At 62.8% G+C, this 57,671-nt stretch carries 49 protein-coding genes and 2 pseudogenes (2 of these 51 cut by a window edge); 29 read left to right on the top strand and 22 right to left on the bottom strand.

Annotated features, from left to right (window positions below; genetic code table 11):
* Positions 1–226, bottom strand: partial view of a LysR family transcription regulator gene (locus tag PHO31112_RS27515; protein ID WP_246178001.1) — the 5' portion only. It extends 26 nt beyond the left edge of the window; the window shows 226 of its 252 coding nt (coding positions 1–226); the start codon lies at positions 224–226; its stop codon lies beyond the left edge, outside the window.
* Positions 227–276: 50 nt separating this feature from the next.
* The gene (locus PHO31112_RS27510; protein WP_281355089.1) at positions 277–501 is read right to left on the bottom strand and encodes a LysR family transcriptional regulator; all 225 of its coding nucleotides are present in this window, start codon (positions 499–501) and stop codon (positions 277–279) included.
* Between the two features lie 191 nt (positions 502–692).
* On the opposite strand from PHO31112_RS27510, the gene PHO31112_RS09220 reads away from it, so the two are divergent.
* The gene (locus PHO31112_RS09220; protein ID WP_150620247.1) at positions 693–1,478 is read left to right on the top strand and encodes an HAD-IIB family hydrolase; all 786 of its coding nucleotides are present in this window, start codon (positions 693–695) and stop codon (positions 1,476–1,478) included.
* Positions 1,479–1,750: 272 nt separating this feature from the next.
* On the opposite strand, the gene PHO31112_RS09215 is transcribed toward PHO31112_RS09220, so the two are convergent.
* Together PHO31112_RS09215 and PHO31112_RS09210 are read right to left on the bottom strand one after the other, a co-directional pair.
* Positions 1,751–4,690: a hypothetical protein gene (locus PHO31112_RS09215; protein WP_150620246.1), complete on the bottom strand. Its 2,940-nt coding sequence runs from the start codon at positions 4,688–4,690 to the stop codon at positions 1,751–1,753.
* A gap of 764 nt (positions 4,691–5,454) precedes the next feature.
* Positions 5,455–6,213, bottom strand: coding sequence for a TerC family protein (locus tag PHO31112_RS09210; RefSeq protein WP_150620245.1), 759 nt, complete (start codon positions 6,211–6,213; stop codon positions 5,455–5,457).
* Between the two features lie 179 nt (positions 6,214–6,392).
* Between PHO31112_RS09210 and PHO31112_RS09205 the strand changes: the two genes are divergently transcribed.
* Positions 6,393–7,352, top strand: coding sequence for a LysR family transcriptional regulator (locus PHO31112_RS09205; RefSeq protein WP_150620244.1), 960 nt, complete (start codon positions 6,393–6,395; stop codon positions 7,350–7,352).
* Positions 7,339–8,412 carry an AI-2E family transporter gene (locus tag PHO31112_RS09200; RefSeq protein ID WP_150620243.1) on the top strand — a complete coding sequence of 358 codons (1,074 nt, stop codon included), beginning with the start codon at positions 7,339–7,341 and terminating at the stop codon, positions 8,410–8,412. The genes PHO31112_RS09205 and PHO31112_RS09200 overlap by 14 nt, the downstream gene beginning before the upstream one ends.
* 88 nt (positions 8,413–8,500) lie before the next feature.
* Here PHO31112_RS09200 and PHO31112_RS09195 read toward each other — a convergent pair whose 3' ends face one another.
* The gene (locus PHO31112_RS09195) at positions 8,501–10,096 is read right to left on the bottom strand and encodes a tetratricopeptide repeat protein (RefSeq protein ID WP_174995639.1); all 1,596 of its coding nucleotides are present in this window, start codon (positions 10,094–10,096) and stop codon (positions 8,501–8,503) included.
* 499 nt (positions 10,097–10,595) lie between these two features.
* Here PHO31112_RS09195 and PHO31112_RS28160 point away from each other — a divergent pair.
* The 3 genes and pseudogenes from PHO31112_RS28160 to PHO31112_RS09185 form a co-directional block, all read left to right on the top strand.
* A pseudogene (locus PHO31112_RS28160) lies at positions 10,596–11,511 on the top strand (ABC transporter permease subunit); the annotation flags it as partial.
* A gap of 185 nt (positions 11,512–11,696) precedes the next feature.
* Positions 11,697–12,335: pseudogene (locus tag PHO31112_RS28155) on the top strand (ABC transporter permease subunit); the annotation flags it as partial.
* A 10-nt stretch (positions 12,336–12,345) separates the two neighbouring features.
* Positions 12,346–13,665, top strand: coding sequence for an ABC transporter ATP-binding protein (locus tag PHO31112_RS09185; RefSeq protein WP_150620240.1), 1,320 nt, complete (start codon positions 12,346–12,348; stop codon positions 13,663–13,665).
* Positions 13,666–13,740: 75 nt separating this feature from the next.
* Here the strand turns inward: PHO31112_RS09185 and PHO31112_RS09180 are convergent, their stop codons facing one another.
* A complete protein-coding gene (locus tag PHO31112_RS09180) occupies positions 13,741–14,625 on the bottom strand; it encodes a hypothetical protein (protein ID WP_150620239.1) in 885 nt (294 codons plus the stop codon).
* 441 nt (positions 14,626–15,066) lie between these two features.
* On the opposite strand from PHO31112_RS09180, the gene PHO31112_RS27110 reads away from it, so the two are divergent.
* The gene (locus PHO31112_RS27110; RefSeq protein WP_174977240.1) at positions 15,067–15,210 is read left to right on the top strand and encodes a hypothetical protein; all 144 of its coding nucleotides are present in this window, start codon (positions 15,067–15,069) and stop codon (positions 15,208–15,210) included.
* 18 nt (positions 15,211–15,228) lie between these two features.
* Here the strand turns inward: PHO31112_RS27110 and PHO31112_RS09175 are convergent, their stop codons facing one another.
* Both PHO31112_RS09175 and kbl read right to left on the bottom strand, forming a co-directional pair.
* Positions 15,229–16,194, bottom strand: coding sequence for an NAD-dependent epimerase/dehydratase family protein (locus PHO31112_RS09175; protein WP_174995637.1), 966 nt, complete (start codon positions 16,192–16,194; stop codon positions 15,229–15,231).
* Positions 16,195–16,196: 2 nt separating this feature from the next.
* Entirely contained in the window at positions 16,197–17,414 is a 1,218-nt protein-coding gene (gene kbl / locus PHO31112_RS09170) for a glycine C-acetyltransferase (protein WP_150620237.1), read from the bottom strand.
* 212 nt (positions 17,415–17,626) lie between these two features.
* Between kbl and PHO31112_RS09165 the strand changes: the two genes are divergently transcribed.
* A complete protein-coding gene (locus tag PHO31112_RS09165) occupies positions 17,627–18,217 on the top strand; it encodes a helix-turn-helix domain-containing protein (protein WP_246177900.1) in 591 nt (196 codons plus the stop codon).
* Between the two features lie 194 nt (positions 18,218–18,411).
* The gene (locus PHO31112_RS09160) at positions 18,412–20,019 is read left to right on the top strand and encodes a methyl-accepting chemotaxis protein (RefSeq protein ID WP_246177988.1); all 1,608 of its coding nucleotides are present in this window, start codon (positions 18,412–18,414) and stop codon (positions 20,017–20,019) included.
* A 54-nt stretch (positions 20,020–20,073) separates the two neighbouring features.
* On the opposite strand, the gene PHO31112_RS09155 is transcribed toward PHO31112_RS09160, so the two are convergent.
* Positions 20,074–20,775, bottom strand: coding sequence for a TetR/AcrR family transcriptional regulator (locus tag PHO31112_RS09155; protein WP_425495171.1), 702 nt, complete (start codon positions 20,773–20,775; stop codon positions 20,074–20,076).
* Between the two features lie 252 nt (positions 20,776–21,027).
* On the opposite strand from PHO31112_RS09155, the gene PHO31112_RS09150 reads away from it, so the two are divergent.
* Together PHO31112_RS09150 and PHO31112_RS09145 are read left to right on the top strand one after the other, a co-directional pair.
* Positions 21,028–22,314, top strand: a complete 1,287-nt coding sequence (locus PHO31112_RS09150; protein WP_150620235.1) for an MFS transporter — start codon at positions 21,028–21,030, stop codon at positions 22,312–22,314.
* 203 nt (positions 22,315–22,517) lie between these two features.
* Complete coding sequence (locus PHO31112_RS09145) at positions 22,518–23,642, top strand: alkene reductase (protein ID WP_150620234.1); 1,125 nt, start codon at positions 22,518–22,520, stop codon at positions 23,640–23,642.
* Positions 23,643–23,825: 183 nt separating this feature from the next.
* On the opposite strand, the gene PHO31112_RS09140 is transcribed toward PHO31112_RS09145, so the two are convergent.
* The 5 genes from PHO31112_RS09140 to PHO31112_RS09120 all read right to left on the bottom strand — a co-directional run bounded on the left by PHO31112_RS09140 (position 23,826) and on the right by PHO31112_RS09120 (position 28,813).
* Positions 23,826–25,064: a mechanosensitive ion channel family protein gene (locus PHO31112_RS09140; RefSeq protein ID WP_150620233.1), complete on the bottom strand. Its 1,239-nt coding sequence runs from the start codon at positions 25,062–25,064 to the stop codon at positions 23,826–23,828.
* Positions 25,065–25,226: 162 nt separating this feature from the next.
* Positions 25,227–26,426, bottom strand: coding sequence for an osmoprotectant ABC transporter ATP-binding protein OsmV (locus PHO31112_RS09135; protein ID WP_150620232.1), 1,200 nt, complete (start codon positions 26,424–26,426; stop codon positions 25,227–25,229).
* Positions 26,423–27,070: an ABC transporter permease gene (locus tag PHO31112_RS09130; protein ID WP_150620231.1), complete on the bottom strand. Its 648-nt coding sequence runs from the start codon at positions 27,068–27,070 to the stop codon at positions 26,423–26,425. The genes PHO31112_RS09135 and PHO31112_RS09130 overlap by 4 nt, the downstream gene beginning before the upstream one ends.
* A 45-nt stretch (positions 27,071–27,115) precedes the next feature.
* A complete protein-coding gene (locus PHO31112_RS09125; RefSeq protein ID WP_150620230.1) occupies positions 27,116–28,057 on the bottom strand; it encodes a glycine betaine ABC transporter substrate-binding protein in 942 nt (313 codons plus the stop codon).
* Between the two features lie 21 nt (positions 28,058–28,078).
* Positions 28,079–28,813 (bottom strand): ABC transporter permease, encoded by a 735-nt coding sequence (locus PHO31112_RS09120; protein ID WP_150620229.1) that lies wholly within the window; start codon positions 28,811–28,813, stop codon positions 28,079–28,081.
* Positions 28,814–29,699: 886 nt separating this feature from the next.
* Between PHO31112_RS09120 and PHO31112_RS09115 the strand changes: the two genes are divergently transcribed.
* Positions 29,700–31,067: a GGDEF domain-containing protein gene (locus PHO31112_RS09115; RefSeq protein ID WP_150620228.1), complete on the top strand. Its 1,368-nt coding sequence runs from the start codon at positions 29,700–29,702 to the stop codon at positions 31,065–31,067.
* A 37-nt stretch (positions 31,068–31,104) separates the two neighbouring features.
* Here the strand turns inward: PHO31112_RS09115 and PHO31112_RS09110 are convergent, their stop codons facing one another.
* The 4 genes from PHO31112_RS09110 to PHO31112_RS09095 are packed head-to-tail and all read right to left on the bottom strand — an operon-like array spanning position 31,105 to position 36,315.
* Positions 31,105–31,524: a VOC family protein gene (locus tag PHO31112_RS09110; RefSeq protein ID WP_150620227.1), complete on the bottom strand. Its 420-nt coding sequence runs from the start codon at positions 31,522–31,524 to the stop codon at positions 31,105–31,107.
* Complete coding sequence (locus PHO31112_RS09105) at positions 31,524–33,068, bottom strand: SpoVR family protein (RefSeq protein ID WP_150620226.1); 1,545 nt, start codon at positions 33,066–33,068, stop codon at positions 31,524–31,526. The genes PHO31112_RS09110 and PHO31112_RS09105 overlap by 1 nt, the downstream gene beginning before the upstream one ends.
* 46 nt (positions 33,069–33,114) lie before the next feature.
* Complete coding sequence (locus PHO31112_RS09100; protein WP_150620225.1) at positions 33,115–34,377, bottom strand: YeaH/YhbH family protein; 1,263 nt, start codon at positions 34,375–34,377, stop codon at positions 33,115–33,117.
* A gap of 15 nt (positions 34,378–34,392) precedes the next feature.
* On the bottom strand, positions 34,393–36,315 hold the full coding sequence (locus PHO31112_RS09095) for a PrkA family serine protein kinase (protein ID WP_150620224.1): 1,923 nt from the start codon (positions 36,313–36,315) through the stop codon (positions 34,393–34,395).
* A 1,046-nt stretch (positions 36,316–37,361) separates the two neighbouring features.
* Here PHO31112_RS09095 and PHO31112_RS27900 point away from each other — a divergent pair.
* The 16 genes from PHO31112_RS27900 to gloA all read left to right on the top strand — a co-directional run bounded on the left by PHO31112_RS27900 (position 37,362) and on the right by gloA (position 52,898).
* Complete coding sequence (locus PHO31112_RS27900) at positions 37,362–37,484, top strand: hypothetical protein (protein ID WP_281355088.1); 123 nt, start codon at positions 37,362–37,364, stop codon at positions 37,482–37,484.
* On the top strand, positions 37,481–38,296 hold the full coding sequence (locus PHO31112_RS09090) for a metal ABC transporter ATP-binding protein (protein WP_174995635.1): 816 nt from the start codon (positions 37,481–37,483) through the stop codon (positions 38,294–38,296). Before PHO31112_RS27900 ends, PHO31112_RS09090 begins: the two co-directional genes overlap by 4 nt.
* The gene (locus PHO31112_RS09085) at positions 38,293–39,153 is read left to right on the top strand and encodes a metal ABC transporter permease (protein WP_150620222.1); all 861 of its coding nucleotides are present in this window, start codon (positions 38,293–38,295) and stop codon (positions 39,151–39,153) included. The genes PHO31112_RS09090 and PHO31112_RS09085 overlap by 4 nt, the downstream gene beginning before the upstream one ends.
* A gap of 11 nt (positions 39,154–39,164) precedes the next feature.
* Positions 39,165–40,109: a metal ABC transporter substrate-binding protein gene (locus tag PHO31112_RS09080; protein WP_150620221.1), complete on the top strand. Its 945-nt coding sequence runs from the start codon at positions 39,165–39,167 to the stop codon at positions 40,107–40,109.
* Between the two features lie 199 nt (positions 40,110–40,308).
* Positions 40,309–41,652 carry a tRNA (N6-isopentenyl adenosine(37)-C2)-methylthiotransferase MiaB gene (gene miaB / locus PHO31112_RS09075; RefSeq protein WP_150620220.1) on the top strand — a complete coding sequence of 448 codons (1,344 nt, stop codon included), beginning with the start codon at positions 40,309–40,311 and terminating at the stop codon, positions 41,650–41,652.
* Positions 41,653–41,763: 111 nt separating this feature from the next.
* Complete coding sequence (locus tag PHO31112_RS09070) at positions 41,764–42,822, top strand: PhoH family protein (protein ID WP_150620219.1); 1,059 nt, start codon at positions 41,764–41,766, stop codon at positions 42,820–42,822.
* Positions 42,819–43,361 carry an rRNA maturation RNase YbeY gene (gene ybeY / locus PHO31112_RS09065; protein WP_150620218.1) on the top strand — a complete coding sequence of 181 codons (543 nt, stop codon included), beginning with the start codon at positions 42,819–42,821 and terminating at the stop codon, positions 43,359–43,361. The genes PHO31112_RS09070 and ybeY overlap by 4 nt, the downstream gene beginning before the upstream one ends.
* 20 nt (positions 43,362–43,381) lie before the next feature.
* The gene (locus tag PHO31112_RS09060) at positions 43,382–44,059 is read left to right on the top strand and encodes a gamma-glutamylcyclotransferase (protein ID WP_425495169.1); all 678 of its coding nucleotides are present in this window, start codon (positions 43,382–43,384) and stop codon (positions 44,057–44,059) included.
* Between the two features lie 162 nt (positions 44,060–44,221).
* The gene (locus PHO31112_RS09055) at positions 44,222–45,097 is read left to right on the top strand and encodes a CorC family transporter (RefSeq protein WP_150620216.1); all 876 of its coding nucleotides are present in this window, start codon (positions 44,222–44,224) and stop codon (positions 45,095–45,097) included.
* A gap of 15 nt (positions 45,098–45,112) precedes the next feature.
* Positions 45,113–46,678: an apolipoprotein N-acyltransferase gene (gene lnt, locus PHO31112_RS09050; protein ID WP_150620215.1), complete on the top strand. Its 1,566-nt coding sequence runs from the start codon at positions 45,113–45,115 to the stop codon at positions 46,676–46,678.
* Positions 46,679–46,873: 195 nt separating this feature from the next.
* Positions 46,874–47,812 carry a glycine--tRNA ligase subunit alpha gene (glyQ, locus tag PHO31112_RS09045; protein ID WP_010804017.1) on the top strand — a complete coding sequence of 313 codons (939 nt, stop codon included), beginning with the start codon at positions 46,874–46,876 and terminating at the stop codon, positions 47,810–47,812.
* Positions 47,809–49,926, top strand: coding sequence for a glycine--tRNA ligase subunit beta (glyS, locus tag PHO31112_RS09040; RefSeq protein ID WP_150620214.1), 2,118 nt, complete (start codon positions 47,809–47,811; stop codon positions 49,924–49,926). Before glyQ ends, glyS begins: the two co-directional genes overlap by 4 nt.
* A gap of 32 nt (positions 49,927–49,958) precedes the next feature.
* Complete coding sequence (gene gmhB / locus PHO31112_RS09035) at positions 49,959–50,552, top strand: D-glycero-beta-D-manno-heptose 1,7-bisphosphate 7-phosphatase (protein ID WP_150620213.1); 594 nt, start codon at positions 49,959–49,961, stop codon at positions 50,550–50,552.
* Between the two features lie 85 nt (positions 50,553–50,637).
* Positions 50,638–51,423: a lysophospholipid acyltransferase family protein gene (locus PHO31112_RS09030; RefSeq protein ID WP_150620212.1), complete on the top strand. Its 786-nt coding sequence runs from the start codon at positions 50,638–50,640 to the stop codon at positions 51,421–51,423.
* Between the two features lie 84 nt (positions 51,424–51,507).
* Positions 51,508–52,386, top strand: coding sequence for a M48 family metallopeptidase (locus PHO31112_RS09025; RefSeq protein WP_150620373.1), 879 nt, complete (start codon positions 51,508–51,510; stop codon positions 52,384–52,386).
* Between the two features lie 110 nt (positions 52,387–52,496).
* Positions 52,497–52,898: a lactoylglutathione lyase gene (gene gloA / locus PHO31112_RS09020; protein WP_150620211.1), complete on the top strand. Its 402-nt coding sequence runs from the start codon at positions 52,497–52,499 to the stop codon at positions 52,896–52,898.
* A gap of 119 nt (positions 52,899–53,017) precedes the next feature.
* Here the strand turns inward: gloA and PHO31112_RS09015 are convergent, their stop codons facing one another.
* Positions 53,018–53,455, bottom strand: coding sequence for a rubredoxin (locus tag PHO31112_RS09015; protein ID WP_150620210.1), 438 nt, complete (start codon positions 53,453–53,455; stop codon positions 53,018–53,020).
* A 249-nt stretch (positions 53,456–53,704) separates the two neighbouring features.
* Here PHO31112_RS09015 and PHO31112_RS09010 point away from each other — a divergent pair, with 249 nt between their 5' ends.
* The gene (locus tag PHO31112_RS09010; protein WP_150620209.1) at positions 53,705–54,595 is read left to right on the top strand and encodes a DMT family transporter; all 891 of its coding nucleotides are present in this window, start codon (positions 53,705–53,707) and stop codon (positions 54,593–54,595) included.
* On the opposite strand, the gene rsmA is transcribed toward PHO31112_RS09010, so the two are convergent.
* The 3 genes in view from rsmA to PHO31112_RS08995 are tightly spaced (at most 42 nt apart) and all read right to left on the bottom strand, a layout consistent with a single transcriptional unit that may run on beyond the window.
* Positions 54,570–55,403 (bottom strand): 16S rRNA (adenine(1518)-N(6)/adenine(1519)-N(6))-dimethyltransferase RsmA, encoded by an 834-nt coding sequence (gene rsmA, locus PHO31112_RS09005; protein WP_150620208.1) that lies wholly within the window; start codon positions 55,401–55,403, stop codon positions 54,570–54,572. The genes PHO31112_RS09010 and rsmA overlap by 26 nt on opposite strands.
* A gap of 10 nt (positions 55,404–55,413) precedes the next feature.
* Complete coding sequence (gene pdxA / locus PHO31112_RS09000) at positions 55,414–56,493, bottom strand: 4-hydroxythreonine-4-phosphate dehydrogenase PdxA (protein WP_150620207.1); 1,080 nt, start codon at positions 56,491–56,493, stop codon at positions 55,414–55,416.
* 42 nt (positions 56,494–56,535) lie between these two features.
* Positions 56,536–57,671: the 3' portion of a peptidylprolyl isomerase gene (locus PHO31112_RS08995; RefSeq protein WP_150620206.1), read on the bottom strand. The gene runs 232 nt beyond the window's last position; only the last 1,136 of its 1,368 coding nucleotides appear in the window; its start codon lies beyond the right edge, outside the window; its stop codon occupies positions 56,536–56,538.

The following is a 57,671-nucleotide window of genomic DNA, read 5'->3' as shown; positions in this document are numbered from 1 at the left end:
ATCGAGGAAGACCATCGCTGTCGCCGAGCACGCGTAGTTCGGGGCCGAGCAGGTTCGACACCACGTATGCCTTGCGCCAGCGCATGCGAACGGCGTCGAGTGCTTCGATGGCGAGGCGGCCGAAGATGCTTGGTTCGTCGGCGAGCACAAGGGGAATAGGCGCGTGCGGCACATGCTCATATTGCGAGGCGCAGATCCACACGGTGGGCGAGGTGCGTAGCAGCACGCCGGCCTGCGCACCGCTGATAGCCGAATGGATCGCGTCGTCGTTGATCCTTAGCAGTTCGCGCGCATGACCGAGCAGTTGCAGCGCGCCAGAGGTGAGTACCTTGTTGCGGCCTCTCTGCGAAATAGCGGCACGCCGACGAGTGCTTCGAGCCGCTGCATCTGCTGGCTGACCGCCGCCTGAGTGCGGCCAATACGCACGCCCGCACCAGCGAAGCTGCGCGCATCGGCGACAGCTACGAAGGTGCGCAAAAGTTCGAGGTCCAGATTCTTCATGCCGGCACTTCAGTGCATTTTGATGGTCTTGTTGCCGGGTGGCATCGACTTGACTTCCGCCCCACGGGTCATAACGTTCCAATCAACGCACCTCCATCCCATACGCTTTGCCTTGCCCGCGCCGCCGCCTGGCGGCGTTTTGTCGATAGTTGCATAATGGCTCTCCTTCTCTCTCCCCGATCGTGAACCTCATGCGCCACCTGTCTGACGCCGCCGCAAACGAATTCAAGGATGTCCGGTTCGTCCTCACGGACATGGACGAAACCCTGACTTATCGGGGCAGACTCGCGGCCGGTACGTATTGCGCGCTGGAGAAGTTGCAGAAAGCAGGCATACGCGTCATTCCTGTCACCGCCGCCCCCGCCGGATGGTGTGATCAAATGGCGCGCATGTGGCCGGTCGACGGCGTAATCGGCGAAAATGGCGGGATATTTCTTCAGCGCACACCCGACGGTCACGGCATCGTCCGGAAGTATTGGCATCCCGAATCCGAGATCAAGCCGGTCTCCGAACGACTCGACGCCGCTGCCCGCGCCGTCAGAAGCGCCTTCCCCAACGCTCAATTGGCCGACGATCAGGTCTTCCGCCTCACGAGCATCGCGTTCTCGCGCCCCGCAGATCCGACCGCCGGCGAACATATCCTCCGCGAGTTGCAACGCGCCGGCGCAGACGCCACGATCAATAATCTCTGGGTCCTCGGCTGGTTCGGCGGATACGACAAGCTGTCGATGACACGTCGTGTCATGGCCGAAGCCTACGGTGTCGACATCGAAAATGACCGCGACACCGTGCTCTATACCGGCGACTCGACAAACGACGCCCCCATGTTCGCATTCTTCAAACATACGGTCGGCATGAGCACCGTGAAGGAATATCTGCCGCACATTCCCGTGCCGCCGAACTGGATTACCACCGGCCCAGGCGGTCAGGGGTTCATTGAAGCGGCCGAAGCCGTGATCTCCTCCCGGCAGTCGTAAAAGTCGCAGCCCTGATGAAAAGCCAGCCCCTCCTTATCTCGAAGCGCGCCGACGCGGGGAAGCCTGACGGTATCTCCATGAGGGAGATACCGCTAATCCAAAGTCCAATGGCGCGGTGAACCGCCAGACCGAGGGAGGCCGCTTTCTTGGTCCGTAAACCGATCGCTTCGTCGGCATAACACCTGAAAGACAAAACCCCGTGTTTCAAGAAAACATGGGGTTCGTCAGCAATCGAAATGTGGCGCCCACTGGGCGCCACTTCTTTTTCCCTATCAAGAGTTCAGGGTGTCAGTGCTTTGCCCGTTCGGTTTTGCCCGCCGCGAAAACCCCTCGCCACGATGCGCCTGCGGCACCTGCACAGCCGGTAAATCCGGTGCGGCGGGTACATCCCGATTACCTAGTGGCAGCGCCATGGCCCGATGTTCAACCCTGACCGGTTTGGGTCGCCAGCCATTCTCGTGGGCCTGCGCGGCAACACCGATTGTCCGTCGCTTGCCCTGCTCGAAAGTCACGGGATTCTCACGATACGCGGCAAGGCGTGTGCGCACCCAACTGCTCGGATCCCCGACGGCACCGACCACGCCCGTCGTCGCGCCTCCGCCCAACAGCACCGAGAAGATGCCACGTTGCGGGAAGTCGAGATACTTCGGCGCCGACAAATTCCATGCGTGGCGCGAGAAAAGTTCGCGCGCGTTCGAACCCATCGTTGGCGCGTAGACGGGATTGAACTCGACACTCAGCAGATACGGATGAATCGCATCAACAGCAGCGCCGATTTCCGGGTGTCCAAGCAGGTAACTGCCACCACTGCCCCAATGTTGCTCGTCGAAACCGAGCCCCCCCGAGCGCTCGGCATCCGAATATCGGTGACCGTTGGCCCGTGCCCGAATACGCTGGGCGCAAATATTGCCCGAAGCGCTCACGCGCGGCGGCTCATCCACTTGGTCAGCCGTCGTGGCCAAATGGCTCGCCGGGATTTGCCACGGCATCACCGGTTTGCGCAGATGACGGCTGAGGACCGCGCAGAAATCAAAGGTTCGCTCCCACTCATATGGCGAATAACAATAGCCGTTCGCGTACGAACGAATCGTAAAGTCGTCGGCTTCGTAGCGGTCGACCGCCATGAAGTCTGCGCCCTTGGCCACGGCCCTCGCTCCATCGCGCCGCGTGAACGCAATGTCGTCGAACACACCGACGAGCAAGGCATACTGCGCCATCAATTCCCCGGCGCGCTCCGGTGTGATCGTCATCTTCTTCATCTGGCCATCGACGGGATCGAATACTTCCGCGTACTCAAAGTCCCTGTACACCCACTGCGACCCCGCCACGCCCCAGAGGTTGAGCTGCCAGCCAAGCACCACACTCGGCGCGATGACGCGGGTAAGCCAGTTCACCGCCTTGACGTAACCTTTAAGCGTATCGGTAATATCGCTGGGGATCTCAAAGTCGACGCCGTGATATTCAAGTGCCGAAGCAAGCGGTTGCCGCACGGGAATCGCGTAGGTGGGCGCAAAGCCATATTTCTGGCATTCGCCAAGATAATCCGGGTTCACGATAAAACCCGCTGGCACGGGATGCTCCGGATCCTGAGTCGCCTGAGCCATTTGCAATGCCTGAATATAGTTGGCAAAGCTGAACTTGTGGCGCTCCGGGTCCCTGATGATGACTTCGACGTTACCCAACGACAGATTGCACGTATACGAAATCATCACCGGCAGCACCGGAAGCGCATCGTTGAGTTTCGCAGACACGTCACGCGCCATTTGAATAATTCTCGGTGTCGGCTCCTTCCCTGGCGGTAGATAGTGACCCGCGTCGCCCATGCCATCGTCACCCGAATATTTGAACAGCGACGAGACCCGGGCCGCGGCAAAGTCGTCCACATTGCTTGGCGACATGTTTGCGCACCCACCGAAGCTCAGAAAGTTAGGGAAGCCCGGCACATGCAGATTGGCGCCTGCCACAACGGAGGCCTCCACACGTGCAGGCACCTTGCCCACGACCGACAATGGATTCGGCTGGACGTCAATGTAGTGGACAACGCTATTGAAGATGAACGACTCGACAACGACCTCGTAAGCACCCGGCGCCACAAGCACCGCCTGTTCCGCGCTGTAGTTATCTACACGGATATCGTCGAATCGGTATTGCCGGGGCGGATTCGAGTGATCGACCAGGCGAAGCGTAAAACGTTCGGCCACCGGTGTCACGACGCTCACGCCGATGCTGAACTTGGCTGCGTCGGGGTGCGAGTCATCCATCTGACGAACCTGTTCGCGCGTGAATTTCACCAAGTGATACTGCCCGTCGAGTTGCTTGACGTAGTCGTCGATCTGGTAATGGATGTTGTTCAGTCGAACATCGGCCGCGCGCAAGGTGAACGAACCCGAGAGTGGCAACATCTCCATCCGGTGAGTCTGACCGGAACGCAGCACGAAGCGGTGCTTTTCCGTGTTGCCTTCCAAGTAGCTCAGTTGAATTTCTTCGTCGCACAAACCCGGGATATCGGCAAAGTCGAGTGACACGTCGACCGTCGTGCTGCGCACGACGCTCCCGAATCTGACCGACAGGTCGGTAGATTCGCCACGCCGTATAACAACTTCGTCGGGTTGCAGGGCAACGGAGGCACGCAAGGTACCCGCCGCGTTGCGCAGTTCCGGGGCGTTGATGCGATAAGTGCCGGCCGTCACGTCAAACGACGATTGTTGACCGAACGACGGTTGCAGGCGCTCGCTCTTCTCGCCTCGTGTGAGGCGAACTTCCGGTTGTACCAACTCAAGACCCAGCGGCGCCGAAGCGCAGTCGACGACCAGCTTGCCGATAACCTGCGGGTCCTCATCTGCAGCAGCGGCAAACGTGCCCTCAAAGCTAGACCACGCCGGTCCCTCGGCAGACAACTTGTTCACCCCGATACGCACCTTGGTGATCGCGTTCGTATTAATGGGCTCACCGTCGGTGGGGGAAAGCGTGAGTTTGACGTCGAAGATGCCGCCACCGACTTCGCTGGCCTCGATCGTTACGCCAAACGCTCTCCACGGCGTGGCCTCGACGTTGACGTCGCCTCCCGTCGGCTTACCTGGCGCGGTAAACGAGATAACCAACGCTTTTTGAATTTCAGCACCACCGCCCGATGCACTCCTGAAACCCGTCAGGTCAGCGGTTGGGTACCAGGCATCGTCCTTGATGCTTGGCCTATCGAATGTGAGTTGCATGCTAACGACTCCATTGATGAGGTAAGAAATCTGGAACATCGACAAGACAAAACGACATCGACGCGATGAGGCGTATCGCACACCAGCCTCCCGCCTCAAACAACGTCGCGAAAATTCCCCCATTGATCATTGACGTGCCAAGCGACCTATTTATTCAGTAATCCTTAATATAAGAACAAAATCAAACGTATCTCAATCTCAACGAACCGGAAGCTGATGGCGACATAGAAGGAAAACTGACCAGGCAGTGCGGGAACGCCGCACTTGATTCTTTGGCCTTTCTCGTCGCCATCAACAAGCGCTGACGTTTCCACGTGCAGCGGGAACGTTCGTAAATGATATGCAATTTGAGAAGAAAAATCGGAATCCTATTAGTTTTTTTTCAACATCCTTCACCTGACGATCGAAGACTCGCCAATAGACACTCGAGTGCCTCCCGATCAATGTCGCGAGATCCGTCCAGGCAAACCTTGGCAGAATGACGTCAATGAACCCTTCTACGGGAAATTCCACGATAAGTGCTTCGTCATAGAAGCGTTTGAAACCGAGTAACGCATACAGGTCATTTCATCGTTTCCCCACGTCACACAAAGGACAACGTCCTTTATGCATCAGGCACCGAACCGTGGAAAAACCTGCCTTTCCATTCATTCAAGTTCGTAAGCGCCGGACACGACAGACGCAAAAAAGCGGCGCCGATTGTCACCGGCGCCGCCTCGTTCACCCCGCCACCACTGCACCGCTTAGTGCAGCACGCGAACCTTCTACGCGTTGCGACGTGCCTTCGCACGACGCGTCATCATGTTCAGCCCCTCGACGAACGCCGAGAATGCCATGGCCGCGTAGATGTAACCCTTCGGGATATGCGACCCGAAGCCTTCCGCGATCAGCGTCATACCGATCACGAGCAAGAAGCCCAGCGCCAGCATGACGACGGTCGGGTTCGCCTCGATGAATCGCGAGAGCGGCCCGGCCATGAACAGCATCGCTGTCACCGCCGCAATCACCGCAATGAACATGATCGGGATGTGCTCGGTCATGCCCACGGCCGTCACGATGCTGTCGATCGAGAACACGATATCGAGCATCAGAATCTGTACCACGGCCGCACGAGTGGTGATCGTCGCTACCGTACCTGCGGTCGATGCATCCTCACCGTGCGCGGGCTCGTCCGTTGCCGACGCCACATGGTGATGCATCTCCTTCGTCGCTTTCCACACGAGGAACAAACCACCTGCAATCAGGATCAGGTCGCGCCACGAAAAACCGTGGCCGAACAGATCGAAGAGCGGTGTCGTCAGCTTCGCGATCCACGCCACCGTGCCGAGCAACGCCAGACGCATGACCAGCGCCAGGCCAATGCCCATTCGCTGCGCGCGGGCACGCATCGACAACGGCAGTTTGTTGGTCAGGATAGAAATGAAGATCAGGTTGTCGATACCAAGCACGACTTCCATGACCACCAGCGTGACAAGCGCCGCCCATACCGCCGGGTCAGCCGCCAAAGCAAGTAAATAGTCCATATGTGCGCCAGAAATTCCCTAGGGTTATCGGGGCATTTGCCGCCCAGCGGCCACGCCCCTTCGTTTTCCCGCAGGCATGTGGGCTGCGGGCACAGGACAGCATCATCTCCGAACTCACGATTCGTAAAAACCAGCTATATACTTCATAACAGTTCGGTTTTTCCGAAGTCCCTATCGATATGTTGAACTACCGCCATCTTTACTATTTCTGGGTCGTGGTCAAGGAAGGCGGATTCGCCCGTGCGGCGGAACGCCTCGACATGGCCGTACAGACAATCAGCGCGCAGGTGCGCGAGCTTGAGAAGTCGCTGGGCCACCAGTTGCTCAAGCCGGCCGGGCGCGGCGTCACCATGACAGAGCCCGGCCAGGCCGCCTTCCGGCGCGCAGAGGAGATCTTCCGGCTCGGTCAGTCGATCCCGGACGAAGTTCGCGAAGCCGCCACCGGCCAGGTCGCGCGGCTAGCGGTCGGGCTGGCCGACGGGATCTCCAAGCTGGCGGCGCACGCGATCCTCGCGCCCATACTCGGCACCCCCTCCCTTCGGCTCGTGTGCCACGAAGGCGAGCACGAGCAGTTGCTCGCCGAACTCGCGCTGCATAAGCTGGATCTGGTGCTGGCAAGCCAACCCGCACCGTACAACCCCACCTTGCGGCTGGTAAGCGAGCGTCTGGTCGAGTCGCCGGTCGATTGGTACGGACCGGCGTCGCTCGTGCGCCATGCCTCGCGCGACGCGTTTCCCCAATGCCTGACCGACCTGCCCGTGTTGCTGCCGACGGGTCACTCGGCCTTGCGCGCCCGGCTCGATCAATGGTTCGAGGCGCAGGGCGTTCGCCCGAATATCGCCGGTGAGTTCGAAGACAGCGCGCTCATGGCGGTGTTCGCCACGCGAGGCATGGGTGTCTTTCCCCTGAGCGAAGCCGGCGCGGGCGATGTTTCGCTGCTGCGCGGCCTGCGCTGGCTGGGCCGCCCAGGCGATGTCCACGAAGACATTCACGCCATTCGCTCGCGACGCGGCGAGGGTCATCCGCTCGTGGCGCAAATCCTCCGGGAAATCGGCGCGACGGCCGCTTCTGATATAAGAACCACTGGCGTGCCGTCTGTGCCGCCGCCACCTGCGAGGAAACCTCATGTCAAGTCATAGCGACCAGCGCAAGTTCTTCCACCTCATGCTGTTCGTCGTGACGATCGTGTTCGGGTGGATTCTGTTCCCGCTGTTCGGCGCAGTCTTCTGGGGGACGATTCTCGCCGTGCTATTTCAGCCGGTGCAGCGCCGCATCCTGATCCGCATGCGCGGCCGCCCGAATCTGGCCGCCCTCACGACGCTCGCGCTGATTCTGCTGATCGTGATTCTGCCGCTCACACTCGTCGTGGGCATGCTGACGCAGGAGATCAGCACGGCACTCGTTCGCTTCCGCGCCGATCTGCCGCAGCTCACCATCGCCTTCCAGCAATTGCTCGACCGGCTGCCCGCAAGCATACATCGTGTGATGGACCTCGCCGGCGTGCAGGATGTCAACGCGATCCAGCAGAAGCTTGGCGACGGTGCGGCGCAGATCGGCCGCCTGGTGGCGGTGTATCTCGTGAGCATCGGCCAGAACACGGCCCAACTGCTCGTGAGCTTCGGCGTGATGCTCTATCTGCTGTTCTTCCTGCTGCGCGACGGCACCGCGCTCGGCGCGATGGTGCACCGCGCCTTGCCGCTCGACGAGCGCCACAAGAACTTGCTGATCCGGCAGTTCACCACCGTCGTGCGCGCGACGATCAAGGGCAACATCGCCGTTGCCGTGGCGCAGGGCGCACTCGGCGGCTTCATCTTTGCGGTACTCGGCATTCAGGGCTACGTGCTCGCCGCCGTGGTGATGGCATTCCTCTCATTGCTGCCCGCCGTGGGTGCAGCGGTCGTGTGGGTGCCCGTCGGGGTTTGGTTGCTGCTGTCGGGGGAAATCTGGAGGGGGGTGGTGCTGTTCGTCTTCTGCGGCACCATCGTGAGTCTGGTGGACAACGTGTTGCGCCCGATTCTGGTCGGCAAGGATACGAAGCTGCCCGACTGGGTCGTGCTGATCTCGACCCTCGGCGGTATGTCGCTCTTCGGCCTGACCGGCTTCGTGATCGGGCCGCTGATCGCTGCGCTGTTCATCGCTAGCTGGAGCATCTACACGCGCTTGCGTGACGACGAGGACACCCGAGCCGATGCCGGGTAATGCGCATTGACGCTTGACCGACGCCGTTTCGAACCGAACGGCGTCGTTCTCGGGCGGCCTGACTGCGCCCTCCCGACGCCACCACTGGCTACGCCACCGGCTGCCCCACTTGCCGCGCCGACGCCGCTGCCGACTCGCCCTGCACGGCGGCGGCAAGATCGACACCGACCTGCACCATCACCCCATCCCAATCGCCGCGTTGCGGCTGGCGGAAGAGCGTGAGCGACGGATACCAGTCGCTGTCCCGGCGCGCCAATTGCCAGCGCCAGTCGGGGGTGAAGTTGACCAGCCCCCAGACAGGTTTGCTCAACGCACCGGCGACGTGGAGCACGGCCGTATCAACCGAAATCACGAGATCCATCTGCGCAATGACGGCCGCCGTCTCGGCAAAGTCGCTCAGCTTCGCCCCGATGTCGTGCACGTTGGGGAAGCGGGCGAGTTCCGCCCGCTCGTCGTCGGTCGCGTCGACCTGTAACGAATAAAACTGTGCGTTCGTGCCGAAGACCGGCGCCCAATGCGCAAGCGCGACGTCGCGGTGCGGCGGGAACGGACGCGTGCGCCACGCGAACCCGACGCGCAACGTCCCCTCCGGCTTGGCACCGAGCATCGATCGCCAGATCATCTCCCGTCCGGCGCTCGAGCGCAGATACGGCGAATGGACAGCGACGTTGCCCCCCACTTTCAGCAGATGCGGCAAGCTGAGCAACGGCAGTTGCCAGTCGAACGACGGCACCGGCATGTGCTCGCCAAGCACCGTCACCCGGCGCGCAAAGCCGCCGAGCAGCGTGACGAGCGGCACCTGCACCGACAGTACGACGTTGGCGCCCATCTCGACGAGACGCGGCACGAACCGCACGAACTGCAGCGTGTCACCGAGGCCCTGTTCGCTATAGACGAACACCGTCTTGCCCGCGAGCGGCGCACGGCCGTCCCAGAGCCGGTCGCTGAAACGGCGTCGCTGGCCGCCGTCCTGCCAGCGCCATTCATAGTCATGCCAGCCGTGCTCGAAGTCACCCATCAGCAAATTGGTCTGTGCACGGTTGGTGCGCGCCCCGGCATGCTCGGGAGAGCGTTTTACCGCCTCTCGAAAGCACTGCAACGCATCGGTGAACGCATGACGCTCACGCAGCGCCACACCAAGGTTCACCAGTGGATCGGGCTGCTGGGGGGCAATGGCGTTGGCGAGACGGTAAGCGTCGATCTCGTCGTCGTAGCGACCCAGTGCGCCAAGGGCACGTCCGCGGTTGAAATGGGCCTGCCACAGCGCCGGGGCCTTGGCCGCAGTGCGCTCGAACCAGATCAGCGCGCGGGCGTTGTCGCCCGCCTGCGCCCAGGTCAGGCCAATGGTGTGCATCGTGCCGATGACGTCCGGCGACTGCTGCACCGTCGCTTCGAACAACGCCTCGGCACGCATCTGGCGACCGGCCTGGAGGCTGGCCATGGCGGCGTCGAAGCTCGCCTGCGCGCCGGGCTGCGGCACAAGAGCGATCAAACGGTCGAACGCGTCGGCAGCCGATTCGAAGGCGTTCATACGCAGCGAGACGTAGGCTAGTCCTTCGAGAGCGGGGAGAAATTCAGGGGATTGTTTCAGTACTAGGCGCAACTCGGCGATCGCCTCGTCGAGCCGGCCGGCGGCACTCAGTTGTCGTGCACGCTCGCAACGCGCGTCTAATGGCGTCGTCATGCGGCGCATCCTTGCTTGTCTAGGAATGGGAGGGGACGGGCCGGCAAGCAACACGAAAGCCGGGGCAACTTGCTACTCCCCCGGCGACAGGCGCCGTGGCCCGATCGAGCGGTGCACACTACACGACCGCGCGGCGCGAAGCAAGCCGCGGGAATTGGTCTGCGCAACGCAAATAAAGTTCACATCTTCAACGTGACGGTTTCGCCCTCGCAGCCCCGCGAAATCGTCCTCTGGATACCGGTTCGCCACCCCCGGATCGCTACGGCGGCCTCTTCGGTATCGCCTGCCAAAACAAGCCATACCGCATTGCAGCATAAAAACCACATTCGCACATCGAAGCCCGAATTTGCCAGTCCAGTCCACGCGCTTTAACATCATTTTGCGGGTCAATCTGGTAGCATCCGCTGCCGTCCCTGCACACGCGCAGCGTCGCTGCCGTGCCGCATACCGACGCCGAGTCCTGTTTGTCCGTCCGAACCCTCATCCACACGAGGTCTTGATGACGCGCGTAGCCCGTCCGTTCATCCCCGCCACTGCGCGACGCCTGCTGCCCAATCGCTGGGATTTCATTGCCTTCCCGCTCATCATCGGTTTCCTGATGGTCAGCTCGTCGGGCATTCGCCAGACTTGGGCCCCGCTAGCCGACCTGCAGACCGAAGTCATCTCGCTAGACCCCGCCAACCTGCCCGAATATGCCCTGCGCACCACGCTGCGCATGCTCGCGGCGATGGTCGCCTCGCTCCTGTTCACGCTCATCTACGGCACGCTTGCCGCCAAGAGCCGCCGCGCCGAGAAGCTGCTCGTCCCGATGCTCGACATCCTCCAGTCGGTGCCGGTGCTGGGCTACATTTCGTTTACCGTCACCTTCTTTCTCGCCCTGTTCCCGGGACGCGTGCTCGGCGCCGAATGCGCCGCTATCTTCGCGATCTTCACGAGTCAGGCGTGGAACATGACGTTCTCGTTCTACCAGTCGATGCGCACCCAGCCGCGCGACTTGGCGGAAGTCGCGGTGAATCTGCGCCTCTCGCCGTGGCAGCGCTTCTGGAAGCTCGACGTGCCCTACTCGATGCCGGGCCTCATCTGGAACATGATGATGAGCATGTCGGGCGGCTGGTTTTTCGTGGTGGCGTCGGAGGCGATCACCGTGGGCGACAAGACCGTCACGCTGCCGGGCATTGGCGCGTATCTCGCCACGGCCATCTTGCAGCGCGATCTGCAAGCGGTGGGCTGGGTGATTCTGGCGATGGTCGTCGTCATCGTCATTTACGACCAGTTCCTGTTCCGGCCGATGGTCGCGTGGTCCGACAAATTCCGTCTGGAAGACACGGTCTCGCAGGCCGCCCCCGAGTCGTGGGTGCTCAACGTCATTCAACGCACCCGCGCGATTCAGTTCCTGCTGCGCCCGTTCGGCAAGCTGCTGCGCACGATTGCGCGCATGCGCATGCCGTTCTCGCTACCCGTCTCAATCCATTCCGAATCGAGAACCGCACTCTCGCGCGTGATCGACTGGTTATGGGCCGCGCTGCTGGTGGCGATGGGGCTGACCGCGGCGTGGAAGATCTGCGCTTTCGTGCTGGCCGAAGTCGGTTTCCCGGAAATCCTGCGCGTGTTCGGCCTTGGTCTCATCACGCTGGTGCGCGTGATCGTGCTCATCGCCATTGCCTCTGTGGTGTGGGTGCCGCTGGGCGTGCTGATCGGGCTGCGCCCGAAGCTCGCCGAGCGCATTCAGCCGTTGGCGCAGTTCCTCGCCGCGTTCCCGGCGAACCTGCTGTTCCCGATCTTCGTGGTAGCTATCGTTCACTTCCATGCCAACCCGGACATCTGGCTCTCGCCGCTGATCGTGCTAGGTACGCAGTGGTACATCCTGTTCAACGTCATCGCCGGGGCGACAACCTTCCCGAACGACTTCAAGGAAGCCGCCACCAACTTCCGCATTCGCGGCTGGCAGTGGTGGCGTCAGATCATGCTGCCGGGCATCTTCCCCTATTACGTAACGGGCGCGATCACGGCCTCGGGCGGCGCGTGGAACGCCTCCATCGTTTCGGAATACGTGCAGTGGGGTGACGATAAACTCGCCGCGCACGGCCTGGGCGCTTACATCGCCCAAACCACGGCCGCCGGCGACTATCCGCGTATTTTGCTGGGCATCGCCGTGATGGCGCTGTTCGTCGTATTGTTCAACCGTTTGCTGTGGCGCCCCATGTACGCCATCGCTGAAAACAAGCTTCGCCTGAATTGAAGGGACCGTGATGCCGAACGATACCCACCAACCGATTGCCGGAAACGAGATCTTCTCGCTCGCCAACGTCAGCCGCGGCTTCCGCAAGGGCGGCGACGAGCGCCAAGTGCTCGATGGCGTGAATCTACAACTGCACGAAGGCGAAATCGTCGGCATGCTCGGCCGTTCCGGCTCGGGCAAGTCGACCCTGCTGCGTATCATCGCCGGTCTGATTCAGCCCAGCTCGGGCGACATCCGCTACCTCGGTCAGCCCCTTGAAGGCCCGCCCGAAGGCGTGGCGATGGTGTTCCAGACCTTCGCCCTGTTCCCGTGGCTGACGGTGCTGCAAAACGTGGAAGCCGGTCTCGAGGCGCTCGGTGTCGAGCCGAAGGAGCGCCGCCGCCGCGCGCTCGCAGCCATCGACCTGATCGGTCTGGACGGCTTCGAAAATGCCTATCCGCGCGAACTCTCGGGCGGCATGCGCCAGCGCGTGGGCTTCGCTCGGGCGCTCGTGGTCAACCCCACGCTGCTGCTCATGGACGAGCCGTTCTCCGCGCTCGATGTACTGACCGCCGAGACGTTGCGTACCGACCTGCTCGATCTGTGGAGTCAGCGTCAGTTGCCGATCAAATCGATCCTGATCGTCACGCACAACATCGAAGAGGCTGTGTTCATGTGCGACCGGATTCTGGTGCTGTCGTCGAACCCGGGCCGGGTGGTCGCCGAGATCAAGGTGCCGTTCCCGCACCGTCGCAACCGGCTCGATCCGGCCTTCCGCAAGATGGTCGACGATATCTACGCATTGATGACGTCGCGCCGCAACGCGCACACCACGCAGAAGATGCCGCTGGAACTGTCGAGCCCGTTGCACGAAGTGTCGACCAACCTGATGGCCGGTCTGCTCGAAGCGCTCGCCGGACCGCCCTACAACGGCCGCGCCGACTTGCCGGAAATCGCCCAGACGCTGCTGCTCGAAGTGGACGACCTGTTCCCGGTGGCCGAAATTCTCGATCAGTTGGGCTTCGCGGAACTCAAGGAAGGCGACATTCTGCTGACCGCCGCCGGCAAGCGTTTCGTGGACGTGAGCACGCAGGAACGCAAAGTGCTGTTCGCCGAGCATCTGCTGCGTCACGTGCCGCTCGCCGCAAAGATCCGTTCGGTGTTGCAAGAGCGTCGCGGGCAGCGCGCGCCGCGCGTGCGTTTCGAACAGGAGCTGGAAGATTCGATGTCGGACGATCTCGCGCAGGAAACGCTCGATACCGCCATCAACTGGGGCCGTTATGCCGAGATCTTCTCGTATAACGACCATACCGAAACGTTCAGTCTGGAGGACGTGGAAGGCGCGACCTGATCGCACCTCACCAGGGTATGACTGCCGGAAAAATAACGCCGCACGAGTCGTCCGACCGCGCGGCGTTGGCTTTTGTCAGAACGCGTAGCCTGCGCCGATCATCCACGTCTGGTTGATCGTCTTCGAATCGGGTTCGTAGGCGTTCACACCCGGCTGCACCTGCGTGACGCTCGAGCGACCGTACTGGAAGCGCGACCACTCGTACGTCGCGTTCACATGGAAGTTGCGCGCGACCGCGTAGTCGAGCCCGAAACCCGCCACGACGACCGGCTTGTTGCCAAGGTTGAAGGTGTTCTGCGAGCCCGCCAGCGTCATCGATGCCCCCACCATGGCGCCCGCACGAATGTCGGCCGTTGCCACCAGTTTCTGCGTCAGTTCGAGCTGCCCCATGAGGCCGCCGCCAATTACGTGATGGCGATAGCGCTCGTAAAAACCGTACGGATCACGGCTGCTGTCGCGAATCCAGTCCCGGTAACTGTAGCTGACGTAGGGCACCACCTGTGCATTCCAGGTGCCGAGATGGAACGGAAAGGCTTTACCGGCCTTGAGCGTGACGTCCGTTGCCGTCGAGCGCGTCTTCGTCTGGTAATTCGGCTGGACGACGCGCCCCGCAAAGTCTTGCAGATAGCCGCCATAGTCGACGTTGCCGTGCGCCACCCGCACCGCCCCGCTGAAGTAGAGATTCGACACCCCGAACAACTGCCGCTGGGTCGATGCGCCCAGCGCGAATGCCGCTGTCGTGCCGCGTTCGGCATCGCTCCTGCCTGGCGCGATGTTCTCCCAGTAGTGCAACTGCTGGGCACCGGCACCGATCCATACCTGATTGTTGGTGCGCAGCATGGCCTCCTGCGCATGGACGTTGGCCGTAACGAATCCGGCGGCAACAAGAACGAACGCGGCGCGCGCGATGGCGATTCCGCTTTGGCCGCAAGCGACGGTGCGGCGCGTATTCGGCGTCATGGCACGACCCTCCCAGGCGTGATCTCAACGACGACTCGGAAGTGACCATCGGCGTGGTCACCATTTTTCGGCATTGTTTCAGCGCGTAGGGCGGTGCGCAAGCAGGGAAATGTGGATTCCGCGCCCCCTTCGCAACGCAAGATTCTCGTGAATCGAGACACTTGTCCGAAGCGGTGCCGGGGTGGCCCACGGGGAGTGGGGCGGACGGAAAAACGCGGGGGTCGCCCCGCGCCGAAGGCATCGTCGAAACGCACGACGCGTCGGTGAGACCGTATCAAAAAGGCCACACCTATCGGTAAAGATACTGATTAGCGGTCGTTTTTGTGCGGTCGCATAATCGGTCCGGAACCTGCCTGTCCTGTGCCGGGGGGCGCATCGATGGACGCTCGGGCAGGTTCGTTCCGCGGCAAAGACCGTGTATCAGACCCGAGAAGGTGCAACATGAGCTACTACCATTCCAAAGAAGAAGGCCGCGGCCGAGTCATCACCTTCACGCCGGCCCACCGCTGGCGCCGTCGCGCCTTCGCCGTGACCTGTGCGGTGCTCGCCGCACTCGCCTACTACGCGGTGCATCACCCGAAGTAAGCGGGACGGCAAGCCTTCTCAGGCGGCGTTTCCCAAGACCGGTGCGTGCCAGTCCAGCGGCACATTGGCCAGCATGTCGTCGACCATCGCATCCAGGCCGAAGGCCGGTTTCCAGCCCCAGTCGTAGCGCGCATGGGTGTCGTCGAGCGTATGCGGCCACGTCTCGGCAATCGCCTGGCGAAAGTCCGGTACGTACTTCACTGTGAAGCCCGGCACGCGGCGCGCAATCGCCGCAGCCAGCGTCGCCGGATCGAAGCTCACCCCAGCCACGTTGTACGACGAACGCACCCGCAGCCGCGAGGCGTCCGCGTTCATCAATTCGAGCGTGGCACGCACGGCATCGGGCATGTGGATCATCGGCAGCGTCGCGTCTTCCTTCAGGAAGCACGTGTAGGTCTCGCCGCGACGCGCCGCCTGAAAGATCTCGATGGCGTAATCGGTGGTACCGCCGCCAGGGGGCGTCTTGTAGCTGATGACGCCCGGATAGCGCAGGCTTCGCACATCCACGCCGAACTTCGTGAAGTAGTACTCGCACAGCCGTTCGCCGGCCTGCTTGCTGATGCCGTACATCGTGGTCGGGTCCATGATCGCGAGCTGCGGCGTTTCGACGGCCGGCGTATGCGGGCCGAACGCAGCGATCGACGACGGCCAGAACACCCGCAACCCTTTGCGCTCACGCGCCAACTCGAGCACGTTGAGCAGGCCGTTCATGTTCAGCGTCCAGGCCTGGAGCGGGCGTGTCTCGCCGGTTGCCGAGAGCAGCGCCGCCAGATGGAAGATCTGCGTGATGCCGAAGCGCTCGACGAGCGCGGCCAGACGCGACGCATCGAGCACGTCGAGCGTCTCGTAGTGCACCGGGTGGCGCGACGGTCCCGCTGCGATGTCCGTGGCGACGACGTTCTCGTTGCCATACTGTGCCGCCAGCGCTTCGACGAGTTCGCTGCCGATCTGCCCGTTGGCGCCGATGATGAGGATGCGTTCCATGTTCAACCTTGCTTGAGAATGCCGAGTTCGTTGCCGGCCTGTGCGAACGCCACCAGTGCGCGAGTCAGGTGTTCGCGGGTATGCGCCGCCGAGAGTTGCACGCGCACGCGCGCCTGGCCCTGCGGCACCACGGGGTAGAAGAAGCCGGTGGCGATCACGCCCAGTTCATAGAGTCGCTGCGCAAAGCGCTGGGCCAGCGTGGCGTCGAAAAGCATGACGGGCACGATCGGATGGGTGCCCGGCTTGATGGTGAAACCCAGCGCCGCCACTTCCTTGCGGAAGAACGCGGTGTTCTCGTGCAATTGCTCGCGGCGCGCCGACGAATGTTCGAGTTCGTCGAACACCGAGAGCGACGTGCCGACGATGGCCGGCGCGAGGCTGTTCGAAAAAAGATACGGGCGCGAGCGCTGGCGCAGCGTCTCGATCACCTCGCGGCGGCCCGCCGTGAAGCCGCCCATCGCGCCGCCGAGCGCCTTGCCCAGCGTGCCGGTAATGATGTCGATCTTGCCGAGCACGCCATGATGCTCGTGCGTGCCACGCCCTGTCGGCCCCATGAAGCCGGTCGCGTGACACTCGTCGATCATGATGAGTGCACCGTATTGTTCGGCCAGCGCCACGATGCGATCGAGCTGGGCAATCGTGCCGTCCATCGAGAACACACCGTCGGTGACGATGATGCGATGACGCGCCCCGGCCGCCGCCTGCAACTGGCGCTCGAGGTCTTCCATATCGTTGTGCGCATAGCGCAGGCGCTGCGCCTTGCAAAGACGCACGCCGTCGATGATCGAGGCGTGGTTGAGGGCGTCGGAGATGATGGCGTCCTGCTCGTCGAACAGCGGTTCGAACAGGCCACCATTGGCGTCGAACGCGGCAGCGTACAGGATGGCGTCTTCCGTGCCGAGATACGCGGCGATGCGCGCTTCAAGCTCCTTGTGCGGACCTTGCGTGCCGCAGATGAAGCGCACCGACGACAGGCCAAAACCGAAGTCTTCCAGCGCCTTCTGCCCGGCCTTGACGAGCGATTCGCTGCCCGACAGCCCCAGATAGTTGTTGGCGCACAGGTTGATGCGCGTTTGCCCGTCGTCGCACATGACCTCCGGCCCCTGCCGCGACATGAGCACGCGTTCCTGCTTGAAAAGGCCCTGGCGGCGCGTATCTTCCAGTCGTTCGGTCAGTTGGCGATAGAAACCCTCGCGGGCCTCCGGGGTGTGTGCAGTCATCGTGGGCATCTCCTTTGTGCGGTTGGCCGGCGCCGTTGTGCGGTGCCGGCCGAAGATTCCGGCGGCATCGGTGAATGCCGCCCGGGTATCGAAAGCCATGCGTGAATGGGCCGTTTGCTCTGCTACCATGCAGCCATTCACCTTATCGGAAACTATACTTTATATTGAACAAGTTTCAATATATTGGAAAATTCTAATATCCCGGAATTCATATGGCAAGCACTCCCGTTGCGTCCGCGATGTCCCCGGTCGCACCGCCGCCCGTTGGCGACATGATTCAGCAACTGCGCAAAGAGCGTGGCATGACGCTCGAGACGCTCTCTCGCGCTTCCGGCGTTTCAAAGTCGATGCTCTCGCAGATCGAGCGCGACAAGGCCAACCCGACCATCGCGGTGGCGTGGCGGCTGGCCAATGCACTGGGCGTGCGGCTCGACCAATTGCTCGGCGCCCCCACCGGCGACCCCGAGCCGGTACGCGTGATCGGCAAGCATGAAATCCCCACGCTGGCGGGGGCGGAGCACGCCTATCAGTTGAAGATCCTCGGCCCGATGGAGCTGGCCGGCAAATACGAGTGGTACGAACTGACGCTGCAACCCGGCGCAGCGCTCGTGTCGGAGCCACACGATCCGGGCACGCGCGAGCACTTCACCGTGTTCGACGGTCAGGTCGACATCGAAGTCGAGCACTTCGCGAGACGCGCCAAGCCAGGCGAGACTGCCCGCTATCCCGCCGACCGCGCCCATGCCATCCGCAACGTCGGAAAAGCCGTCGCACGCGGCTTGCTGGTGGTCATTCACGGCTGAGCCGTTTTCGCCCTTCCTTTGCCCCCGCGCCGCTCAAGTCCTTTCCCAGACTGCCGTTAGCACATGTTGGGTCCGTGTTCTCATCGGGAGCATTGACAATCGATCGACAATCGGACCGCGCGGGCGTGGTGACGCGTCACGCGCGGCCACCGCCGGAGTGACACCAGCGCGGAATCAGTGGGGAAGACGAAGTGATCCAGCAGTTGAGTTTGAAAGCGAAGTTGTGGTCTGCCGTTGCGTTGATGTGGGTCAGCCTGCTGGCCATGGCAGTCTGGGGAGCCTGGGCGCAGCGCGACACGATGCTGGCCGAGCGGCGCGAGGGCCTCACGCACGTGGTCGATGCCGGCCTGAGCCTCGCCAAGTATTACGGCGAACGCGCCCAGCGCGGCGAGATCAGTGTGGCCGACGCGCAAAAGCTCGCGCGCGAGCAGATCGGCGCGATCCGCTACGACGGCGACAACTATTTCGGCATCTTGAACTCGCAGCGCGTGATCGTGCTCAACGGGGTCAATCCCAAGCTCGAAGGCAAGGACATGAGTCAGTTCCGCGATCCGTCGGGCAAGCTCATGTTCTCGGAGATCGTCGCGGCTGCGCGGACTGACGACCCATTCGTCACCTATCTCTGGCCCAAACCCGGTTCGGACAAACCTGTCGAGAAGATCAGCCGCGTCGGCACCTATTCGCCGTGGGACTGGTATCTGACGACCGGCGTCTACGTCGACGACATCAATGCCGCCTTCGTCGGCGCACTGCTGCGCTGGGGAGCGATGCTCGCCGTGATCGGTCTGGCCGTGTCGGGCGTCATGTTGCTCATCATCCGTAACGTTCAGCACAGCCTCGGCGGCGAGCCCGAATACGCGGCCGATATCGCGACGCGCATTGCCGACGGCGACCTGCTCACGCAAGTGCGTCTGCGTCAGGGCGACGGCGCCAGCCTGCTCTTCGCAATGCAGCGCATGCAGGCCAATCTTCAGCAGATGATCGGACGCATTCGCGGCGGCACGAGCGCCATCACGCTCGCAGCACGCGAAATTGCCGAAGGGAATACCGATCTGTCTGCACGTACCGAACAGCAGGCGGCAGCGCTCGAAGAGACAGCCTCATCGATGGAACAGCTCACGTCCACCGTCCGGCAGAACGCCGACAACGCGCGTCAGGCCAGCCAACTGGCGGAGAACGCCTCGGCCATCGCCGTGCGCGGCGGGCAAGTCGTCGATCAGGTGGTGGCGACGATGGAAGGCATCTCGCACAGCTCGGGCAAGGTAGTCGACATCATCGGCGTGATCGACGGCATCGCATTCCAGACGAACATCCTCGCGCTCAACGCCGCCGTGGAAGCGGCCCGCGCAGGCGAGCAGGGACGCGGCTTCGCGGTCGTTGCGGGCGAAGTGCGCACGCTCGCCCAGCGCAGCGCGGCAGCGGCCAAGGAGATCAAGGAACTGATCGAATCGTCGAACGCACGGGTGCAGGATGGCTCGACTCTCGTGACGCAGGCCGGTCAGACCATGCAAGACGTGGTGCAGGCCGTGCGGCGAGTCACCGACATCATGGGCGAGATTTCGGCGGCATCTACCGAACAAAGCCACGGCATCGAGCAGGTCGGGCGTGCCGTCACGCAAATGGACGAAGTCACGCAGCAGAACGCTGCGCTCGTGGAGCAGGCGGCAGCCGCCGCCGCGTCGATGGAAGATCAGGCGCGCGCGCTCGATCAGGCGGTCGCCGCGTTTCGCATGACGTCGGATAACCAGCTTGCGGACGCGCGCGGTTCGGCAGCCGTGGCGCTCAAGCGGCTCGCCGCCTGACGAGGCGACGTAACGAGTTGTCAGCGCGTCCGCAGGCGAGCGATGCGGCCCGGCTCAGGCCGCGTCCAACTCGCCCGCCATCCCTGCCTCGATGATCCGGCGCGCCACGGCCGGCAGGATACGCAGCGGCGGCGAGCCAACGCCGAAGGTCTGGCTCGCCGCGTAAGCCCCTTCGAGAATGAGCGATAACGCGTCGACCAGCGGCGCCGGTTTCTGCAAGCCGGCGGCCGTGGCGAGTGCCGTGAAGCGCTGCACCACTTCCGCCTTGTAGTTCACCACCAACTTGCGCGCCGCATGCGCCGGGTCGGGGAATTCAGCCGCCACATTGACGAACGGGCAGCCGCGATAGCCGGGTTTGCTCGCCCGCTCGGAAAGATCCACGAAGATTTGCAACATCTGCGCGCGCGGCTCGCCCGCCCGTTTCGCGATGCTCTCGTCGATACGCGCCAGACTCATCGTCTGCATGTGATCGAGGTACGCCAGAATCAATTCGTCCTTCGATGCGAACTGGCGATAGAGGCACATCTTGTTCACACCGGCGCGCTTGACGACGGCATCCACCCCGACGGCGCGCACCCCTTCCGCATGGAACAATTCCACAGCCGCGTTGAGCAAACACTGCTGCGCGACGGGCGCCGGCGTGACGTGCCGCGCGGTCTTGCCCGCGCGCGACGCCACACTGCGACGCCGCGACGGCGCTGCCTTGCCCTCGCCCTTGGCTGCCGTTGCCACACCCGCGTTCGCCGGGTCTGGCATGTCAGGCCTTACGGGCGGTACGGTCGTTGTCGATTTGGCCATTGCCTGGCGCTCCCCAAAAGCAGAAATTTGCGACGCGGGACAAAGCCCTGCCGCCACAAAGGAATACTTGACATGTTACCGATCGGTTCATAACATGGCAACCTCATGTTACCGGTCTGTCACATGACGGCCGATGAACATAGACATACCGGTTCTCGCAAACGTTCCCGGTTCGGCTGGCAACACCGAACCCCAGCAAGGATTTCCGCCATGAAGGCTGCACTTGCAAGGCGCATTGACGGACGCTTCCACTACGGTTGGATTGTCGTCGGCGTAATTTTCCTGGTCCTGCTCGCCTCGGCGGGCATTCGCGCGACGCCGAGCGTCATGATGGTGCCGCTCGAGCACGACTTCGGCTGGAGCCGCGCCACGATCTCGCTGGCGATTTCCGTCAATCTGGCGCTTTACGGCCTGACCGGCCCGTTTGCTGCGGCTGCCATGCAGCGCTTCGGCATCCGTCCGACGGTGATGGCAGCCCTGTTGTTGCTCGCGTCGGGCACGGCGCTTTCATCGCTGATGACGGCGCCTTGGCAGATGGTGCTGATCTGGGGCGTCATGGTCGGCGGCGGAACCGGCGTGGCGGCCGTGACACTGGCGGCGACGGTATCGAACCGCTGGTTCCACACGCATCGCGGTCTGGCGATGGGTGTTCTCACCGCCAGCTCCGCCACCGGCCAGATGGTGTTTCTGCCGATCATGGCCGCGATCACCGAGAACTACGGCTGGCGTCCGGTGGTGTTGATCGTGGGGCTGGTCGCTGCGCTGGTGCTGCCGCTCGTGGCATTCCTCGTGCCGGAGCGTCCGGGGTCGGTCGGTCTGCGCCCGGTCGGCGCGCCGGCAGACGCCGCCGACACGCCGCTCGCCCAAGGCAATCCGCTCAAGACCGCGCTGTCGGCACTGCGCATGGCGGCAGGCAGGCGCGACTTCTGGCTGCTGTTCTTCAGCTTCTTCATTTGCGGCGCGAGCACTAACGGCTATATCGGCACGCACTTCATCGCGATGTGTGGCGATTACGGCCTCTCCGAGGTCAAGGGTGCGGGCATTCTGGCGGCCATGGGCGTGCTCGACCTCGTGGGCACCACGGCGTCGGGCTGGCTCTCGGATCGTTACAACAGCCGTGTGCTGCTGTTCTGGTACTACGGATTGCGCGGCGTGTCGCTGATTTATCTGCCGTATGCGTTCGGTTTCGACTTCTTCGGCATTCCGCTCTTCGCCCTGTTCTACGGTCTGGACTGGATCGCGACGGTACCGCCGACGGTGCGTCTGACGACCGATGTTTTCGGCAAGTCGATGGCCCCGATCGTGTTCGGCTGGATCGTCGCCGGCCACCAACTCGGTGCGGCGACCGCGACACTTGTCGCCGGTTCGCTGCGCGCCACGCTGGGCAACTACACGATGGCCTCGATGCTCTCGGGTGGCGTATGCATTCTCGGCGCGCTCATGGTGCTGCGTATTGCGCCGCACGCGCCGAAGCGCCCCGTGGCGGCCGGTGTCTGAAGCAGAGCACATCCGGTGGCAAATGTGCCTGGCGACGACTCGCCGCGCCGCCCCATTCGGGGGCGGGGAATCCCAGCGAGTCGCCGACGGCAAATGTCTGGCCGTTCTGGCGTTGAGGTCGTCTGCACGGCCAGAGAAAAAGTCGTAACCTGTGCCAGTTTTGTGCAGCACAGCATCCCCCCACTTTCACAGGACCTTCAGCAATGACGGACTCGCAACAGACACCCTTGGCCACGCTGGACACCGATCTCTTCTCGCCGTACGCGCTTGGCCCCCTCGAACTGAATAACCGCATTGTCATGGCGCCGCTCACGCGCAGCCGCGCCGGCGCTGGGGACGTCCCGGGCCCGATAGTTGCCGAGTATTACGCCCAGCGTGCCTCGGCCGGCCTCATCATCAGTGAAGCCACCAACATCTCCCAGCAGGGCAAAGGCTACGCGTTCACGCCGGGCATTTATACCGAAGCACAGATTGCCGGCTGGAAGCAGGTGACTGACGCCCTGCACGCCAAGGGTGGCAAGATTTTCTGCCAACTCTGGCACGTCGGCCGTATTTCGCACCCGTCGCTGCAACCTGGCGGGGCACTGCCGGTCGCGCCGTCGGCGATTCAGCCGGCGGGCCAGGCGTTCACCGAGCACGGTTTCGAACCGCATCCGACGCCGCGCGCGCTCGAGACGTCCGAGATCCCGGGCATTGTCGAACAGTATCGTCACGCAGCGCAGTGTGCGAAGCGCGCCGGTTTCGACGGCGTGGAAATCCATGCGGCAAATGGCTATCTGCTCGACCAGTTCATGCGCGACAAGACGAACCATCGCACCGACCAGTACGGCGGCAGCATCGAGAATCGCGTGCGTCTGACGCTGGAAGTCACGCAGGCGGTCGTCGACGTATGGGGCGCCGACCGCGTGGGCATTCGCCTCTCGCCGATCAGCCCGGCCAACGATTGCGGCGACAGCAACCCGGAGCCGGTGTTCACGTACGCAGTCGAGCAACTCAACCGCTTCGGTCTGGTGTACCTGCACGTGGTCGAAGGCGCGACGGGTGGTCCGCGTGAAGTCGAGAACGGTTTCGATCTGCAGAAGCTGCATCGCATCTTCAAGGGCACGTTCATGGCCAACAACGGCTACGATCTCGCGCTCGCGCTGAAGGCGCGCAAGGAAAATCTGGCCGACCTGATCGCGTTCGGCAAGCCCTTCATCGCCAACCCGGATCTGGTGGAACGCCTAAAGCGCGGCGGCCCGTTCAACCAACTGGACCGCGACACGCTGTACGGCGGCGACGCTCGCGGCTACGTCGACTATCCGACGCTCGACGAATCGGCGGCGTAACTGACGCGCGTCGTCGCGTTCGATCGTTGCGTCGAATTGGGAAGGGCTCCTGCGGGAGCCCTTTTTTTGCCGGTTCTGCGGCGCTGCTAGTCACGACGCTTGTCGTCTGAGGCGAAACGGCGGAAATCCGGGAAGCGCTTCAGACTGCGCAGCACCGGATGCCCCCCTCAGGCGGCCTCACGATCAGGCCGCCCGCGGCCCCTGCCAGCGCAAAAGATCGGCGCCGGCCGGATTCTGGTACATGCGCAAACCGAACTCCGGCAAGATCGCGAGCAGATGATCGAAGACATCGCCCTGCACGCGTTCGTACTCGGCCCACGCCGTGGTGTTCGTGAAGCAGTACAGCTCGGTCGGAATTCCCGTTGCCGATGGCTGGAGCGAGCGCACCATGCACGTCATACCATCGTGAATGTCCGGACGCGCCTTCAGGTACGCCAGCGCATACGCCCGGAAGGTGCCGATATTCGTCAGACGTCGCGTGTTGGCCGGCACCACCGCCGCGATACCCAGCGCCGCATTCGCATCCGCCAACGAACGCCGCTTGTCCGTCAGATACGACCCGAGCAGATGCAGCTTCGACAGGCGCGCAATCTCCGCCTCGTCGAGGAAGCCGACGCTGCCCGCGTCGACGAACAGCGTGCGCTTGATACGACGCCCCCCCGATTGCTGCATGCCACGCCAATTGCGGAAGCTCTCGGAAATCAGCCGCCACGTCGGGATGGTCGTGATCGTCTTGTCCCAGTTCTGCACCTTCACGGTGTGCAGCGCGATATCCACCACGTCGCCATCGGCGCCGACTTGCGGCATCTCGATCCAGTCGCCCACGCGAAGCATGTCGTTCGACGTCAGTTGCACACTGGCAACGAACGACATGATCGTGTCCTTGAACACCAGCAACAGCACCGCAGACATCGCCCCAAGCCCCGAGAGCAGCAGCCACGGCGAGCGGTCGACGATGGTCGCCACGATAGCGATCGCCGCCACCACATACAACGCGATCTTGCCTAACTGAACGTACCCTTTGATCGAACGCGTGCGTGCATGCTCGGAGAGCGCATAGACCGTTTGCGCCGCGTCCAGAATGCCGGCAATGGCGAGCGTCGCGTAGAGCAACGTCGTCGCGAGCGCAACGTTGCCGGTCACCATCGCGGCCTTCGGCGGAAGATCCGGCACCCACGCGATACCGAACTGAATCACGAGATACGGCAAGATGCGCGCGGCGCGATGAAACACGTGATGCGCAAGCAACGCGTCGTCCCAGTGATTGGCCGTGCGCTGCACGACGATACGCACCCCGCGAACGATCAGAACCTGCGCCACCGCCTGCACCAGCAGTGCCACACCGGCCAGTAGCGCCAACGCCCCAACCATCCGCGCCCAGGGCGCATTCTCGAACCACGCCGTCACCGCTTCCCACGTCATCCCGCAACTCCTTACTACCGATTACCCTAACCGCCCGCCAGGCGTATGAATGCAAAAATGACGGCAGCACCCGGCCGTCACTCTCCGACTTGCCGGACGAACGTCGACAACGTCCGTCCGATCGACGACCCAATGCGCGACCGCCGCAAGACGCCAGCCGGCTTACGCCGCCCCCCCGAACGGAACGCTGGCGACCACGCTCGACGCGCCTGGCAGCGGCGGGGCGATGATGGTGCCGCCGCCATTACCGCGCGACTTGCCCGAACTCAGATAGTCGGCGATGGAATCCTGCGTCACCTCGCCGAGATACTGGTTGTCATCGCCCAGCACGGGCAGCGACGCCAGATTGTGCTCGTACATGCGCGAGAGCAGCACTCGCAAGTTGTCGGCCGCAACGGCCGACGCCTTGAAGTCGCGCACCCGCTCGCCACACGTCCCCTGTGCGTGACGCGTGTCGCGACGTGCAATGTAACCCAGCGCGCGCGCGTTCTCGTCAACGACCACCAACGAACGCGTATCGAGTTCGTCCATCATGCCGTAGGCCTCGGCCAGCGTGGTCTGCGGCTTGACGGTCGGCTGCGGTGTCGCCGCATCCTCTGCGCGCACCAGCAACAGGCGCTTCAGAATTCGGTCATGTCCCACGAAGCTCGCCACGAACTCATCGACCGGACGTGCCAGCAGCGCATCGGGTTGTGCATACTGCACCAGACGTCCCTGACGGAAGATCGCGATGTGGTCGGCCAGCTTGATCGCTTCGTCGATATCGTGGCTGACCATGATGACGGTCTTGCCCAGTTGACGCTGCATCTGGAAAAACTCGTTCTGAATCGACTCGCGGTTGATCGGATCGACGGCACCGAATGGCTCGTCCATGAGCAGCACGGGCGGATCGGCAGCCAATGCGCGGATCACGCCGATACGCTGCTGTTGCCCGCCCGATAGCTCGCGCGGATACCGCGACAGATAGCGCTTCGGATCGAGCGCCACCATGCCCATCAGTTCCGTTGCGCGCTCGCGGCAACGCTTCTTGTCCCAGCCGAGCAAACGCGGCACGACGGTAATGTTCTCTTCGATGGTCATGTTCGGGAACAGACCGATCTGCTGGATCACGTAACCGATGTGGCGGCGCAGTTCGATTTCGTTGATGTTGCCGGTGTCTTCGCCGTTGAGCAGAATGCGCCCGGACGTCGGTTTGATCAACCGGTTGATCATCTTGAGTGTGGTCGTCTTGCCGCAGCCCGATGGGCCGAGAAAGACGCAGATTTCGCCCGGCGGCACTTCAAGGCTGACCGCATTGACTGCGGTCACGGGTGTGCCGTCCTTCTGGACGAAGCTTTTGGTGAGATTGTCGAGTGTGATCATACGGTTCGGATTCCTTTCGGTGTCAGCACGCGCTGCAGGCGGTGCAACAGGGTGTCGGCCACGATGGCGAGCAAACTCACCAGCACCGCACCCACGACGAGCTGCCGGGTATCGCTCTGGCTGATCCCCTGGGTGATCAACACCCCGAGACCACCGGCCCCAACGATGGCGCCAATGGCCATCACGCCAATATTCATGACGACGGCGGTACGCACGCCGCCCAGTACCACCGGCACGGCCAGCGGCAATTCCACCAGGCGCAGGCGCTGCCAGAACGTCATGCCAATGCCGATACCCGCTTCGCGAATGCTCGGATCGATCTGGCGCAACGCGAGACTCGTGTTGCGCATGATCGGCAGCAGCGAGTACAGGAAGACGGCCGCAACGGCCGGTGCAGGCCCGATGCCCATGCCGTAGACCGACAGGATCGGGATCATCAGGCCGAACAGCGCGATCGACGGGATGGTGAGAACAACGGTCGCCAGGCCGAGCACAGCACCCGACAACCAGCGAAAACGCGTGACCAGCACGCCCAGCGGCACGCCAACAACGATGGCGGCCCCGACCGATGCGGCCACCAGCCATGCATGCTGTCCCGTCAGGGTCAGGAGGCGGTGCCAGTTATGCGTCAAGAATTCAATCATGGGGCTCCTCATTCAGTAACATCGGGCGCAACGACGGCATGGCCATCACGGCACCAGCCCTTCCTGCTTGAGGAAGTCTCTCGCTACACGCGACACCGCCCGATGGTCGATGTCGACCTTCGCGTTCATGTCGCTCATGTTCTCGTTGTTGATCTTCGCGGACAGCGCGTTGAGTTCGTCGGCAAGCTTGGGGTTGGCATCGAGCACTTCCTTGCGCACCACGGGCGTGGCGGCGTACGCCGGGAAGAAGCCCTTGTCGTCGGCCAGCACCTTCAGATCGAAACCCTTGTTGCGGCCATCGCTCGTGTAGACGAGACCCGCTTCGATCTGCTCGTTTTTGAGCGCCGTATAGACGAGGCCCGGGTCCATTTGCTTGATGTTGGGTCGCTCGAGATGGAAGCCATAGAGTTGCTCCATCGGCTCGAGACCATCGGCGCGGCCAACGAACTCCATGTCGAAGGCGAACGGCATCTTCGGATTCGCGCGGAATCTGTCGATGAGTTGCGAAACCGTTTCCACGCCCTCTTCGCGGGCGATCTTGCCCGGCATGGCGAAGGCATACGTGTTATTGAGCGCCGACAGATTGAGCCAGACGATGCCGATCTTGCCGTCGAGTGCTTTCACGCGTTCGTAGGCCTGCTGCGAATCGAGCTTCTCGGTGATCTTGTTGTAGACGATCAGCGACGTACCTGTGTATTCCCAGGCGATGTCGAGCTGCTTGCTCTCCAGCCCCTGGCGCATGACCACGCTGCCCAGGCCGTTCTTGAGTTCGACGTCATACCCTTTGCTCCGCAGGTACTGGGCGGTCATCTCGGAGAGAATCAACTGCTCGGTGAAGTTCTTGCCGCCGACGGTGAGCGTTGCGGCATTTGCGGTACCGCCCGCGGCCATCACACCGAGCGCGACGAGTGCGAGACAAGCCGCGCCGAGCAGCCGCATCCAGCGCGGCATGACACCGGCGAGTGTATGAGGAAATGAAACTTGCATGCTTGGAGGGTCTCCTTGGTCTTAGCGCGCCGGGGCGCCGTGACGCGCGAACCAGAGCCCGCTCGTGAAGGCGACGATGCCGTCGAGTACGAGTGCGAGCAGCGCAGTCCCGGCAGCGCCGAGAAGCAGCTTCGTCTGGTCGTTCAGGTAAATGCCGGGGAAGATCAGTTGTCCCAGACTGTCTGCGCCGATCAGGAACGCGAGCGGCGCAGTGCCGACGTTGATCGCGAGGGAAGTGCGAATGCCACCGACGATGACCGGCATGGCGTTGGGCAGATCCACACGAAACAGCACCTGTGCGGGTGTCATGCCCATGCCGCGCGCCGATTCCCGCAACGCGGGCGGCACTTGCCGCAAGCCTTCGTAGGCATTGCGCACGATCGGCAGCAGCGACGCGAGCCACAGCGCCAGAATGGCGGGCCGGTCGCCGATGCCGAGCACGGCCATCGACAATGCCAGCACGGCAAGCGACGGCAGCGTGTTACCGATATTGAAAATCTGTACAGCGCGCTCGGCATGCTTCGCGAACTTGGGCCGTGAGATCAACGCGCCGGCGGGCACGCCGACGGCAATGGCCATCGCCATCGATATCGCCACGAGCTTGAGGTGCTGTTGGGTGTAATACACCAGGTCGCCCCGGTATTTGACAAGCGTATCGACGCCCAGCCAATACACCAGGCCGGTAACTGCTGCGGCCACACCGAGCAGTCCGACGCCGGCCAAATAGAGAATGCGATACTGCTTCGCCACGTTCATGCTCCCTTTGAATGGGTTGGCAGCGCTGTCGCGAGGCAATAGCAGTCGCCCCGCGTGACAACGCGGTCAAACAAGCATGACAACTGTTAGCTGCCTTGCAAATTGTGAAGTGTTCGCTCCGAAGGTCTGTGGAAGACAACGGTGACGAACCAGGCGTCGCGGAATGCGACATGAGAGACAAGCTTTCGACGCTCTGAGCGCCTGGGCCTCTCGGTGCACGCTTATTGAAAACGCGCGAGTGTTTTACCGCACAAACTCATTGAGTGATGGGACCGACCGCCGGCGCAATGAGGAACACCGGCGACGCGTTTGCTTCTGTTGCTATGGTCCAATCGCAGCGATTGGCTTTTTTAATTCTAGTACAGATAGTGCGTCGATGCCAACCCGTTAGCCGCTTTATCGCGATAAATCCCACGTATTTTCAGAAGATGACATCGCACATTCCTCATATAAATCGTACAACGAATTAATTGCGCACTCAGCAATCCCCCGTCATCACTGGCGCTGCGGGTGTCTTGGGGGTCACGTCCCGAATTTCGTCATCTCGATGTTTAGAACAGCGGATCGATGTGCCGCAGAAATTATTGCCCTGCGAGGTAACGAGGTGCTTTCGCGCGCCGGAAAACAGTGCAAAAATCGTCTGTGATTCGCGCTTCCCGGCGGGTCGAACGGGAAATCGACGCGCTCCCTTCGAAACGGATGCCAACCCGGGGAAACTCGTGTATTCTCCAAGGTTTATCTTAGTTTTCAACTATTTAGCGCGAAATCGGGGAACCTGGACGGTAACGTAAGGCTATGACCTTGCGGCCAGTCGCGGGTGCGATAGTTGAACGGTAAAAGGCAATCGTGCGCGAGGCACGAGGTCGTTGATCGGCAAATAACAACTATGAAAAGTACCATCAGCCGTACCGAACAGGGCAATCGCGTTGCCGCGACCACGATCTTGGTGGCCTGCGCCGCGCTCACCCTCGCGGGATTTCTCGCACGCGCGCTCGAAGGCGCGGTGAATCCGTTGTTGACGTTCTTCCTCGTCTCAGCCGGCGGCATTCTCAATCTGTCGACGGCCTGCCTGCTCGGCGTGCAGTATCTCTACAATGGCAAACGGTACTTCGCACAATTCGGATGCGCGTTCCTGCTGCGTGGACTCTTCATGTTCACCGAAGGCGTGTTGCTTGCGAATCAGCTTGCCGGCATGACCACTCACATCACGCGCGCCCCCTTCTGGCTCTGGCTCGTAGCCGAAACCAGCTTCGCCGTGTACGTGATGCTGAGCGTACGCAGTTACTCGCTCACGCGTACCGATCCGCACACGCGTCCCGGCTATTCGGAAGCGGCGCGCTACGGTGCCGTCGTGCTCATCGTCTGGGTGACGGTATCGCTCGCGCTGGTCGGCGCCGGACACACGCTCGTTACGCCGCATCTGGCCGGCGGTGTGAGCATCGAGACCCTCGCACTCGGCTCGCTTTTCGTCGCCTACGTCGCGCTGTGGTGGCGAGTTGCGGCAGTCACCCGGCTCACGCACAAGCTGTTTTTGCTCGTGTGGGTGGTCGTCACCATCTCGCTGTGCCAATTGCTGCTCTGCCTGACTGCCCCCAGTGAAGCCTCTTACCAGTGGTACGCCGCACGCCTTCTCGCACTAGCGTCGCCGGGTGTCGCGACGCTCGCGCTGGTCTGGGAAATCACCCGGCAGTATCAGTCGCTCGCCCTTACGAACACCGATCTGGTCGAGAAAGTCTTCATCGATCCGCTTACCCATATCTACAACCGGCGTTACTTCGACAATCGCATTCGCCTCGTCGTCGAACGTGTTCAGCAGCACGCGATTCCGCTGTCGGTGCTGCTCATCGACATCGATTTCTTCAAGCAGGTGAACGACCGCTACGGACATCCTTTTGGCGACGCCGTGCTCCAGCGCATCGCCAACACGATTCAGCATTGCATTCGTCTGCCGAGCGATTTCGCCGTTCGTCTGGGCGGAGAGGAATTTGCCGTGGTGCTGCCGGAGATCGACGAACACGCCGCGCTTCGCGTGGCTGACCGGATTCGCGAATCGGTCAAACACGCCAGCACGGAACTGCTTCCGCAGACCGCGCGCGAACGAGGCGAAGCGATCACCATCAGCGTAGGCATTGCGTCATGGCTGCCGGGAGGGCCGCTCGTCATCAGTGCGATGCTCGAGCGCGCGGACAAGGCGCTTTATCAGGCCAAGCATAAGGGGCGGGATCAAAGCGTACTGGGACAGATGGCGGCCTGAGCACGCGCGACGCAAGGCGGCGAGGCAGGCAAGATGCTCAGCGATTCGGGCGAGACGGTGGGCCTTTGAGTTCGACGGTATTGCCGTCCGGGTCGACGAGATAGCACGACGGTCCCTCGCCGTGGGCACCGTAGCGTTGCACCACCTCGCCCAGCGTCACACCATGCGAGGCCAGCCCCTGTCGAATGGCCTCACCGTCAAACGGCTCGACGCGCAGACAGAAGTGATCGAGATTGTGCCCTTCCGGGCCGGGCGCAACACCACCGTGGCGGCCGATCTCGCCCGCGACGTCGACCAGATCGATCAGCGCATCGCCCGCGCGCAACTGCACCAGCCCGATATCGGCCTGCACCTTCTCCAGCGTGCAGCCGAGAATATCCATGTAGAAATGCTGAAGCCGGGCGATGTCGTTGGTGCGCAGCACCACGTGATCGAGCGCGACGAACGGAATCTTCATCACGCGCTCAACGCGTAGCGCCGCCGCTTCTCGACCTTGGTCTCATGCGTCATCTCGCTGCGCCCATCTTCGAACACCGTCTCCAGCCGTACCGTGAAACCCCACAGCCGCGCTACGTGCTTGAGCACCTCCTCGAAGCCTTCGTCCAGCGGCTTGCGATCGCTTTGCACGTGCCGCAGTGTAAGCGAACGATCGCCGTGCAGATCCACATGCGAGACCTGAATGTTCGGTTCGAGCTGGCTAAGGTTGTACTGTTGCGCGAGCATCTCGCGGATTTCGCGATAGCCGGTGTCGTTATGGATGGCGGTCACGCGCAGACGGCTGTCGCGGTCGTCATCGAGCACGGAGAACAGCTTCAGATCGCGAATCACCTTCGGCGAGAGGAATTGCTGGATGAAGCTCTCGTCCTTGAAGTTGCGCATGGCGAAGTCGAGCGTCGTGAGCCAGTCGGTGCCCGCGATGTCGGGAGCCCACTCGCGGTCTTCGTCGGTCGGCGTCTCGCACATGCGGCGAATGTCCTGAAACATCGCGAAGCCCAGCGCGTACGGGTTCAGACCGCTGTAATACGGACTGTCGAACGACGGCTGATACACCACGTTCGTATGCGCGTGCAGGAACTCCATCATGAACGAGTCGTTGACGAGCTTCTCCTTGTAGAGCTGCTGCAAGATCGTGTAGTGCCAGAACGTCGCCCAGCCCTCGTTCATCACCTTGGTCTGACGCTGCGGATAAAAGTACTGCGCGAGCTTGCGCACGATGCGCACGATCTCGCGCTGCCACGGGGCGAGCTTGGGCGCGTTCTTCTCGAAGAAGTACAGCAAGTTCTCCTGCGGCTCGCCGGGGAACCGCGGGTCTTCCAACTCGCTGGGGTCGAGCCCATCGTCCTCGTCGTCATCGTGCAAGGCGCGGTGCGGCAACGTGCGCCACAGATCGTTGATCTGCAATTGCAGGTAGTTCTCCCGCTCTTTCTGACGCGCCTGCTCTTGCGCGAGCGACAGCCGCTTCGGCCGCTTGTAACGGTCCACACCGTAGTTCATCAGTGCGTGGCACGAGTCGAGCAGCAACTCGACCGACTGCTCGCCGTAACGCTGTTCGCACTCGGTGATGTAATTGCGCGCGAACAGCAGGTAGTCGACGATGGCGTCGGCACTGGTCCACGTGCGGAAGAGGTAATTGCCCTTGAAGAACGAGTTATGACCGTAGCTGGCGTGCGCGATGGTCAGCGCCTGCATGGTCATGCTGTTCTCCTCCATCAGATACGCGATGCAGGGGTTCGAATTGATGACGATCTCATACGCAAGGCCCATCTGTCCGCGCTTGTAACCGCGCTCGGACGACAGAAAGTGCTTGCCATACGACCAGTGGTGGTAGCCGATGGGCAGGCCCACGGTCGCGTAGGCGTCAAGCATCTGCTCGGCGGTGATGATCTCGATCTGATTCGGATACGTGTCGAGCTTGAAGTCGGCCGCGATGCGCGCGATCTCGTGCTCATAACGTTGAATCAGTTCAAACGTCCATTCCGATCCGGTGGATATATACGCCATGATGCGTCCTCGTTGCCCTCGTTGGGGTATCGACGCGGGACCGTTTTCAGGCCGCCTTCTTCTTGAACAAATCGTGCAGCACCGGATAGATCTCGGCGGCTTCCATGATGCGTTGCATCGCGAAATTCGGATGCTGCTGCTTGACCGACAGGTATTCGTTCCACAGGTTCTGCGGCTCGGCGCTGGCCACCTCCACATACGCGAAGTACTGCACGGCTGGCATGATCGTCTGATTCAGGATATCGCGGCAGATCGGCGAATCCCCGTCCCAGTTATCGCCGTCGGACACCTGCGCCCCGTAGATATTCCAGTCGCTCGGCGAGTAACGATCCGCGATGATTTCCGTCATCAGCTTGAGCGCGCTCGAGACCACAGTGCCGCCCGATTCGCGCGCGTAGAAGAAGTCGTCTTCGTTGACCTCTTTCGCTGTGGTGTGGTGACGGATCAACACCAGATCGATGCGCTCATAGTTATGCCGCAGGAACAGATAGAGCAGCATGAAGAAGCGCTTGGCGAGATCCTTGCGGCTCTGATCCATCGAACCGGAAACGTCCATCAGACAGAACATGACGGCCTGCGCCTGCGGACGCGGTTGCATGACCCGGTTCGAGTAGCGCAGATCGAGCTTCTCGATATACGGAATCGCTTCGACGCGGGTACGAAGATGCGTGATCTCGTGCGCCAGCGCCAACGCACGCGGCGACGTGTCGCCTTCGCGCGAGACGATGTCCTCATATTCGGCTTCCAGCTCGCGCAACTGCTTGCGATAGGGTGCCGTGAGTGCGATGCGGCGCCCCAGCGAGCTGCGCATCGTACGAATGACGTTCAGGTTCGACGGCGTACCGTCGATCGAATAGCCTGCACGGACCTTGCGGAACTCCGGAATCTGCGCGAGACGCCGCTTCGCGAGATCCGGCAGGGCCATATCCTCGAAGAAGAATTTCAGGAACTCCTCGCGCGAAAGGTTGAAGACGAAATCGTCCTCGCCCTCTCCCGAGTCGCTGGCGCGGCTTCCGCCGCCACCGGCCCCCGACTGCGGACGCTCGAAGTTGTCGCCCACCACGAACTCGCGATTGCCGGGATGCACCATCTCCCGCCGCCCGCCGGGCCCGTGGTGGAACAACGGTTCCGAAATGTCCTTGACCGGGATCGAGACCTGTCCGCTGCCATCGATATCGGTAATCTTGCGCCCGCCCACCGCCTTCGCCACCGCGCGACGAATCTGATCGCGGTAGCGTTTGATGAAACGCTGCTGGTTGATGGCGCTTTTGTTCTTGCCGTTTTGCCGTCTGTCGATGATTGCTGACATTGTGGCCCCGATGATTTACGAGGATTTCCGCACGCGCAGGTACCATTCCACGAGCAGGCGAACCTGCTTCGGGGTATAGCCTTTTTCCACCATTCGGTTGACAAAGTTGGCGTGCTTTTCCTGATCCTCTTTGGACGACTTCGCGTTGAACGAGATCACCGGCAGCAAATCCTCGGTGGTCGAGAACATGCGCTTCTCGATGACCGCCCGCAGCTTCTCGTAGCTCGTCCAGAGCGGATTCTTGCCCGCGTTGTTCGCGCGTGCGCGCAGGACGAAGTTGACGATCTCGTTGCGGAAGTCCTTCGGATTGGTGATCCCGGCCGGTTTCTCGACCTTCTCCAGTTCGTCGTTGAGCGCGTTGCGATCAAGAATCTCACCGGTATTCGGGTCGCGATACTCCTGATCCTGAATCCAGAGATCCGCGAAATTCACGTAGCGATCGAAGATGTTCTGGCCGTACTCCGAGTACGACTCGAGATACGCGGTCTGAATCTCCTTGCCGATGAATTCGACAAACGGCGCGGTCAGATACTCCTTGATATAGGAGAGATAGCGCTTTTCGACTTCGCCGGGGTACTGCTCGCGCTCGATCTGTTGTTCGAGCACGTACAGCATGTGCACCGGATTGGCCGCCACTTCGGTATTGTCGAAATTGAAAACTTTCGACAATACCTTGAAGGCGAAGCGCGTGGACATGCCCGTCATCCCCTCGTCGACACCGGCGTAGTCGCGATACTCTTGATACGACTTGGCCTTCGGGTCGATATCCTTGAGGTTTTCACCGTCGTAGACGCGAACCTTAGAGAAGATGTTGGAGTTCTCGGGCTCTTTCAAACGCGTAAGCACCGCGAACTGGGCAAGCATCTTGAGCACGTTCGGCGCACGCGGTGCGTTGGCGAGCGAGCTGTTCTTCACGAGCTTCTCGTAAATCTTCACCTCGTCGGTCACGCGCAGGCAGTACGGTACCTTCACGATGTAGATACGATCGAGGAAAGCCTCGTTATTACGGTTGCCCTTGAAGCTCTGCCATTCGGCCTCGTTCGAGTGCGCGAGCACGATACCGTCGAACGGAATCGCACCGAACCCTTCCGTGCCCTTGTAATTGCCCTCCTGCGTGGCGGTCAGCAGCGGGTGGAGCACCTTGATCGGCGCCTTGAACATTTCGACGAATTCGAGCAGGCCGCGGTTGGCCAGGCACAGACCGCCGGAATACGAGTAGGCGTCCGGGTCGTCCTGCGGATACTCCTCGAGCTTGCGAATGTCGACCTTACCGACGAGCGACGAGATGTCCTGATTGTTCTCGTCCCCCGGCTCGGTCTTCGCAATCGCGATCTGTTGCAGCACCGACGGGCGCACCTTCACCACGCGGAACTTGGTGATGTCGCCGTTGAATTCGTTCAGACGCTTGGTGGCCCACGGCGACGGAATCGTATTCAGATACCGTACCGGGATGCCGAAGTCCTCTTCCAGAATCTTGCCGTCTTCCTCGGGCGAGAACAGGCCCAGAGGTGACTCGTGCACTGGCGATCCTTTCAGGCAATAGATGGGCACATCCTCCATCAATGCCTTCAGTTTCTCGGCCAGCGATGACTTGCCGCCTCCCGGAGGCCCAAGCAGGTACAGAATCTGTTTGCGCTCTTCGAGCCCTTGCGCGGCGTGTTTGAAGAACGAGACGATTTGCTCGATCGTGTCTTCCATGCCGTAGAACTCACGGAAGGCAGGATAGATCTTGATGATCTTGTTCGAGAACAACCGCGAGAGCCGCGGGTCGTGGTGCGTGTCGATAAGCTCAGGCTCACCGATGGCGCTCAGCATACGCTCGGCTGCCGTCGCATACGCTGTCGAGTCTTTCTTACAGATCTCCAGATATTCCTGGATGCTGTATTCCTCTTCCTTGCGTGCTTCGAAACGTGTCGTGTAGTGGCTGAAAATATCCATATGCATCACCCCCCGCCTCATCGGAAAACATCGCAAAACGATGTCCGCTCTGTTGCCTAAGATCCGGATGACTGCGCAATGGTTTCGATCTGGCTCACTACATGCCGGAGCGACTTTCGCGAAACCTTTCGCACTGTCCCCTCCCTTACATGAACGACTCAAAATCGGTTTAGGTTGACTTTAAACTTGTCACTGAAAATTGCAACCAAAATTGCAACCGTTAACTCATCATATGCATAAACAAAAAAACTGTCGCTAGATATTTCCCGCATCGCTAAGTATTGCCGACAACCCGCATTCCACAAGGGTTTTCGCCTCATCTACGCACTGCGCACGTAGATCGAAATACATTAGGATTCAAGGGGCTTTTCCAGCACTCTCGCACGCATTGCGCACTCGGGTTTGTCTGCATTCCGAGGGGCTTCGATGCACCGTAAATTCATTACGGAATCCTACCTATTAGGCAGAACTTCTACCCAACGTTCGATTCGCGACGTGCAATGTTTGCGGAAAAAAAGTGGGCTGCCCGACGACGTCGACGAATGCGAAGACGTGGGCGCGTGACGGCGTGCTTTCCTGTCGAGGCGACGCGACTGCGCGAAGTCGCGAAGGTCGTGCGATCATCACGCGTCGGCGCGGGGTGTCGCGGGCGGAAAGTCGAAGACGGCCGGTTATCTGAACGGGCGAACCTCCTCGGCGGCGACGGCTGCCGGTGGCGCCTCTCGGTCCCCTCGCCAGATACTCTGACTCGGGTCACCGCGCTGCACCATGCCACCGTCTCATCGATGCCTTGCATATTGCCGATCTCTGGAATGAAGCGAACAGCGTGCCAGTCGATCAGGCGTGAACCCATGTTACGCCGGTTCACCAAAATGTGCTGCGTTGATATGTAACGCGTTGTGTCCTGGCAAGTTCACAGGCGTTCTACGCCGTCCGGCGCGCTCGTTCGATGCCAGCGGCGCCATGGGTCGATTCATGCCATAATGCAACCTTGTTGCATTTATTACACAGTTGCAATCTGTGTCTGGGCATCGCCCGTCTCACCCATGATCCGTTTTTCCGTTTGGCTCTACCGTCTCGCTGGCTGGGAACGAACGGCACTGACACTGTTCGTGCTCGTGCCGCTGTGGGCGCTCGTTTTCTGGGCGTTGCAAGGAATTACCTCGTGATCGGCTGCCAAGACCTCTCGGTTCACTTCGGGCCGAACACCGCGCTGGAGGATGTCAGCGCCACGTTCGCCCCCGGCGTGCTCTCCGCCGTCGTTGGCCCTAACGGCGGCGGCAAGACCACCCTGCTGCGTGCGCTCGCGGGCTTGCAGAAGGCATCGAAGGGCAAGATCGTTTGCGATGGGCCGGTAGCCTATCTCTCGCAGCGGCCCGAAACCGATCACCGGTTCCCCATGTGCGTCGAGGAATATGTGTTGACCGGCACGTGGCGACGCACGGGAGACGCACGGCGCCTCGGACGCGTCGAATTCGACTGGGCTCACGACGCCCTCGCCCGCGTCGGCCTTGCAGACAAACGCGCTCAGCCCCTGGAAGTCTTGTCGGGCGGCCAATGGCAGCGCGCCCGCTTTGCGCGGCTGATCGTGGAAGACGCGCCCATCGTTTTGCTGGATGAACCGCTCACAGGGATCGATGTCCCGTCGGCGGAACTGTTACTCGCGTTGCTGGACCAATGGCGCAACGAGGGACGCACCGTGGTCACGGTGCTTCACGACCTGCCGCTTGTGCTCGAACGCTTCTCGCATGTCGCCGTGATGGCCGGCCGCCTAGTGGCCTCGGGTGCACCGGCACAGTGTCTGCACGGAGGACTGCCGTCTGCCGACACCGCCGGCGGCGGTACGCATACTGGCCTGTGGGGCGCCGGAGGCTACACCGCCCGCGTGGCGGGCACGGTATCGGCATCCCCCGCCCTCCCCGCCTACGGTGGCACGCCCGCGCCGGGCGCAGTCGTCATAACGCGAGGTAGCCCCCGATGAGCGCGATGCTGGATTGGCTCGTCGGCCCGTTCTCGGAGTTCGACTTCATGCGGCATGCCCTCGTGGGCAGCCTCGCGCTGTCGATCGGGTGCACGCCGGTGGGCGTGTTCCTGCTGCTGCGCCGCATGAGCCTGATGGGAGATTCGCTCTCGCACGCGGTGCTGCCAGGGGCGGCCATCGGGTACCTGATCGGCGGGCTGTCGCTGCCCTGGATGGCGGGCGGCGGCATGGTAGCCGGCCTGCTCGTGGCACTGCTAGCGGGGCTGTCGAGCCGCCGCACGCGGCTCGATGAAGGCGCGTCGTTTGCGGGCTTCTATCTACTGGCGCTGGCCGGTGGCGTGGTGATCGTCTCCAAATGGGGCAACAGCGTCGATCTGATGCACTTGCTCTTCGGTTCGGTGCTGGCGGTGGACGACCCATCGCTCGTCCTCGTCGCCGCGATCGCGACCGTGACGCTCCTCTGGTTCGGGTGGCATTATCGCGGTCTTGTGCTCGATAGCGCCGATCCGGCCTTCCTCGGCGGGCAAGGCAAGAGCGTGATGCGCTATCACCTCGGCTTTACCGTGCTGACGGTGATGAACCTCGTGGCCGGCTTTCAGGCGATGGGCACGCTCATGGCCGTAGGACTGATGATGCTGCCGGCGGCCACCGCCCGGCTCGTCGCCCGCACGCTGCCGGGCATGCTGCTCGTGGCCTGGCTGGTCGCGAGCGCATCGAGCGTGATCGGGCTGCTGATTTCGTATTACCTGGCCTGTCCCTCGGGACCGGCCATCGTTTTGACGGCGGGCATCGCCTATCTGGGCGCACTGCTTGCCACGGCGGGCCATGCCAATGCGGCGAAGGCTCCGGCGCTTTAAGAGAGGAAAACATGTTCGGATTGGGTAAGTGGGACAGCAACGCGTCGGGCGGCAAATCGTGGTTTGGCGCAGGGCTTCTCGCCACAATGTTCGCCCTGACGCTGGCGCTTGCCGGTCCGGCACGCGCGCAGGACACGCGCCTGCCCGTCGGCGCGAGCTTCAGCATCCTGGCCGACATCGTGAAGGTGGTCGGCGGCGACCGGGTCGACGTCACCACACTCGTCGGCCCCGATCAGGACACGCACGTCTATGAGCCGACCCCGGCCGACGTCGCCAAGATCTCCGGCACCAAACTCTTCTTCGTGAATGGCCTGGGCTTCGAGGGCTGGCTGCCCCGCCTGATGAAATCGAGCCACTATCCCGGCACGCTCGTTACCGTCACGAAGGGCCTCAAGCCCCGCACCATGGTCGACGACGGCAAGACCGTGACCGATCCGCACATGTTCCAGGACCCTGAGCGCGTGAAGGCGATGGTCGTCAATATCGCGGCCGCCCTGTCGCAGGCCGATCCGGCGGGCAGCACCTACTATGCGGAACGTGCCAAGAACTATCAGGGCGCGCTCGACGACCTGATTATCTGGGCGAACAAGCAACTCGCGCCGATTCCGCCCGCGCGCCGCGTGGTGCTGACCTCGCATGATGCATTCGGCTATCTCGGCCAGCGCTTCGGCATCAAGTTCCTCGCCCCGGAGGGCGTGTCGACGGAAAGCGAAGCCAGCGCCAAGGATGTGGCGAACCTGATCCGCGTGATCCGCCGCACGGGCATCAAGGCGGTCTTCATGGAGAACATCTCCAATCCGCGTCTGGTCCAGCGTATCGCCAAGGATGCCAAGGTGACTGTCGACGGCAAACTCTACTCCGACGCCCTGTCGCAGAATCCGGAAGCCACGACCTACCTCCAGTTGTTCCAGCACAACATCCGCGCGGTGGCCGCCGCGATGAAGGACAACCGCTAGTCTCGCTGCGCTCCCCCGCGGTGCACGCGGTATAATGCGTGCACCACACACCGGCCCCGCCAAGGAGGTCCGGACAGGCCGGCCACGCCGGCTTTTGCGTTTGGAGCACCGCATTTCTCTCGCGGCCCGGCAAGACTGAACCCCTGAAACATCCAATACGGACGCCCCCAGGTTAACCACTGCGAACGGCGCACACTCAATGGCAAAGAAGATTTACATCAAGACGTTCGGCTGTCAGATGAACGAGTACGACTCCGACAAGATGGCGGACGTGCTCGGCGCAGCCGAAGGTCTCGAAAAGACCGATTCCCCCGAAGACGCCGACGTCATCCTGTTCAACACTTGCTCCGTGCGCGAAAAGGCGCAGGAAAAAGTGTTCTCGGATCTGGGCCGCATGCGTGCGCTCAAGGAAATCAAGCCGGATCTGGTGATCGGCGTGGGCGGCTGCGTCGCCAGCCAGGAAGGCGCCGCGATCGTGCAGCGCGCCCCGTACGTGGACGTAGTGTTCGGCCCGCAAACGCTGCACCGCCTGCCGCAGATGCTCGAAGCGCGTCGCGCCACCGGCCGCTCGCAGGTCGACATCTCGTTCCCGGAAATCGAAAAGTTCGACCACCTGCCGCCGGCCAAGGTCGAGGGCGCTACGGCGTTCGTCTCGATCATGGAAGGCTGCTCGAAATATTGCAGCTACTGTGTGGTGCCCTACACGCGTGGCGACGAAGTGTCGCGCCCGTTTGAAGACGTGCTGACCGAGATCGCCGGTCTGGCTGAGCAAGGCGTGCGCGAAATCACGCTGTTGGGCCAGAACGTGAACGCCTATCGCGGCCTGATGGCCGACGGCGAAATCGCCGACTTCGCGTTGCTCATCGAATACGTGGCCGAAGTGCCGGGCATCGAGCGTATCCGCTACACGACCAGCCACCCGAAGGAATTCACGCAGCGCCTGATCGACACCTACGCCAAGGTGCCCAAGCTGGTGAGTCATTTGCACCTGCCCGTGCAGCACGGCGCCGACCGCGTGCTCTCCGCGATGAAGCGGGGCTATACCGTGCTGGAATACAAGTCGATCATCCGCCGCCTGCGTCAGGTTCGCCCCGACATGTCGATGTCGTCGGACTTCATCGTCGGTTTCCCCGGCGAGACGGAAGAGGATTTCGACAAGTTGATGGCCATGATTCACGAGATCGGTTACGACACGAGCTTCTCGTTCATCTACAGCCCGCGCCCCGGCACACCGGCCGCCAACCTGCCGGACGACACGCCGCGCGAAGTCAAGCTGCGCCGTCTGCAACACTTGCAGGCCGTGATCGAGGAAAACGCCGCGCGCATCAGCCAGAGCATGGTTGGCTCGCGTCAGCGCATTCTCGTCGAAGGCGTCTCGCGCAAGGACCCTAACGAACTGCAAGGCCGCACGGAGAACAACCGCGTGGTGAACTTCCCCGTGCCCGAGGCGCAACGCGCCAGCCTGATCGGCCAGATGACCGAGGTCGTGATCACGTTCGCCTACCCGCACTCGTTGCGTGGCGAACTGGTCACCACGCACTGAGCGAAATTTGCGAATATGAACGGACCCGGCAGTCCCTGGCGCACACACCGCATCCCCGAGCCTGCCCCCGGCGACTCCATCGAACGACCTGAACAGGCACCCGACCGGATCTTGAAAGCACCCGCCCAAGAATTCACCGCCCCGCGCGACGACAATCGCCGTTTGGCCAACCTTTGCGGCCCGTTAGACGAAAACCTGCGCCAGATCGAACAGGCGCTCGACGTCTCGATTTCCCGGCGCGGCCATCGCTTCTCCGTTCGCGGCAAGAGCGCCGTGATCGCCACCCAAGCCCTCGAGAGCTTCTACAACCGCGCCACCGAACCGTTGTCCGTCGACGACATTCAGTTGGGGCTGGTGGAATCGCGTCAGGGCCTCGTGCCGACTGTGCGTCACGGCGACGACAACCCGTTTGCCGCCGGCGAGACCGAAGACGGCTCGCCCGTGCTGCACACGCGCCGTAGCGACCTGCACGGCCGCACCCCGGCACAGCGCGATTACCTCAAACAGATCCTCTCGCACGACGTAACGTTCGGCATCGGCCCGGCCGGTACCGGCAAGACCTATCTGGCCGTGGCGTGCGCCGTCGACGCGCTCGAGCGCGACGCCGTCAAGCGCATCGTGCTCACGCGTCCGGCCGTGGAAGCGGGCGAGCGTCTGGGCTTCCTGCCCGGCGATCTCGCACAGAAGGTCGATCCGTACCTGCGCCCGCTCTACGACGCGCTTTACGACCTGCTCGGCTTCGACAAGACGCAGAAGTATTTCGAAAAGCAGATGATCGAAATCGCGCCGCTCGCGTATATGCGCGGCCGAACGCTCAATCACGCGTTCATCATCCTGGACGAAGCGCAGAACACCACGCCCGAACAGATGAAGATGTTCCTCACGCGTATCGGTTTCGGCAGCAAGGCCGTCGTGACCGGCGACACTACGCAGGTCGATCTGCCGCGCGGTCAGAAGAGCGGCCTGACGGAAGCGCAACTGATCCTGAAAAACGTTCGCGGCATCGCCATGACCTGCTTCACCAGCGTGGACGTGGTGCGTCACCCGCTGGTCGCACGCATCGTCGAAGCGTACGACGCCCATATGCAGCACGCCGAAGCCGGGCTGGATCTGCCGGAATCGACCGAGCGCGAACGGCGCGACGGCCACGGGCCGCGAGGCAAGGCATGAGCGAGCGGGCCCCACGTTCGCCACGCCACGCGCTCACGTTGAACAGCCAGTTCGTCGCCGGCCCGGCGTTCGCCACGCACAAGGCGCTGCTCTCACGTACCACCGTGCGCCGCTGGGTGCAGGCTGCGCTGCTGGCCGACGCCGAACTGACGCTGCGCTTCGTCGGCGCCGAAGAAGGCCAGACGCTCAATCGCGGCTATCGCGGCAAGGACTACGCCACCAACGTGCTCACGTTTGCCTACGCGCAAGACGAAAGCGATCCGGTGACCGGCGACATCGTGCTGTGCTGCCCGGTTGTCGAGCGCGAGGCGGCCGAGCAAGGGATTTCGCTCGAAGCGCACTACGCCCATCTGATCGTGCACGGCGTGCTCCACGCGCAGGGTTACGACCACGAAGCGGACGACGAGGCGCAGGAGATGGAAGGTCTGGAGACGGAGATCCTCACCGGTCTCGGTTACGCCGCCCCCTATGCGTCGGAAAAGTCCGCCCCCGCCACCCCAGCCAACATCAGGATGCCGGCAAAGCCGCGCCGCGCCTGATCCCACATCGTATGGACCGCATGCCCGATCGCCCGACCGACTCCGAGACGCCACCGGCCAGCATGTCGAGCGGGCCGGGATGCACCACGTATCCGCCCGACATCGGGTTGGGCCGACACCTGACGCCGGAAGAACTCTCATCGTCGCTCGACGCGGTGCTGACCGGCTGGGATGGTCATCAGGATCTGTGGATCTTCGCGTACGGCTCGCTCATCTGGAACCCCGGTCTGCCCGTCGAGGAGAGCCAGCGTGCACGCGTGTACGGCTACCACCGGGGGCTGTATCTGTGGTCGCGCGTGAATCGCGGCACGCCTGAACAACCGGGGCTCGTGCTCGCACTCGACCGTGGCGGTTCGTGTGCGGGCGTGGCGCTGAGACTCTCGGCCGCCAAGGCGCGAACCGAACTCGAAACGCTCTGGTATCGCGAGATGGCGATGGGCTCGTATCGTCCCGCGTGGCTCAACTGCGTGCTCGCCGATGGCCGCACCGCCCCCGCCCTCGCGTTCGTCATGCGACGCGACGTGAAAAGCTACGCGGGCCGCCTGCCCGACGACATCATCCGCAAGGTCTTCGATCAGGCACAGGGACGCTACGGCACGACACGGGATTACGTCACGCGCACGGTCAAGGCGCTGCGCGAAGCCGGTATGCCCGACCCGGCGCTGGAAGCCGTATTGCACCGCTGCGGTGCACGCTGAAATGCGCTGGAACGCCCGGCATGCGCTGAAATCCACAGCATCGCCCGGCGGCGAACACTGAATGACGAAACGCCGCAGCCCTGTCGCGGAGATGCCGCACATCTGGTGTATCCTTGAGTTTCCTGTAACAGCTCGGCGTCCGCCCAACTTGGACGCGCCGTCATGAACGACCCTTATCCCAGTCGACCCGGTCGAAAAAACCCTGATAAACCTCGCTCTTTGCTCGAACGCCTCACCGATCTGATCTCCCCAGAGCCGGAGTCGCGCGCAGAGTTGCTCGAAATTCTGCAAGACGCCCACGCCCGTAACCTGATGGACGCCGACTCTCTGGCGATGATCGAGGGCGTATTCCAGGTGGCCGATCTGTGTGCACGCGACATCATGGTGCCGCGCGCGCAAATGGACGCCATCAACATCGAACAGACGCCCGAAGCCTTCGTCCCGTTCGTGCTGGAACAGGCTCACTCGCGCTATCCCGTCTTCGAGGGAAATCGCGACAACATCATCGGCATTCTGCTCGCGAAGGATCTGCTGCGTTACTACGCAAATCACGATTTCGACGTGCGCGACATGCTGCGCCCGGCCGTGTTCATTCCTGAGTCGAAGCGCCTGAACGTGCTGTTGCACGACTTCCGCGTCAATCGCAATCACATCGCCATCGTCGTGGACGAATACGGCGGCGTGGCGGGTCTCATCACCATTGAAGACGTGCTCGAGCAAATCGTCGGCGACATCGAGGACGAATACGACTTCGATGAAGAAGAAGACAACATCATCGCCGCGCCCGACGGGACGTATCGCATTCGTGCGCTGACCGAGATCGAGCAGTTCAACGAAGCCTTCGGCACGCAGTTCGTTGATGCTGAAAACGACACGATCGGCGGTATGATCACGCACCAGTTCGGCCGTGTGCCGCGCCGCGGTGAGCGTATGCGCATCGGCAATCTCGTGTTCGAAGTCATGCGCGCCGACGGCCGTCAGGTCCACATGCTGCTGTTGCGGCGCGTGGAGCCGGCGCCTGCCATTCAGCCCGAGTAACCACTCCATCGACCCATGCAGGAAATGACCGTCCACGCGCCCGAGCGGCGCACGTGGCCGGCCTGGCGTGCCCGTGTGCTCGCCGGTCTGGCCGGTATTGCGCAAACGCTGGCGTTCGCACCGCGCGACGTCTGGTGGCTGCAACTGCTCGCCATGGCGGGACTCTTCGCGCTCGTCGAGCGCAGCGCCTCGCGTCGCGATGCCTTCTGGCTCGGCGCTTGCTTCGGTGTTGCGTCGTTCGTATCGGGCATCTGGTGGCTTTACATCAGCATGCACACCTACGGCGGCATGCCCGGCGTCATGGCCGGTGCGGCGGTCGTGCTGTTCTCGATCTACCTCGCGCTCTACCCTGCATTGGCGGCGTCCGTCTCCCGTTGGGTGACGGCTGCCGGCCCATGGCGTGCGCTGGCGTTCGCGGGGGCCTGGACGCTCGCGGAATGGTTGCGCGGCACCGTGTTCACCGGCTTCCCGTGGCTGTCTCCCGGCTACGCCCACGTCGACGGGCCGCTGGCAGGCTTCGCGCCGCTCGTCGGAGTCTACGGCATTGGTGGCCTCGCGGCGCTGGCGGCCGCGTGGCTCGCCCACGCGGTACTGCCCGCCGCCGTGACGGCGCGGCCCATACTGCCCATGCGGCGTCTGGCGGCTGCGGTTTGCACGTTGGCGCTGCTCGGCGTGGGTGGCGCGCTCGCCCGCCACGCTTGGACGACGCCCTCGGGCAAACCGCTCACCGTGCGGCTACTGCAGGGCAATATCGCGCAGGACATGAAATTCGAGCGCGCCGGGATCGACCACGCGATGGCGCTGTATCGCGACATGATCGTCGCCGCACCGGCCGATCTCATCATCACGCCGGAGACGGCATTCCCGGTGCTGCTCCAAGGCATTCCGCCCGACGTGGCCGGACCGATCCGGGCGTTTGCCGATCGCACCGGCTCGCATGTCGTGCTCGGTGCCGTAGGCGCGACCCTCACCGACCGGGGGCCGACGGATCTGACCAACAGCCTGTTCGGCGTAACGCCGCGCGACCCGACGCTGCATCGCTACGACAAGCATCATCTCGTGCCTTTCGGCGAATTCGTCCCCTGGGGCTTTCGCTGGTTTGTCGACATGATGCACATTCCCTTGGGCGACTTCCTGCGAGGCACGGCCACGCCGGGCGGCTTCGCGATTCGCGATCAGCGCGTGGCGCTCGACATCTGCTACGAGGACTTGTTCGGCGAGGAAATCGCACAGGCACTGCGCAACATGCCCGAGCCCGCCACGGTGCTCGCGAACGCAACGAACCTCGCCTGGTTCGGCGACACCATCGCCCTCGACCAGCACTTGCAGATCGCGCGCATGCGCACGCTGGAGACGGGGCGGCCGATGCTGCGGGCGACGAACACCGGCACGACGGCGATCATCGATGCCCGAGGTCATGTGCAGGGGCGTCTGCCTGCGATGACGACGGGCGCGCTCACGGGTAAGGTCCAGCCTTACACCGGCCTCACACCGTATGTTCGCTTCGGCAATGTCCCTGCACTGGTGCTTGCACTCGTCGCGCTGGGCCTCGGTCTGGCAATGACACGCCGCTCGCGCTGAGCCGCGCCGGCACTGTCGAAATGACGCAGGGGGACGTCAAAATCCCCCTGTCGCACCGCCCAATGGGCACTGACGCCCCATTCGGGTCGAATTCCCGCTAAAATTCAACGTTTTAGTTTGCTGGCCGCGCTCGCGGCCGGGCCAGCGAACTGCGCAAAATCCGCATTTTTTCCTGTTCGTCCGCGCGAATTCATCATGCTTACCTTTCAACAAGTCATCCTGACATTGCAGGATTACTGGGACAAGCAAGGCTGTGCGTTGCTCCAGCCTTACGACATGGAGGTCGGCGCCGGTACCTCGCACACTGCCACGTTCCTGCGCGCGATCGGCCCGGAGCCGTGGCGCGCCGCCTATGTGCAGCCGTCGCGCCGTCCCAAGGATGGCCGTTACGGTGAGAATCCGAACCGCATGCAGCATTACTACCAGTATCAGGTGGTGCTCAAGCCGGCGCCGGAGAACATTCTCGACCTGTACCTGGGTTCGCTGCGCGCGCTCGGTCTCGATCTGACCGAAAACGACGTGCGCTTCGTGGAAGACGACTGGGAAAACCCCACGCTCGGCGCCTGGGGTCTGGGCTGGGAGGTGTGGCTCAACGGCATGGAGGTGACGCAGTTCACTTACTTCCAGCAAGTGGGCGGTCTGGATTGCAAGCCGGTGCTCGGCGAAATTACCTACGGTATCGAGCGTCTGGCCATGTATCTGCAACAGGTCGAGAACGTCTACGACCTCGTGTGGACGGAATGGGAAGAACAGACGGCTGACGGCCCGGTCAAGCGCCGCTTGACCTACGGCGACGTGTTCCATCAGAACGAAGTCGAGCAGTCGACCTACAACTTCGAGCAGTCGAACCAGCCGATGTTGTTCGGCTTCTTCGACAACTACGAGAGCGAGGCCAAGCGCCTCATCGAAGCCGAACTGGCGTTGCCGGCCTACGAGATGATTCTCAAGGCGGCGCACACCTTCAACTTGCTCGACGCGCGCGGCGCCATCTCGGTGACCGAACGTGCAGCGTATATCGGCCGTATCCGGGCGCTGTCGCGCCTGATCGCACAGGCCTACTACGCTTCGCGCGAGAAGCTCGGCTTCCCGATGCTGAACGCCCCTGCCGCCAAAAACCAAACGCAAGCCGCATGATGAGCACCGCACAACGCACCCTGCTGGTCGAACTGCTGACCGAAGAACTGCCGCCGAAGGCGCTGGCGCGTCTGGGCGACGCGTTCGCCGACGGCATTGCCAATGGCCTGCGCACGCGCGGCCTGACCACCGACGCCAGCGTGGTCACGCCGTACGCCACGCCGCGCCGTCTGGCCGTCACGATTTCGAATGTGCTCGAGCGCGCCCCGGACGCGAGCATCCGCGCCAAGGTGCTGCCGGTGTCCGTCGCCCTCGACGCCAACGGCAACCCCACCGCGCCACTGGCGAAGAAACTCACCGCCATGGGCTTTGCCGACCTGCCGGTCGCCAGCCTCGAGCGCGCGATGGACGGCAAGGCCGAAGCGTTCTTCCACACCTACACTGCGGCGGGCGCCCGACTGGCCGACGCATTGCAGGCCGCGCTCGACGAAACACTCGGCAAGCTGCCGATTCCGAAGGTCATGAGCTACCAGCGCCCGGATGGCGAGACGGTGCAGTTCGTGCGCCCTGTGCATGGCCTCATCGCCCTGCACGGCGACACGCTCGTGCCTGCCACGGCCATCGGCCTGTCCTCGGGCAACAAGACGCTGGGGCATCGCTTCCTGTCGAAGGGCGAAATCACCATCGCCAATGCCGACAGCTACGCCGCAGTACTGGAAATCGAAGGCAAAGTGCTGGCCAGCTTCACGGGCCGCCGCGACGCGATTCGCACGCAACTGCTTGCGGCCGCAGGCAACGACCATGTGGTAATGCCCGACGCGCTGCTCGATGAAGTGACCGCACTTGTCGAATGGCCCGCAGTCTACGCCTGCCACTTCGAGAAGGAATTTCTGGCTGTGCCGCAGGAATGTCTGATTCTCACGATGCAGACGAACCAGAAGTACTTCGCACTGACCGACAAGCCGCTCGCCGAGGGCGGCCGCCTGACGAACCGCTTCCTGATCGTCTCCAATATCGAGACCGCCCACCCCGAGCAGATCATCACGGGTAACGAGCGTGTGGTTCGCCCGCGTCTCGCGGATGCGAAATTCTTCTTCGAGCAGGACAAGAAGAAACCGCTCGCGGATCGCGTGCCGCTGCTCGCGAACGTCGTCTATCACAACAAGCTGGGCTCGCAGTTCGAGCGCACGCAACGTCTGGTGAAGCTGGCTGGCGCCATTGCGCAGATGATTGGTGCCGACGTGGCGCTGGCCGAACGCGGCGCGCTGCTGGCCAAGGCCGATTTGCTGACCGACATGGTGGGTGAGTTCCCGGAACTGCAGGGCACGATGGGCACGTACTATGCGCGTCACGACGGCGAAGCCGACGAAGTCGCCCGTGCGTGCTCGGAGCACTATCAGCCGCGCTTCGCCGGCGACGCGCTGCCCGCCAGCCACACCGGCATCGTCGTCGCGCTGGCCGACAAACTCGAAACGCTCGTCGGCATCTGGGGTATCGGCCTGCATCCGACCGGCGAGAAAGACCCGTTCGCGCTGCGCCGTCATGCGCTGGGCATCGTGCGCATGCTCGTTGAGCGCCGTCTGCCCGTCATGCTGTTCGACCTGCTGGAGGTGACCTACAAACAGTTCACTTCGGGCGTGGCCGGTCTCGAGTATCTGCACGAGGTCTATCAGTTCGTGCTCGATCGTCTGCGTGGCTATCTGCGTGAGCGTGGCTACGCCGCCAACGAGATCGAGGCAGTGCTGGTGTCGCCGTCGATGTATCTGGATCTGAGCGATCTGATCGAGCGCCTGGAAGCCGTGCGCGCCTTCTCGGCACTGCCCCAGGCCGAAGCGCTCGCCGCCGCGAACAAGCGCATCGGTAACATCCTCAAGAAGACGGCGCCGCCGCCCGATGGCGTGATCGTGCCGTCGTTGTTGATAGAGCCGGCCGAAAAGTCGCTCGCTGCCGCACTCGAGAAAGTCGCCCCAGTCGTGGAGCAGAAGTTTGCAGCACGCGAGTACGCGCAGGCCCTCTCGGCGCTGGCCGAACTGCGCGACGCAGTCGACGCGTTCTTCAACGACGTGATGGTGATGGCCGACGACGAGGCGCTGCGCAACAACCGCCTCGCGCTGCTCTGGCACCTGCATGTGCAGATGAACCGCGTGGCCGATCTCTCGAAGCTCGCCGCATAACCGCGGCTTAACGTCCCGGAAGCCCGTTCGCCATGGATTCGCGCAAAGATCGTACCCCCGGCCCCGCCGCCCGCAAGCTCGTGATTCTCGACCGGGACGGCGTCATCAACGCCGACTCGGACCAGTTCATCAAGTCAAAGGACGAGTGGGTGCCGCTGCCCGGCAGTCTCGAGGCGATCGGCCGTCTGAATCAGGCGGGGTACCGGGTCGTGGTGGCGACGAACCAGTCGGGCGTGGGACGCGGGCTGTTCGACATGGCAACGCTCGGCGTCATGCACGCGAAGATGTCGAAGCTGGCGGCGGCCGCCGGCGGGCGCATCGACGCGGTGTTCTTCTGTCCGCACACCGCCGCCGACGCCTGCGACTGCCGCAAGCCGAAGCCCGGTATGTTCCAGGAAATCGCGCGGCGCTACGAAACGGACCTGACCGGCGTGCCGGCCGTGGGCGACTCGCTGCGCGATTTGCAGGCCGCCGCCGCGGTGGGCGCGAAACCGCATCTGGTGCTCACCGGCAAGGGCAAGAAAACGCTCGCCGCCGGCAATCTGCCCGAAGGCACACGGGTGCATGACAGCCTGCAAGCCTTCGTGAACGACATGCTCGCCGAAGAGAACGCCAAGAGCGTATAAGTGGCGCTCGGCCGCCACATGACCCAGGACACGCGTCAAAACGCGTAGGACAATCGCTCCGGCACCCACTCCAGGCCAAGACCCGATGCTGCAATTTCGTTCGATTCTCTTCTTCATCTTCCAGATTGTCTGGACGATTCCGTATGCCATCGCGTGCATCTTGTCCTTCCCGTTCCTCTCGCGCGTGCAGCGTTACTGGTTCGCGGCGGGCTGGTGCAAAGTCGTGATTCGCGTGGCCGACAAGCTGTGCGGGATGCGTTACCGGGTGATCGGCCGGGAGAATCTGCCCGACCGCCCCGCGATCATCCTGTCGAAACATCAGTCGGCCTGGGAGACGGTTGCACTGCCCGCGCTCATGCCGCGCCCGTTGTGCTACGTATTCAAGCGCGAGCTGCTCTACGTGCCGTTCTTCGGCTGGGCGCTGGGTCTGCTCAGCATGATTCACATCAACCGCAGCAAGGGCACCGACGCCTTTCAATCGGTCGTCGCACAAGGCCGCGAGCGACTGGCCGAGGGTTCGTGGATCATCATGTTCCCGGAAGGCACGCGCACGAAGACCGGCTCGCGCAACAAGTACAAGTCGGGCGGTGCCCGGCTCGCAGCAACGACCGGCGCGCCCGTCGTGCCCATCGCGCACAATGCCGGACGTGTCTGGCCGCGCAACTCGTTCAAGAAGTACCCGGGCGAAGTGATCGTATCGATCGGGCCGGTCATTGAAACGGAAGGCCGCACGCCCGAAGCCGTCAATGCCGACGTGGCCGAATGGATCGAACGCGAAATGGTGCGCATCGACCCGGACGCCTACACGTCGAAGCCGAGAACAAGCGCGTCGCCCTCGGCCGACAAACCTGATGCCTCACCCCGGACCTGACCCGCACGCCGAGACCGTCTCATGTCGAAAGTCCAACCCGCTACCCGCGACATCCGCTCCCGGCATGAGACACCTGCTCCCCAGATGGAACTCGATCTGTTCGGCAACCCCGCCGCCGAAGCCAATGGCGTGGCCACCGATGCCCCCGGCCCGTCCGCTGCATTAAGCCCATCCGCAGCAGACACGAACACGCTGCAAACCTCCCCGCCAGGCACCTCCGGCCCGCGCCGGACACCCGCCAACGGCGAACGCGTGATCGTGCTGGACGGCCATGCGATCTATTACCGCTTCAAGCGCTCCTCGCGCCGGACCATCGGGTTCATGATCGACGAATCGGGGCTCGCCGTGACCGCCCCGCGCTGGGTCACGCTTGCCGATGTGGAGGCCGCCATCGTCGAGAAGAAGCGTTGGATCTTCAACAAGATCACCGAGTTTCGCGAGCGCGCCGCACGTCGTGTGGTGCCACGCGTGACGTGGGTCGACGGCGCCACGCTGCCATACCTCGGCCACACGCTGACCGTCCGGCTTGGCGAGCGAGCGGGCGCCGCGCAATACGACATTCATACGCACACGCTGTGGCTCGAACTGCCGCCGCAGGCCGCGCCGGAGCAAATGCGCGACCGCGTGCAAGGCTGGCTGCAGCAGGAAGCGCGCAAGCTCTTCACGACACGGCTGGAAGTCTACGGCGAGCGGCTTGGTGTACGCTATTCGGCGTTGGGGCTGTCGTCCGCATCGACCCGCTGGGGCAGTTGCAGTGCCGACGGGCGCATCCGCCTGAACTGGCGCCTGATCCATTTCCCGCTCGGCGTGATCGATTACGTGGTCGCGCACGAGTTGGCGCACTTGAAAGAAATGAACCACGGGCCTCGCTTCTGGCAGGCCGTGGCGTCGATCTTTCCGGAATTCGAGGCGGCGCGCGATACCCTCAAGTCGCACGCCCCCGAGTGGCTGCCGGAATTCTGAACGAATACTGATTCTGATTATCAGAATTTCTCAACGCCACATGAACGCAGCTCATTTTCATGGGCGCGGGTACAATCGAGGTCTCGTTGTCCCCACACGTTAATCACACCATGCGAATGCTCCATACCATGCTGCGCGTCGGCGACCTGCAGCGCTCGATCGATTTCTACACGCGCGTGCTCGGCATGCAACTGCTGCGTCAGAGCGAGAACCCCGAGTACAAATACACGCTGGCTTTCGTCGGCTACGGCGCCGAGTCGGAGAACACCGTGCTCGAGCTGACCTACAACTGGGGCGTGGAAAAGTACGAAATCGGCACGGCGTTCGGCCATCTGGCCGTCGAAGTCGATGACGCCTATCAAGCCTGCGACAAGATTCGTGCGGCCGGCGGCAAAATCAGCCGTGAAGCCGGGCCGGTCAAGGGCGGCACTACGATCATCGCCTTCGTGGAAGACCCGGACGGCTACAAGATCGAACTGATCCAGAAGCACTCGGCCAAGGGCGGTCTGTAAGACCGGTCTGCCCCGGCGCCATGAGGTGACGCCCCCCCCCCCGTTTGCGGTGGCCGCTTCCCGTATGGCGCCGCGTGGGGCGGTTTCGGTCAAGCGAAACGGTACGAGGCTTTCGGACCTCAGAACTCCACCATCGCGAAATCTTCCTTACCGACGTCGCACAGCGGACAGCGCCAGTCTTGCGGCACGTCTTCCCAGCGGGTGCCCGGCGCGATGCCATCTTCGGGATAGCCCTGCGCTTCGTCGTAAATCCAGCCGCAGATCACGCAGACCCATTGCCGTGACGCCGTGCCCCGCTCATCGCTCGACGCCGGCACGACGTCATCGCCCCGGGGGCTTTCGACCTGTTGCGAGGCCGCCGGATCTTGCAACGTGAATACCAGCGGCGATTCCGTGCCGCAGGCGTCGTCCGCCGGACGGCTCAGATGCGATTGCAGGGCAGCAAGCAACGCTTGCGCTTCGTCGCGGCTGAGATCGATCCAGTACGGATCGCCAGCCAGATCATTAAGTCGCGACGGGGAAAACTGAAGTTCGACGGCAGAGCCTTTCTTGTACATACGAGATGCGGCGATGAATGACGACAGGGCAAGCAGAAGCGGACGCAATAGTCCGCGCGGAGCATTGTATCGGCGCGGCGACGCGCAATAAACCCTTGAAGTGGGGAGACATTGTGCCGAGCGGGGAAACAATCCCCATCGAATTACCCATGTTGCTCGCACCAGAATGCGATGTGCGGCCGCGGTATCGGTGACAATGGGCGGCATTGCGTACTGCATGCACAGTGCATCGCCATCCTAACCAATTCCATGAAAACCACGCCACACCCGATCGATGCCACCGCGCTCGCCATCATGCTGGTCTTGTGTGCGATATGGGGTGGCCAGCAGGTTGCCGTCAAACTGGCCGTGCCTGTCGTGCCCGCCGTGCTGCAAGCGGGCTTGCGCTCCTTGATCGCCGCAATGCTCGTGAGCGGATGGATGCTGTGGCGCCGTCAGAAACTGGTGACAGGTGACGGCACGCTGCCCGCAGGCATTCTCGCCGGTGCGCTTTTTTCGCTGGAATTCCTTTGCATCTTCGTCGGCCTGACGCATACGACCGCCTCACGCATGGCCGTTTTCGTCTACTCGGCCCCTTGCTTCACCGCCATCGGCTTGCACTGGACAGTGCCAAGCGAGCGTCTGCGGCCGATGCAATGGCTCGGCATGGCCGCCGCCTTCTGCGGCATCGTGGTGGCGTTCTCCGACGGCAGCGGCTCTGACCTCGCGACGACCTGGCCCGGCGACCTGCTCGGCATCGCGGCGGGGTTGCTCTGGGGATTGACGACGGTGGTCGTGCGGGCGTCGCGCCTGGCGACGGCCGCACCGTCGAAGACGCTGCTCTATCAGCTCGCCGTCTCGGCCGTGGTGCTTTGCGCGCTGGCGCTGGCGACAGGGAACGTCCACATCGCCCCGATGACGACCACGGCGTGGGTGAGCCTCGCCTATCAGTCCGTCGGCGTAGCCTTTGCGAGCTATCTGATCTGGTTCTGGATGCTCACGCACTACAGCGCCGCCCGCCTCGCGTCGTTCTCGTTCCTGAGCCCGCTCTTCGGCGTGACGTTTGGCGTGCTGATTCTCGGCGAATCGGTCGGCTGGCGCTTCGGCGGCGCCGTCGTCCTTGTGTTCGCCGGGATCAGCCTTGTGAACCGGCGCCGCTGATCGCGCGCGAAAGACTCACGTATTCATCGACCGGGACATCCTCGGCGCGGCGGGTGAGATCGAACCCGAGGGCGTCGAAATCGACCCGGTCGCGATAGCTGTGCAGTGTGTTGCGCAGCATCTTTCGGCGCTGCGAGAATGCCCGCGCGACCACCGCTTCGAACACGTCCAGATCGACCTGCGGTAGATCGGCCACCGCACGCGGAATCATCCGCACGACGGCCGAATCGACCTTCGGCGGCGGATTGAACGCCTCGGGCGGCACGTCGAGCACCTTGTCCATCCAGTAGCGATACTGAAGCATGACGGAGAGCCGGCTGTAGTTGCTCGACCCGGCGGGCGCCACCATACGCTCGACCACCTCGTTCTGGAGCATGAAGTGCTGATCGCGCACGAGCGTTGCGTAACGCATCAGGTGAAAGAGCAACGGGCTGGAGATGTTGTACGGCAAGTTGCCGACAATGCGCAGCGGGGCTTCGTCACGGCGGTCTTCCGGGACGAGCGATCCAAAATCGAAATCGAGCGCGTCGCCCGCATGCACGCTCACGCGCTGACCGAACTTTCGCGAGAGACGGCCGACCAGATCGCGGTCGAGTTCGACGACGTGCAGATGCGCCAGCCACTCGGCAAGCGGCGTCGTCAGGGCACCCAGCCCCGGCCCGATCTCGACCATCAAGTCGTCGGCGCGTGGGGAGATGGCACTCACGATCGCGTCGATCACACCCATGTCGACGAGAAAATTCTGACCAAAACGTTTGCGCGCCACGTGGCCCTGTTGGACGCCCGTGCGCTTCGAAGCGCTACTCATGTGAAATTCCTTATGAACGCGGTTGTGCGGCGTCCGGACCGCCGGTCGTGCCGGCCGTCGATGGTGCGTGCGTTGCGGCGTTGGCCGCCATGATAGCCGCCGTGCGCAAGGCTTCGAGCAAGCTACCGCTCTCGGCTTGCCCCGTGCCTGCGAGATCGAGCGCGGTACCGTGATCGACCGACGTGCGAATGATGGGCAGGCCAAGCGTGATGTTCACCCCAGCGCCGAAGCTCGCGTACTTGAGCACGGGCAGCCCTTGATCGTGGTACATCGCGAGAACCGCGTCGGCCCCTTCCAGATGCCTCGGCTGGAACAGCGTGTCGGCAGGATACGGGCCACGGGCATCGATGCCCGCAGCGCGCGCATCGTCGAGTGCAGGGCTAATGACGTCGATCTCCTCGCGTCCAAGGTAGCCCGACTCACCTGCGTGCGGGTTAAGCCCGGTCACGAGAATGCGCGGACGCGTCAGACCGAAGCGACGCATCAGATCCTGATTGAGGATAACGAGTGTTTGCAACAGATCGTCGCGGCGAATGGCGCCGGGAACCTGCGCGAGCGGCAGGTGGGTCGTTGCCAGCGCCACGCGCAACCCGCCGCCAGCGAGCATCATGACGACACGGGGCGTGCCGGTGCGCTCGGCGAGATACTCGGTGTGTCCGGTGAAGGCCACGCCGCAGTCGTTGATCGTGCTTTTTTGCAGGGGGGCCGTGACGATGGCGTCGTAGGTGCGAGCTAACGCGCCGTCGATGGCGTCGTCGAGCAACGCCAACACGTAGCGGCCGTTGGCGGCGTCGAGTTGCCCCGGCTGCGCCGCGACCGCAAGCGGATGGTGCACGACGCGCACTCGCGCGCTTGCCAACAGCCCCTGCCACGCGTCGCCCAACCCCACGGCCTGCGCGCGTGCGGCGAGCAACGAGGCATCGCCGAGCACAGCGAACTGGCAACGGAAGAGCGTGGCGTCGACGGGGGGGCCGGCAGTCGCTTGCGCGGTGGACAGGCACTTCACGAGCGCCTGCACCGTCAGCTCCGGCCCGACGCCCGCCGGTTCACCCGTGGTGATGGCGAGGACGAAGGGCCGGTCGGGAGTCATGCCTGGAAAGGGAGGGGGTTGGCGAAACGTCTCATGCGACGCTTACTGCTGCGCGCTGTTCAGACGATAGTCGACATAAGCGCTGTCGCGCAGTTGCTGCAACCAGTCGCGGTACTGCTGCTCCGCCTTGCGGCCACGCAGTTCCTGCATTGCGAGATTGCGCTCCTGATCGCCCGAGACTTGCGACTCGCGGTGTCCCAATACCTGAATCAGGTGATAACCATACTCTGAGCGCACCGGGTCGCTGATCTGACCGTCCTTGAGTTCGGACATGGCTCGCTCGAACGCCGGCACCGTCTCGCCCGGCGAGATCCAGCCGAGATCGCCGCCCTGAGACGCCGAGCCGTCCACCGAGAACTGGCGCGCGAAGTCGGCGAAATCGCCCTTGCCCGATTCGACCTTCGCCTTGATGTCGAGCAGCTTCTGACGTGCCTGCGCTTCCGACACACCGTCGCCCACCCGGATCAGGATGTGACGCGCGTGGATCTGCGGTACGGTCATGCCCTGATCGCCACCCTGCTTGCGAGTCTCGACCAGTTTGATGACGTGAAAACCGTTGTTGCTGCGAAGCACCTGCGGCACCACGGTGCCCGGTTGCAGCGTCTGAATCTGATTCAGGTACAGATCGGGAATTCGTTCGGGAATGCGAAAGCCCATGTCGCCACCGTTGGTGGCGTCGGAGGCGTCAGAATACTGCTTCGCCAACGCCGCGAAGTCACCCCCGGCCTTTGCCTTGTCCAAGGCCTCGCTGGCCTTTTTCTGTGCAGCGCTGACCTGATCGGGTGTCGCGCCGTCAGGCAGCTTCACGAGGATTTCGCTCAAACGGTATTCGGTCGCCGATGGCGTTGCCGTCGCGCCGCGCTGCGCCGCGAGGAACGTGTTGATCTCCGAGTCGCTGACCTGCACCTGACTGTCGACTTCGCGATCGCGCAGACGCGCCAGGATGATCTGTTCGCGCACTTCCTTGCGGAACGCGTCCCAGGGCACACCGGCCTGCGACAGACGCGCCTTGTACTGATCGACACTCAGACGGTTGTCGGCGGCAATGCGTTGCAGTGCCTGCTCGACGTCGGCGTCTTTCACGACGATACCGTCTTCCTTCGCACGCTGGAGCTGCACCTGCGTGATGATCATTTGCTCGAGCACCTGACGCTGCAGCATGTCGGCGTCCGGAATCG

The organism is Pandoraea horticolens, assembly GCF_902459555.1.
GTDB lineage: Bacteria > Pseudomonadota > Gammaproteobacteria > Burkholderiales > Burkholderiaceae > Pandoraea > Pandoraea horticolens.
This window is presented reverse-complemented; position numbering and strand designations above follow the sequence as displayed.

Excerpts from the sequence above, each read along its gene's own strand:
- PHO31112_RS09185 (WP_150620240.1), top strand. The coding sequence starts at position 12,346 with ATGCCGAACGATACCCACCAACCGATTGCCGGAAACGAGATCTTCTCG.
- PHO31112_RS09130 (WP_150620231.1), bottom strand. The coding sequence starts at position 27,070 with ATGATTGAATTCTTGACGCATAACTGGCACCGCCTCCTGACCCTGACG.
- PHO31112_RS09175 (WP_174995637.1), bottom strand. The coding sequence starts at position 16,194 with ATGGAACGCATCCTCATCATCGGCGCCAACGGGCAGATCGGCAGCGAA.
- PHO31112_RS09025 (WP_150620373.1), top strand. The coding sequence starts at position 51,508 with ATGGAACTCGATCTGTTCGGCAACCCCGCCGCCGAAGCCAATGGCGTG.
- PHO31112_RS09110 (WP_150620227.1), bottom strand. The coding sequence starts at position 31,524 with ATGAAGATTCCGTTCGTCGCGCTCGATCACGTGGTGCTGCGCACCAAC.
- PHO31112_RS09115 (WP_150620228.1), top strand. The coding sequence starts at position 29,700 with ATGAAAAGTACCATCAGCCGTACCGAACAGGGCAATCGCGTTGCCGCG.
- kbl (WP_150620237.1), bottom strand. The coding sequence starts at position 17,414 with ATGACTGCACACACCCCGGAGGCCCGCGAGGGTTTCTATCGCCAACTG.
- PHO31112_RS09205 (WP_150620244.1), top strand. The coding sequence starts at position 6,393 with ATGTTGAACTACCGCCATCTTTACTATTTCTGGGTCGTGGTCAAGGAA.
- PHO31112_RS09105 (WP_150620226.1), bottom strand. The coding sequence starts at position 33,068 with ATGGCGTATATATCCACCGGATCGGAATGGACGTTTGAACTGATTCAA.
- PHO31112_RS09195 (WP_174995639.1), bottom strand. The coding sequence starts at position 10,096 with ATGACGACGCCATTAGACGCGCGTTGCGAGCGTGCACGACAACTGAGT.
- PHO31112_RS09120 (WP_150620229.1), bottom strand. The coding sequence starts at position 28,813 with ATGAACGTGGCGAAGCAGTATCGCATTCTCTATTTGGCCGGCGTCGGA.
- PHO31112_RS09055 (WP_150620216.1), top strand. The coding sequence starts at position 44,222 with ATGAACGACCCTTATCCCAGTCGACCCGGTCGAAAAAACCCTGATAAA.
- PHO31112_RS09095 (WP_150620224.1), bottom strand. The coding sequence starts at position 36,315 with ATGGATATTTTCAGCCACTACACGACACGTTTCGAAGCACGCAAGGAA.
- PHO31112_RS09145 (WP_150620234.1), top strand. The coding sequence starts at position 22,518 with ATGACGGACTCGCAACAGACACCCTTGGCCACGCTGGACACCGATCTC.
- PHO31112_RS09085 (WP_150620222.1), top strand. The coding sequence starts at position 38,293 with ATGAGCGCGATGCTGGATTGGCTCGTCGGCCCGTTCTCGGAGTTCGAC.
- PHO31112_RS27900 (WP_281355088.1), top strand. The coding sequence starts at position 37,362 with ATGATCCGTTTTTCCGTTTGGCTCTACCGTCTCGCTGGCTGGGAACGA.
- PHO31112_RS09080 (WP_150620221.1), top strand. The coding sequence starts at position 39,165 with ATGTTCGGATTGGGTAAGTGGGACAGCAACGCGTCGGGCGGCAAATCG.
- PHO31112_RS09100 (WP_150620225.1), bottom strand. The coding sequence starts at position 34,377 with ATGTCAGCAATCATCGACAGACGGCAAAACGGCAAGAACAAAAGCGCC.
- PHO31112_RS09180 (WP_150620239.1), bottom strand. The coding sequence starts at position 14,625 with ATGACGCCGAATACGCGCCGCACCGTCGCTTGCGGCCAAAGCGGAATC.
- glyQ (WP_010804017.1), top strand. The coding sequence starts at position 46,874 with ATGCTTACCTTTCAACAAGTCATCCTGACATTGCAGGATTACTGGGAC.
- PHO31112_RS09135 (WP_150620232.1), bottom strand. The coding sequence starts at position 26,426 with ATGATCACACTCGACAATCTCACCAAAAGCTTCGTCCAGAAGGACGGC.
- PHO31112_RS09165 (WP_246177900.1), top strand. The coding sequence starts at position 17,627 with ATGGCAAGCACTCCCGTTGCGTCCGCGATGTCCCCGGTCGCACCGCCG.
- PHO31112_RS09155 (WP_425495171.1), bottom strand. The coding sequence starts at position 20,775 with ATGCCAGACCCGGCGAACGCGGGTGTGGCAACGGCAGCCAAGGGCGAG.
- lnt (WP_150620215.1), top strand. The coding sequence starts at position 45,113 with ATGCAGGAAATGACCGTCCACGCGCCCGAGCGGCGCACGTGGCCGGCC.
- PHO31112_RS27110 (WP_174977240.1), top strand. The coding sequence starts at position 15,067 with ATGAGCTACTACCATTCCAAAGAAGAAGGCCGCGGCCGAGTCATCACC.
- pdxA (WP_150620207.1), bottom strand. The coding sequence starts at position 56,493 with ATGACTCCCGACCGGCCCTTCGTCCTCGCCATCACCACGGGTGAACCG.
- PHO31112_RS09200 (WP_150620243.1), top strand. The coding sequence starts at position 7,339 with ATGTCAAGTCATAGCGACCAGCGCAAGTTCTTCCACCTCATGCTGTTC.
- PHO31112_RS09125 (WP_150620230.1), bottom strand. The coding sequence starts at position 28,057 with ATGCAAGTTTCATTTCCTCATACACTCGCCGGTGTCATGCCGCGCTGG.
- miaB (WP_150620220.1), top strand. The coding sequence starts at position 40,309 with ATGGCAAAGAAGATTTACATCAAGACGTTCGGCTGTCAGATGAACGAG.
- glyS (WP_150620214.1), top strand. The coding sequence starts at position 47,809 with ATGATGAGCACCGCACAACGCACCCTGCTGGTCGAACTGCTGACCGAA.
- gmhB (WP_150620213.1), top strand. The coding sequence starts at position 49,959 with ATGGATTCGCGCAAAGATCGTACCCCCGGCCCCGCCGCCCGCAAGCTC.
- rsmA (WP_150620208.1), bottom strand. The coding sequence starts at position 55,403 with ATGAGTAGCGCTTCGAAGCGCACGGGCGTCCAACAGGGCCACGTGGCG.
- ybeY (WP_150620218.1), top strand. The coding sequence starts at position 42,819 with ATGAGCGAGCGGGCCCCACGTTCGCCACGCCACGCGCTCACGTTGAAC.
- PHO31112_RS09010 (WP_150620209.1), top strand. The coding sequence starts at position 53,705 with ATGAAAACCACGCCACACCCGATCGATGCCACCGCGCTCGCCATCATG.
- PHO31112_RS09060 (WP_425495169.1), top strand. The coding sequence starts at position 43,382 with ATGCCCGATCGCCCGACCGACTCCGAGACGCCACCGGCCAGCATGTCG.
- PHO31112_RS09015 (WP_150620210.1), bottom strand. The coding sequence starts at position 53,455 with ATGTACAAGAAAGGCTCTGCCGTCGAACTTCAGTTTTCCCCGTCGCGA.
- PHO31112_RS09140 (WP_150620233.1), bottom strand. The coding sequence starts at position 25,064 with ATGACGTGGGAAGCGGTGACGGCGTGGTTCGAGAATGCGCCCTGGGCG.
- PHO31112_RS09030 (WP_150620212.1), top strand. The coding sequence starts at position 50,638 with ATGCTGCAATTTCGTTCGATTCTCTTCTTCATCTTCCAGATTGTCTGG.
- gloA (WP_150620211.1), top strand. The coding sequence starts at position 52,497 with ATGCGAATGCTCCATACCATGCTGCGCGTCGGCGACCTGCAGCGCTCG.
- PHO31112_RS09220 (WP_150620247.1), top strand. The coding sequence starts at position 693 with ATGCGCCACCTGTCTGACGCCGCCGCAAACGAATTCAAGGATGTCCGG.
- PHO31112_RS27510 (WP_281355089.1), bottom strand. The coding sequence starts at position 501 with ATGAAGAATCTGGACCTCGAACTTTTGCGCACCTTCGTAGCTGTCGCC.
- PHO31112_RS09215 (WP_150620246.1), bottom strand. The coding sequence starts at position 4,690 with ATGCAACTCACATTCGATAGGCCAAGCATCAAGGACGATGCCTGGTAC.
- PHO31112_RS09150 (WP_150620235.1), top strand. The coding sequence starts at position 21,028 with ATGAAGGCTGCACTTGCAAGGCGCATTGACGGACGCTTCCACTACGGT.
- PHO31112_RS09210 (WP_150620245.1), bottom strand. The coding sequence starts at position 6,213 with ATGGACTATTTACTTGCTTTGGCGGCTGACCCGGCGGTATGGGCGGCG.